General features: G+C 52.2%; 50 protein-coding genes, 9 tRNA genes, 1 rRNA gene and 1 other RNA gene (1 of these 61 running past the window's edge). 5 read left to right on the top strand and 56 right to left on the bottom strand.

Going from position 1 to position 57,671, the window contains the following annotated elements; genetic code table 11:
- Positions 1 to 752, bottom strand: partial view of a spore germination protein gene (locus F1379_RS18060; protein ID WP_150272355.1) — the start only. It extends 829 nt beyond the left edge of the window; 752 of the gene's 1,581 nt are visible here — the first part of the coding sequence; its start codon is at positions 750 to 752; the stop codon falls past the left edge of the window.
- Between the two features lie 144 nt (positions 753 to 896).
- Between F1379_RS18060 and F1379_RS18055 the strand changes: the two genes are divergently transcribed.
- Positions 897 to 1,997: a GerAB/ArcD/ProY family transporter gene (locus F1379_RS18055; protein ID WP_162551201.1), complete on the top strand. Its 1,101-nt coding sequence runs from the start codon at positions 897 to 899 to the stop codon at positions 1,995 to 1,997.
- Between the two features lie 167 nt (positions 1,998 to 2,164).
- On the opposite strand, the gene F1379_RS18050 is transcribed toward F1379_RS18055, so the two are convergent.
- From F1379_RS18050 to F1379_RS18040, 4 genes are all read right to left on the bottom strand, one after another.
- Complete coding sequence (locus tag F1379_RS18050; RefSeq protein ID WP_150272350.1) at positions 2,165 to 2,932, bottom strand: radical SAM protein; 768 nt, start codon at positions 2,930 to 2,932, stop codon at positions 2,165 to 2,167.
- Between the two features lie 653 nt (positions 2,933 to 3,585).
- Complete coding sequence (locus tag F1379_RS18045; protein WP_150272348.1) at positions 3,586 to 4,503, bottom strand: VOC family protein; 918 nt, start codon at positions 4,501 to 4,503, stop codon at positions 3,586 to 3,588.
- Between the two features lie 84 nt (positions 4,504 to 4,587).
- Complete coding sequence (locus F1379_RS29785; RefSeq protein ID WP_162551199.1) at positions 4,588 to 4,752, bottom strand: VOC family protein; 165 nt, start codon at positions 4,750 to 4,752, stop codon at positions 4,588 to 4,590.
- Between the two features lie 219 nt (positions 4,753 to 4,971).
- Positions 4,972 to 5,502, bottom strand: coding sequence for a DUF6155 family protein (locus F1379_RS18040; RefSeq protein ID WP_150272347.1), 531 nt, complete (start codon positions 5,500 to 5,502; stop codon positions 4,972 to 4,974).
- A gap of 91 nt (positions 5,503 to 5,593) precedes the next feature.
- Between F1379_RS18040 and F1379_RS18035 the strand changes: the two genes are divergently transcribed.
- Positions 5,594 to 8,035, top strand: coding sequence for a TOTE conflict system archaeo-eukaryotic primase domain-containing protein (locus F1379_RS18035; RefSeq protein WP_150272345.1), 2,442 nt, complete (start codon positions 5,594 to 5,596; stop codon positions 8,033 to 8,035).
- A 329-nt stretch (positions 8,036 to 8,364) separates the two neighbouring features.
- On the opposite strand, the gene F1379_RS18030 is transcribed toward F1379_RS18035, so the two are convergent.
- The 11 genes from F1379_RS18030 to F1379_RS17980 all read right to left on the bottom strand — a co-directional run bounded on the left by F1379_RS18030 (position 8,365) and on the right by F1379_RS17980 (position 21,730).
- The gene (locus tag F1379_RS18030) at positions 8,365 to 9,132 is read right to left on the bottom strand and encodes an SPL family radical SAM protein (RefSeq protein WP_162551200.1); all 768 of its coding nucleotides are present in this window, start codon (positions 9,130 to 9,132) and stop codon (positions 8,365 to 8,367) included.
- 291 nt (positions 9,133 to 9,423) lie between these two features.
- Positions 9,424 to 9,788, bottom strand: a transfer-messenger RNA (tmRNA) gene (gene ssrA / locus F1379_RS18025).
- Positions 9,789 to 10,066: 278 nt separating this feature from the next.
- Entirely contained in the window at positions 10,067 to 10,546 is a 480-nt protein-coding gene (smpB, locus tag F1379_RS18020) for an SsrA-binding protein SmpB (protein ID WP_150272340.1), read from the bottom strand.
- A gap of 528 nt (positions 10,547 to 11,074) precedes the next feature.
- Positions 11,075 to 13,858, bottom strand: coding sequence for a ribonuclease R (gene rnr / locus F1379_RS18015; RefSeq protein WP_150272571.1), 2,784 nt, complete (start codon positions 13,856 to 13,858; stop codon positions 11,075 to 11,077).
- 312 nt (positions 13,859 to 14,170) lie between these two features.
- On the bottom strand, positions 14,171 to 14,404 hold the full coding sequence (secG, locus tag F1379_RS18010; RefSeq protein WP_150272338.1) for a preprotein translocase subunit SecG: 234 nt from the start codon (positions 14,402 to 14,404) through the stop codon (positions 14,171 to 14,173).
- A 181-nt stretch (positions 14,405 to 14,585) separates the two neighbouring features.
- Entirely contained in the window at positions 14,586 to 15,872 is a 1,287-nt protein-coding gene (gene eno, locus F1379_RS18005; RefSeq protein ID WP_068721706.1) for a phosphopyruvate hydratase, read from the bottom strand.
- A 59-nt stretch (positions 15,873 to 15,931) separates the two neighbouring features.
- Positions 15,932 to 17,476 carry a 2,3-bisphosphoglycerate-independent phosphoglycerate mutase gene (gpmI, locus tag F1379_RS18000; RefSeq protein ID WP_150272336.1) on the bottom strand — a complete coding sequence of 515 codons (1,545 nt, stop codon included), beginning with the start codon at positions 17,474 to 17,476 and terminating at the stop codon, positions 15,932 to 15,934.
- Position 17,477: 1 nt separating this feature from the next.
- Positions 17,478 to 18,233: a triose-phosphate isomerase gene (gene tpiA / locus F1379_RS17995; RefSeq protein WP_150272334.1), complete on the bottom strand. Its 756-nt coding sequence runs from the start codon at positions 18,231 to 18,233 to the stop codon at positions 17,478 to 17,480.
- A gap of 25 nt (positions 18,234 to 18,258) precedes the next feature.
- The gene (locus F1379_RS17990; RefSeq protein ID WP_150272332.1) at positions 18,259 to 19,440 is read right to left on the bottom strand and encodes a phosphoglycerate kinase; all 1,182 of its coding nucleotides are present in this window, start codon (positions 19,438 to 19,440) and stop codon (positions 18,259 to 18,261) included.
- Between the two features lie 110 nt (positions 19,441 to 19,550).
- Complete coding sequence (gene gap / locus F1379_RS17985; RefSeq protein WP_150272330.1) at positions 19,551 to 20,561, bottom strand: type I glyceraldehyde-3-phosphate dehydrogenase; 1,011 nt, start codon at positions 20,559 to 20,561, stop codon at positions 19,551 to 19,553.
- Between the two features lie 116 nt (positions 20,562 to 20,677).
- Positions 20,678 to 21,730, bottom strand: coding sequence for a sugar-binding transcriptional regulator (locus tag F1379_RS17980; RefSeq protein ID WP_150272328.1), 1,053 nt, complete (start codon positions 21,728 to 21,730; stop codon positions 20,678 to 20,680).
- Between the two features lie 283 nt (positions 21,731 to 22,013).
- On the opposite strand from F1379_RS17980, the gene F1379_RS17975 reads away from it, so the two are divergent.
- Positions 22,014 to 22,088: transfer RNA gene (locus tag F1379_RS17975), tRNA-Arg, on the top strand.
- 190 nt (positions 22,089 to 22,278) lie between these two features.
- Positions 22,279 to 22,875, top strand: a complete 597-nt coding sequence (gene clpP / locus F1379_RS17970; protein WP_150272326.1) for an ATP-dependent Clp endopeptidase proteolytic subunit ClpP — start codon at positions 22,279 to 22,281, stop codon at positions 22,873 to 22,875.
- 65 nt (positions 22,876 to 22,940) lie between these two features.
- On the opposite strand, the gene F1379_RS17965 is transcribed toward clpP, so the two are convergent.
- The 22 genes from F1379_RS17965 to F1379_RS17860 form a co-directional block, all read right to left on the bottom strand.
- On the bottom strand, positions 22,941 to 23,585 hold the full coding sequence (locus F1379_RS17965; protein WP_150272324.1) for a GDSL-type esterase/lipase family protein: 645 nt from the start codon (positions 23,583 to 23,585) through the stop codon (positions 22,941 to 22,943).
- 190 nt (positions 23,586 to 23,775) lie between these two features.
- Positions 23,776 to 24,891: a PdaC/SigV domain-containing protein gene (locus F1379_RS17960; RefSeq protein WP_150272322.1), complete on the bottom strand. Its 1,116-nt coding sequence runs from the start codon at positions 24,889 to 24,891 to the stop codon at positions 23,776 to 23,778.
- Positions 24,892 to 25,172: 281 nt separating this feature from the next.
- Positions 25,173 to 25,931 (bottom strand): SIMPL domain-containing protein, encoded by a 759-nt coding sequence (locus F1379_RS17955; protein ID WP_150272320.1) that lies wholly within the window; start codon positions 25,929 to 25,931, stop codon positions 25,173 to 25,175.
- A gap of 266 nt (positions 25,932 to 26,197) precedes the next feature.
- The gene (locus F1379_RS17950; protein WP_019914358.1) at positions 26,198 to 26,467 is read right to left on the bottom strand and encodes an HPr family phosphocarrier protein; all 270 of its coding nucleotides are present in this window, start codon (positions 26,465 to 26,467) and stop codon (positions 26,198 to 26,200) included.
- Between the two features lie 98 nt (positions 26,468 to 26,565).
- Entirely contained in the window at positions 26,566 to 27,495 is a 930-nt protein-coding gene (gene whiA, locus F1379_RS17945; RefSeq protein ID WP_150272318.1) for a DNA-binding protein WhiA, read from the bottom strand.
- Between the two features lie 33 nt (positions 27,496 to 27,528).
- On the bottom strand, positions 27,529 to 28,461 hold the full coding sequence (locus tag F1379_RS17940) for a gluconeogenesis factor YvcK family protein (protein ID WP_150272569.1): 933 nt from the start codon (positions 28,459 to 28,461) through the stop codon (positions 27,529 to 27,531).
- 56 nt (positions 28,462 to 28,517) lie between these two features.
- The gene (gene rapZ, locus F1379_RS17935; protein ID WP_150272316.1) at positions 28,518 to 29,417 is read right to left on the bottom strand and encodes an RNase adapter RapZ; all 900 of its coding nucleotides are present in this window, start codon (positions 29,415 to 29,417) and stop codon (positions 28,518 to 28,520) included.
- Between the two features lie 46 nt (positions 29,418 to 29,463).
- Positions 29,464 to 30,414, bottom strand: coding sequence for an ROK family glucokinase (locus F1379_RS17930; RefSeq protein WP_150272314.1), 951 nt, complete (start codon positions 30,412 to 30,414; stop codon positions 29,464 to 29,466).
- Positions 30,415 to 30,602: 188 nt separating this feature from the next.
- Positions 30,603 to 31,871: a DUF438 domain-containing protein gene (locus F1379_RS17925; RefSeq protein ID WP_150272312.1), complete on the bottom strand. Its 1,269-nt coding sequence runs from the start codon at positions 31,869 to 31,871 to the stop codon at positions 30,603 to 30,605.
- Between the two features lie 50 nt (positions 31,872 to 31,921).
- Positions 31,922 to 32,149: a DUF1858 domain-containing protein gene (locus F1379_RS17920; RefSeq protein ID WP_150272310.1), complete on the bottom strand. Its 228-nt coding sequence runs from the start codon at positions 32,147 to 32,149 to the stop codon at positions 31,922 to 31,924.
- Positions 32,150 to 32,394: 245 nt separating this feature from the next.
- Complete coding sequence (trxB, locus tag F1379_RS17915; protein WP_150272307.1) at positions 32,395 to 33,348, bottom strand: thioredoxin-disulfide reductase; 954 nt, start codon at positions 33,346 to 33,348, stop codon at positions 32,395 to 32,397.
- A gap of 49 nt (positions 33,349 to 33,397) precedes the next feature.
- A complete protein-coding gene (locus F1379_RS17910) occupies positions 33,398 to 35,143 on the bottom strand; it encodes a tetratricopeptide repeat protein (RefSeq protein ID WP_150272305.1) in 1,746 nt (581 codons plus the stop codon).
- 246 nt (positions 35,144 to 35,389) lie between these two features.
- Positions 35,390 to 36,340: a ribose-phosphate diphosphokinase gene (locus F1379_RS17905; protein WP_150272303.1), complete on the bottom strand. Its 951-nt coding sequence runs from the start codon at positions 36,338 to 36,340 to the stop codon at positions 35,390 to 35,392.
- Positions 36,341 to 36,364: 24 nt separating this feature from the next.
- Complete coding sequence (hisJ, locus tag F1379_RS17900; RefSeq protein ID WP_150272301.1) at positions 36,365 to 37,192, bottom strand: histidinol-phosphatase HisJ; 828 nt, start codon at positions 37,190 to 37,192, stop codon at positions 36,365 to 36,367.
- Between the two features lie 17 nt (positions 37,193 to 37,209).
- Positions 37,210 to 37,917 (bottom strand): bifunctional phosphoribosyl-AMP cyclohydrolase/phosphoribosyl-ATP diphosphatase HisIE, encoded by a 708-nt coding sequence (hisIE, locus tag F1379_RS17895; RefSeq protein ID WP_150272299.1) that lies wholly within the window; start codon positions 37,915 to 37,917, stop codon positions 37,210 to 37,212.
- Positions 37,914 to 38,672, bottom strand: a complete 759-nt coding sequence (gene hisF, locus F1379_RS17890; RefSeq protein WP_150272297.1) for an imidazole glycerol phosphate synthase subunit HisF — start codon at positions 38,670 to 38,672, stop codon at positions 37,914 to 37,916. Before hisF ends, hisIE begins: the two co-directional genes overlap by 4 nt.
- A gap of 1,155 nt (positions 38,673 to 39,827) precedes the next feature.
- On the bottom strand, positions 39,828 to 40,562 hold the full coding sequence (hisA, locus tag F1379_RS17885) for a 1-(5-phosphoribosyl)-5-[(5-phosphoribosylamino)methylideneamino]imidazole-4-carboxamide isomerase (protein WP_150272295.1): 735 nt from the start codon (positions 40,560 to 40,562) through the stop codon (positions 39,828 to 39,830).
- Positions 40,563 to 40,602: 40 nt separating this feature from the next.
- Positions 40,603 to 41,226 (bottom strand): imidazole glycerol phosphate synthase subunit HisH, encoded by a 624-nt coding sequence (gene hisH / locus F1379_RS17880; protein ID WP_150272293.1) that lies wholly within the window; start codon positions 41,224 to 41,226, stop codon positions 40,603 to 40,605.
- A 1-nt stretch (position 41,227) separates the two neighbouring features.
- Positions 41,228 to 41,836 carry an imidazoleglycerol-phosphate dehydratase HisB gene (gene hisB, locus F1379_RS17875; RefSeq protein ID WP_150272291.1) on the bottom strand — a complete coding sequence of 203 codons (609 nt, stop codon included), beginning with the start codon at positions 41,834 to 41,836 and terminating at the stop codon, positions 41,228 to 41,230.
- The gene (gene hisD / locus F1379_RS17870) at positions 41,826 to 43,133 is read right to left on the bottom strand and encodes a histidinol dehydrogenase (RefSeq protein WP_150272289.1); all 1,308 of its coding nucleotides are present in this window, start codon (positions 43,131 to 43,133) and stop codon (positions 41,826 to 41,828) included. The genes hisB and hisD overlap by 11 nt, the downstream gene beginning before the upstream one ends.
- Before the next feature lie 22 nt (positions 43,134 to 43,155).
- Positions 43,156 to 43,809: an ATP phosphoribosyltransferase gene (hisG, locus tag F1379_RS17865; protein ID WP_150272287.1), complete on the bottom strand. Its 654-nt coding sequence runs from the start codon at positions 43,807 to 43,809 to the stop codon at positions 43,156 to 43,158.
- 20 nt (positions 43,810 to 43,829) lie between these two features.
- Positions 43,830 to 45,047, bottom strand: coding sequence for an ATP phosphoribosyltransferase regulatory subunit (locus F1379_RS17860; protein ID WP_150272285.1), 1,218 nt, complete (start codon positions 45,045 to 45,047; stop codon positions 43,830 to 43,832).
- 350 nt (positions 45,048 to 45,397) lie between these two features.
- On the opposite strand from F1379_RS17860, the gene gntK reads away from it, so the two are divergent.
- Positions 45,398 to 46,930, top strand: a complete 1,533-nt coding sequence (gntK, locus tag F1379_RS17855) for a gluconokinase (RefSeq protein ID WP_203457128.1) — start codon at positions 45,398 to 45,400, stop codon at positions 46,928 to 46,930.
- 131 nt (positions 46,931 to 47,061) lie between these two features.
- Here the strand turns inward: gntK and F1379_RS17850 are convergent, their stop codons facing one another.
- The 18 genes from F1379_RS17850 to F1379_RS17765 form a co-directional block, all read right to left on the bottom strand.
- The gene (locus F1379_RS17850; RefSeq protein ID WP_150272281.1) at positions 47,062 to 48,213 is read right to left on the bottom strand and encodes an acyltransferase; all 1,152 of its coding nucleotides are present in this window, start codon (positions 48,211 to 48,213) and stop codon (positions 47,062 to 47,064) included.
- A gap of 78 nt (positions 48,214 to 48,291) precedes the next feature.
- Positions 48,292 to 49,503 carry an acyltransferase gene (locus F1379_RS17845; RefSeq protein WP_239004719.1) on the bottom strand — a complete coding sequence of 404 codons (1,212 nt, stop codon included), beginning with the start codon at positions 49,501 to 49,503 and terminating at the stop codon, positions 48,292 to 48,294.
- Between the two features lie 295 nt (positions 49,504 to 49,798).
- A complete protein-coding gene (locus tag F1379_RS17840; RefSeq protein WP_150272279.1) occupies positions 49,799 to 50,320 on the bottom strand; it encodes an acyltransferase in 522 nt (173 codons plus the stop codon).
- Positions 50,321 to 50,334: 14 nt separating this feature from the next.
- The gene (gene ppaX, locus F1379_RS17835) at positions 50,335 to 50,970 is read right to left on the bottom strand and encodes a pyrophosphatase PpaX (RefSeq protein ID WP_150272277.1); all 636 of its coding nucleotides are present in this window, start codon (positions 50,968 to 50,970) and stop codon (positions 50,335 to 50,337) included.
- A gap of 9 nt (positions 50,971 to 50,979) precedes the next feature.
- The gene (gene lgt / locus F1379_RS17830) at positions 50,980 to 52,005 is read right to left on the bottom strand and encodes a prolipoprotein diacylglyceryl transferase (RefSeq protein ID WP_150272275.1); all 1,026 of its coding nucleotides are present in this window, start codon (positions 52,003 to 52,005) and stop codon (positions 50,980 to 50,982) included.
- Positions 52,006 to 52,017: 12 nt separating this feature from the next.
- Positions 52,018 to 52,956, bottom strand: coding sequence for an HPr(Ser) kinase/phosphatase (gene hprK, locus F1379_RS17825; RefSeq protein WP_150272273.1), 939 nt, complete (start codon positions 52,954 to 52,956; stop codon positions 52,018 to 52,020).
- A 229-nt stretch (positions 52,957 to 53,185) separates the two neighbouring features.
- Entirely contained in the window at positions 53,186 to 54,307 is a 1,122-nt protein-coding gene (locus F1379_RS17820; protein WP_150272272.1) for an ABC transporter ATP-binding protein, read from the bottom strand.
- Between the two features lie 111 nt (positions 54,308 to 54,418).
- Positions 54,419 to 55,513, bottom strand: a complete 1,095-nt coding sequence (locus F1379_RS17815) for a PucR family transcriptional regulator (protein WP_150272270.1) — start codon at positions 55,511 to 55,513, stop codon at positions 54,419 to 54,421.
- 87 nt (positions 55,514 to 55,600) lie between these two features.
- The gene (locus F1379_RS17810; protein ID WP_150272268.1) at positions 55,601 to 56,569 is read right to left on the bottom strand and encodes an NAD(P)/FAD-dependent oxidoreductase; all 969 of its coding nucleotides are present in this window, start codon (positions 56,567 to 56,569) and stop codon (positions 55,601 to 55,603) included.
- 141 nt (positions 56,570 to 56,710) lie between these two features.
- A tRNA-Lys gene (locus F1379_RS17805) sits at positions 56,711 to 56,783 on the bottom strand.
- A 4-nt stretch (positions 56,784 to 56,787) separates the two neighbouring features.
- Positions 56,788 to 56,873: transfer RNA gene (locus F1379_RS17800), tRNA-Tyr, on the bottom strand.
- Between the two features lie 5 nt (positions 56,874 to 56,878).
- Positions 56,879 to 56,954, bottom strand: a tRNA-Phe gene (locus F1379_RS17795).
- Positions 56,955 to 56,982: 28 nt separating this feature from the next.
- Positions 56,983 to 57,059, bottom strand: a tRNA-Asp gene (locus tag F1379_RS17790).
- Between the two features lie 13 nt (positions 57,060 to 57,072).
- Positions 57,073 to 57,148 (bottom strand) — tRNA-Thr (locus tag F1379_RS17785).
- Between the two features lie 29 nt (positions 57,149 to 57,177).
- Positions 57,178 to 57,253 (bottom strand) — tRNA-Val (locus tag F1379_RS17780).
- Positions 57,254 to 57,260: 7 nt separating this feature from the next.
- Positions 57,261 to 57,337, bottom strand: a tRNA-Met gene (locus F1379_RS17775).
- Between the two features lie 24 nt (positions 57,338 to 57,361).
- A tRNA-Ser gene (locus F1379_RS17770) sits at positions 57,362 to 57,453 on the bottom strand.
- Between the two features lie 77 nt (positions 57,454 to 57,530).
- A 23S ribosomal RNA gene (locus F1379_RS17765) occupies positions 57,531 to 57,671 on the bottom strand; the annotation flags it as partial.

Here is a 57,671-nt window from a genome sequence, read left to right as displayed (position 1 = left end):
AAAGGCGAGTAAGGTGCATCTTCAATCATTTCCTCAATATAACCGCTATCCATCACTCCGTCGATTGTAATGCGGTTTAGACGGTCGCGCACTTCCTGCACCAGCGACTCATGCACAATGCCGTCAATGTAGGTAAGGACAACGGAGGTATGGGAGATGTCGCCGATATTGAGCGATTCCATTTTGAGCCGGGGCGTACGCAGTCTTTTGCGAAGCATGGCGGTTCCGGTCCGGATATTTTCATTGAAGCCCTCCCTGGGACCCCGGATAACCGTCTGCGTCTCGGGTTCCTCAATGGCACGCATGGTCCAGCCTTTGACATCCACAAGAGTTACATCGGTCTTTCCCTCAACAAAGATCGCCGCTTCGCCGTAAAGCACCGCTTCGGTCACTTTTTTAAAGTCTCCAGTGTTTTTTACCTGCGACGCCGGAATCCTTTCCTGTGCAAACTCCCCGGAACCGCCTTCACCTTTAGGGGGCGCGTCATACATAGGCGGTTTTAATATAATCTCATCCACAAGCTGATGGTTGACCAATCCATCTATGCAGATCAGTAAGGCCTGAATCTCCCCGTTGATATGAAAGGGACGGAGAATGAAATCCGAGCATTTTTCAAAGACGCGCTTAATGTTTTTTTCATTTTCTTTCAAATCGCAGCTTACTTCCGAAGGTACATCCGAAAGGGTAAACGGCAGCCGGTCCTGCTTTTTTTGGGGGGGAGTGCTCTTCCTAATCTTTTGTCCAAACAGCATATATAGGCCTCCAAGGCTCCCGGAATTGAACTTCATCTAGAGATACTTTGTCATTAAAATAATGAAATTATGCGGATATATAATCCTCCCTTTCGGAATACTGGAAAATGCACCTGTTGATTTTCGCGAAGAATGGGGATTGGCATGCAGAGAATATCGAAGTATCAGCTATTTACACTAATGATGTTATTTCAGATCGGCACTACCATCATTTTCGGGTTCGGGTCCGGCGCCGGCAGAGATGCATGGATTTCCGTTCTCCTCTCTGCAGGAGTCGGAATAGTAATAACAGGAGTCTATGCTGTACTGCTGGTCATGCATCCAGGCCTCACCCTGGTGGAATGGTTCCCGAAACAGTTCGGTAAATGGCCCGGATCGTTCCTCGGTTGGCTGTATCCGCTCCTTTTTATATACAATACCGCGAGAGGTCTGGCCGATATAAGTTTCTTAATCCCGGATACCCTGCTGCCGCAGACTCCTCCGCTGTTCTCTGTTGGTTTATTAGTACTGCTCCTGATCTATGGCTTGTATAAGGGGATTGAGGTCCTTGGACGCCTGGCCGGTCTTTTGCTTCCTTTTATCCTTCTCCTGTTTATGCTTGAAATTGTATTTCTGCTGGTGTCAGGGACCATTAATTTAAGGGAATTGCTACCGATTGCAGGTAAGGGATGGACTCCTATCCTGGAAGCGGTCTGGCCTGCGGGAATTACTCAATCGTTCGGGGAGATGAGTGTGATGACTATACTTTGGCCGTTGGCCAAAAGCCGAAAGGGTGCGATCCAGACCGCCTTGCTCTCCACCCTCGGAACCGGGCTATTCATTGCCGCAACCGATATTCTCGCCCTGGCCGTCATAGGTGAGCCGATATTTAAGCGCGCGTATTACCCTATGTACATCCTTCTTCGCCAGATTGAAGTGGGTGAACTGCTCGACAACCTGGATGTGCTGGCAGTGCTATACTTTGTGATTACCGTTTTTTTCAAAACCGTCCTTTATTTATTTGCAGCCATCCGGTCGATCCAATTGCTCGCCAACCTTCCATCCGTCCGCCCCCTTGTCATTCCTGTCTGCCTGGTTGCCCTGTTTATGGGCATGACGATGACGGATAACCTTATGGAACATATTATGGGGGTCCATATGGCCATACTTTCACCTTATTTCTGGATTCCGCTTCAGTATGTTTTGCCTATGCTGCCGCTCCTTACCGCAATAGTGCGAAAATTCGTTTTTAAGAGGCAATGGTAGCAATGTAGTGATCATCCAATAAACAAAAGAGCCTACCTCCTGGTAGACCCCTCACTATCAAATCATGATTCCCATTCAGAATTAAAATGACTTTGTACCAGATAGGCGTAAAGCGGGATAGTATCCTAACCAGAAACACTTTGCTGTGTACATTTTTTAAGTTACTTTTACTCAAAAACAAATTTTACTCGTGGATCTCCACACCACTTTTCTCTAATTTGATCACAGTAAACATCGGTATTACTATCAATAATATCTTTATAAGTGCTTGCTAATTGAGGGTAATTAGTACCGATAAATTTTTCTAGAGTGAATCTGGTCCTTTTCCCCAATCTAACTTTATCTAAAAATACGGGTATGTCCTTATCCAGAGCATGAATCATTAAATCCACGTCTGTTATTCCGGGTAAAATTGGTGTAATAAATACCCAAACCTGAATTCCCATTCGATGCAACTCATTTGCTGTCTGTATATTACTCATCAGTGTATAATTATCAATCTTTTTCAACTGCTCCAGGTTAGATAAACCTAATAGCAGAGTGAACTTATCCCCCATAGTTTTGACAACATCGATATCTCTATACATTAATTTTGACCCGGCTTTAGTTGTTACCATACACTTCACATTTAACTTACTTAGTTCAATTAGACATTTCCTGGTTAATTGATACTTTCGGTCAATCTCCATGTACGGATCACACTTACTTCCCAGATATACTGTATCTTCTTTATTCCAGTGCATTAATTCTTCATATAAAATATCTGCAATATTAAGTTTGATATTTAGGTTTTTATTCCAGTTCTCATCTTCAAGTTGAAAACAATAGGGGCACCCGATTGTACATCCATCGTACGGATCAATAATTGGTAACGTTGCACCGTCAGGCGGATATTCATATGTCATTGCATGACTAACATGGATTTCTTTTAGCATTTCCAGTCATCTCCATTCGTCCGTTTATAGAACGATGTTATATGAATCCCGGAATAAAATATAGACTTATAATACCCAGTCTGTTATGATGTTGAATGAGGTCTTGAAAAAATTACACACTCAAACCCTGAGATCATAATCTCAGGGTTTTATTATTTGGTTTTGAGTTCATTCCGCCTGAGGCGGATCTGTAAATCCACAATTCCCGCTAGATTTCTCATAGAAGGTTCTACTAGTGACCGCATAGTTTTTAAGTTATACCCTCTTATTAATGGAAGTAAATGGGTGGGTTTGAAATGAAAAAATATGAGCTTCTCGGATGGAAGATGTTTTGGAGACGTATGTCTTGCCCTACGATTTTGAAATCCCTCTGATCTGTATGGACGAACAGCCGATTCAGCTTCCGGAGGATTCTCGTCCTTCCGAACCGATGAAGCCGGGGCAAGTACAGCGTGAAGATTACGAATACGTGAAGAAGCAATACCGATCCCGATGCCGCCAATCACCCCGTAATATAGGTATAATTCATTTAGCGTATCTGCTTGACACTGTCCGAAGGTAACGCCACATAAGCTTCTACGAGGTAGTCACGGATTTGATATCACCTGGGCAGCGCCCCGTAACCGGCTCTACGCCCCAGGCTGTTTTATGCCCTACTCGCCCTTATAAGCTTTATGCAATACTGCAAGATCGAATTTCTTCATCTGCAGAAAAGCCTCCGTAACACGTGCAATTTGCTCCGGTGTTCCCTTCTCCAGCATTTCGTCCATTTCTGCAGGAACAATCTGCCACGATACACCAAACTTATCCGTTAGCCAGCCGCATTGTTCAGCTTCGGGAACTGCAGAGAGCTTCTCCCAGTAGTGATCAATCTCCTCCTGTGAATCGCATTTCACCATAAAGGAGATCGCTTCATTGAAATTAAATTTATGATCGTGTGCGCTGTCCATTGCGGTGAACCACTGCTTCTCCAGCATGAAGTCAGAGAACATAATAGTTCCTTCCTCGTCAGGCTCTGAGCCTTTAGGGTAGCGGGCAATCGTTCCCTGCCGCGAGTTGTCAAATACGGATAAATAGAAAGACATCGCTTCTTCCGCCCTTCCACACTTATCACCGACAAACATTAACGACGGTATAATAGCCGGCCGCTCCTCGCCTTCCGGATTGGTAAGGATCAGCTGCCAGGACACGCCATATTTATCCTGAATCCAGCCGTACCGCTCACTGAACGGATACCTATCAAGCGGCATTAGCGCTTGGCCACCCTCAGATAATTTGTTCCAGACCTCATCTATTTTCTGTGCTGCGTCCTTATCGCGTGACGGATCAAAATTAACGAAGAAAGACACTGAAGGATTTAATTTAAAATACGGCCCGGCACTGATAGCCATAAACTGCTGTCCCCATAGTTCAAAAGAAACCTGATCACAGTCGCCTGACGGTGTGCCATGAAGTGTAGTAACACTCGTAACCTTGGATTCCGGAAACACAGAGACGTAAAAATCAGCTGCTTCTACCGCTTCTTTGTCATACCAGATATGGGGTACGATTGTCTGATTCGCGTTTGTCACAAGTCAATCCTCCTCAGCTGCCGATTCCTTCGGAAACAGCAGACCATATTGTGGGCGGAGCCGAAACCTGAACCGGAATATACACTATCCCTGCCGCTGTTCTCCCGGAACATTCACTTGAAAAGTAACCCCGAACTTGTCCTTAACAATCCCATAGAGTGGACTCCAATCCGTCTTCTGCAGAGGCAATGGATGCTCCGGATCTTCCGGCAAATCCCCGAACGTCATGATCCCGACATTATTCTCCATCCCCTTTGGAATAAGTTGGACAATCAGCTTTATTATACACAAATTTTGAAGAAAATAAAACGGTTTTTACGAACATATGATCTATTTTTTTCAATGAAAGCTGCTTATAAATTATCATCAGGGCTTTTGGCTTTTCACTAATGACCTTATGCCTGCATGGATTCTGCTAACCCCAAATGGTGTACACTCAGGATAGCACCTCACTTAATCAAGGTGTTCTTATTCATCCATGTGTCCTAAATATTCGCTATATAACTCCGTCATCCCATCTCCAAAACCCCAGCCAATCTTCTGACTGCTCCACGTCAGTTCGTCGCAGGTATCTACAAACTCTTCTTCTAATTGATTGTCCACAATATACTTTAAAGCTTGTTCAAATATACTCGAAATAGTACGATAGAATTTTTCATCTATGTCTCCAAATGAAAGCGTAAAATCCACTCCACATTCCACTGTAAAAATCATTAGCTCTGCAATCTGTTCCTTATTTGTTGAAACATTACTAAAGTCCATTATTGCTTGCTTCACAATTGGGTATCGCAGAATCTCCCCCTTGTGGTTGCTAAATTCCTTCTCAATAATTTTCTTGTACTTGTCTAAGACTTCCTCTTGATCTGGAAATAACACCGAATAATAATGCTCTTGAATAATTGGATATTTTATGGCCAAATTTAAGATCTCAGACTGAAGCTCTTCTCTCGTAAGATTGTTCAAATGTTTTTTAATAGTCGAGTTTCTTAATTTCAGCATTATTTTGATCTCCTTAATCCAGTTATAATTTCCCGTATTTTTACTCAACAGCTTACAAGGTATAATATAATTAAAACACGAGGGCTTATAAATGAACAATATCGAGGATAAATATAACGCGGCTCTGGCTCATATTGAAGAACTCAAGCTAGAGGTCACCCGGTTGAGAGGTCTGCTGGGGCTTTTGGATAATGACAATATAACAAGCACTAATGAACAATTAATTTCTAATCCCACCTCCCCGCAAAAAGAAAACAAAGCGATAACCGTTGCAGAATCCATTGTCCACCAGTACTCTACCGTAGAGGATAAGCTCACCCTGTATAAAAGTTATTTTCGCGGACGAGACGATGTCTATCCGATTCGCTGGAGCAACAAGCAAGGCAAATCCGGATACTCGCCCGCTTGTGCTAAAGAATGGACTTCCGTTTGCGAGAAGCCTAGGGTGAAATGCTCCGTTTGCAAACACCAGAACTTCCTGCCCCTTACGAACGAAGTGCTGTCAGCCCATTTAGATGCACGGCAAGACCGGACGATTGGTATCTATCCCATGCTTCCGGATGAGACCTGCTGGTTTTTGGCCATGGATTTTGACAAACACGATTGGAAGCAGGATGTTACAGCCGTGATGGAGCTATGTAAAATCCATGAAATTCCCGCACTCTTAGAGCGCTCGCGTTCCGGCAATGGGGGGCATATCTGGATTTTCTTCAGTCAGAATATTGAGGCGGCTACAGCCAGAAGATTTGGAATGACTCTGCTGAGTCTTACCATGAACAACAGATATCAGATCGGCATGGAGTCTTATGACCGCCTGTTTCCCAATCAGGATACGCTACCCAAAGGCGGATTCGGCAACCTCATTGCCCTCCCTCTTCAAGGTGGGCCGCGTAAACAGGGAAACAGTGTCTTTGTTGACGAGCGCTTTGAGCCATATGCTGATCAATGGGGTATATTATCCGAACTTGGCAAAATGGGCGAAGACCAAGTCAAGCAATTTATATACAAGCACGGGGAGCGTGGACTTTTTAGCAATGACAGAATTACTTCGGGATCAGACCACGACGCAGATGGATTAATCTTGTTACAAGAGAACCCTACTCAGATAGTAGAGACTCTGGAACCCTTGCCTGCTGAAATACAGATTCTGCAATCGGATCGCCTTTATATCCTCAAGTCTGGTCTTCCCTCAAATGCAATTCATGCTCTGATCAAAATAGCTTCCTTTTCCAACCCTGATTTTTATAAAGCACAAGCGATGCGGCTCTCCACCTATGGTAAACCCCGGGTAATCTCATGCGCCGAGGATCTGGAGAATTATGTAGTTCTGCCAAGGGGATGCTTGCAGGATTTGTTGTCTTTTTTCGAGCATAATCAAGTCAAGGTATCGCTTAAGGATCAACGTTCGTCCGGAACCTCAATAGAAGTAGAGTTCACCGGTACACTAACCACTCTTCAGGATACAGCAGCCAGAGCGATTTTAAACCGGGACATAGGTGTTCTCTCGGCGGCAACTGCATTTGGTAAAACTGTCGTAGCAGCCAGCATTATCGCTTCAAGAAAGACAAACACCCTTATCTTGGTCCACCGCCGGGAACTTATGGAACAATGGCAGGAACGTTTGCATACCTTTCTCGAAGTCCCAAAAGAGGCAATCGGGTTGATCGGCGGCGGCAAAAATAAACGAACCAGCATCATCGACATTGCGGTCATTCAGAGCCTCAACTATAAAGGGAATGTTAAGCCCTTCGTAAGCGAATACGGCCAGGTCATTGTCGATGAGTGCCACCACCTATCTGCCTACAGCTTCGAACAGGTTCTGCGGGAAGTCAAAGCAAAGTATGTGTTTGGCTTAACGGCCACACCTAAACGGCAAGACGGACAGGAAGCCATTGTACGGTTCCAGCTTGGACCTGTGTTATTGAAGGTAGATGCCAAGACCTTAAGCAACTCCAGAGGATTTTCATTAAGGGTAGTTCCCCGTTATACGCACTTTCAGCTCAAGTCAGGGGAACAAATTTCAGGAATTCAGGATATCTATCAGCAGCTTGTTGACAATGAGGAACGTAACACGCTTATCTTTGATGATTTGCTCACGTGCTTGGATGAGGGCCGCTCTCCGCTGCTACTGGTTGAACGGATCGCACATGCTGAATATTTTGCAGAGAGATTACAGTCTTTTGCCAAAAACGTAATTGTGCTTAGGGGAAGAATGGGGAAAAAACAGAGAGAGGCTCTCCGTGCCCAAATCACCGCTATTCCAGATGACCAGGAGCGTGTAATTATCGCTACGGGTAAGTTAATCGGTGAAGGCTTCGATGATGCCAGAATGGACACCTTGTTCCTGGTCCATCCCATATCTTGGACAGGCACCTTACAGCAATATGCGGGGCGATTGCACCGAAGTCATGCGAATAAAGAAGAAGTTAAAATATATGATTATATTGATCTTCAGGTTCCAATGTTAATGGCGATGTTCAAGAAAAGAGTAAAAGGGTATCGGAAGATGGGATATAAGGGAGCAGAGTTGTAACAGAGCGTATACAAATAGGCTGGGGTGACCCCCTTTCTCCAAAAGGGTCTTAATATATCTTACTGGGAAAGGGTTTTTGAAACCGAGGTGTGGTTATGCAGAACCCCAACCCGGCCGGGACTGCTGCTGGAATTGTACGAGATAGCTGTTTAGTAAACATTAGTTTTCAAATGCATTTCTGCAGTGTCAATCACACATCCTGCTTGTTTCAAGAAGTTAAACCAGAGGATACCGTCGATTTCCATGCCATAAATCATGTTCCATATGGAGCCGAGGGGAGCCCTACTCCTGTCCGAAAGTAGCGCCACATAAGCTTCTACAAATGTAGTTTACTCAAAAACAAATTTCACTCGTTGATCAATACTCCACTTTTCTCGCATTTGATCACTATAAACATCGATATTATTATTAAGTATATCTTTATAAGTGCTAGCTAAATGAGGGTAGTTAGTATCAATATATTTTTCTATAGTAGGTCTATTATTCTTTCCTAATCTTACTTGATCTAAAAATACGGGTATGTCCTTATCTAGAGCATTAATCATTAAATCCACATCTGTTATTCCCGGTAAAATCGGAGTAATAAATGCCCAAACCTTAATTCCCATTCTGTGCAATTCATTTGCAGTCTGTATATTGCTCATCAGTGAATAGTTATCATTCCTCTTCAACTGTTCTAAGTTTGATAAACCTAAAAGCAGAGTGAATTTGTCTCCCATAGGTTTAATTATATCGATATCTCTATAGATCAGTTTTGATCCGGCTTTAGTTGTTACCATACACTTTACATTTAACTTACTTAATTCGATTAAACATTTCCTGGTTAATTGATATTTCCGGTCAATATTCATGTAAGGATCACACTTACTCCCCAAATATAATATATCTTCTTTATTCCAGTGAATTAATTCTTCGCATAAAATTTCTGCAATATTGAGTTTAACAATCAAGTTCTTATTCCAATTTTCATTTTCTAGTTGGAAACAATAGGGGCACCCGATTGTGCAACCATCATAAGGGTCAATAATCGGTAAGGTTGCTCCGTCTGGGGGATATTCGTAGGTCACTGCGCTATCAACATATATTTCCTTTAACATTATCATCCATCTCCATTCGCCCGTTTATAGGAAGATGGTACATGAATCCCAGAAAAAAATATAGACTTATAATACCCAGTCTGTTATGATGTTGAATAAGGTCTTGAGAAAAATATACATACAACCCCTGAGATTAAATAATCTCAAGGGGTTTATTTTTTTGTTTCGGTTGATTCTGAAATCCCCCTCCAAGTTAACCCCAAACATCTGCTTATCTACACCACCACATTGAACAATACATTTGCTGAAATGAAAAAAGACACCCTTCAAGGTGTCTTTAGATGATACTCCATATGGAGCCGAGGGGAGTCGAACCCCTGTCCGAAGGTAACGCCACATAAGCTTCTACGAGTGTAGTCACAGTTTTGATGTCACCCGAGTATCGCCCCGTAACCGGCTATACGTTGGGTCAGCCTGATTATCTTCTTCTGCTGACCCCAGGCGGAGACCAGACAGCGTATCCCACTACTTGTTAGCCCCTATCCCTGTCACATGGGCGATGCAGGGTAGAAGCACGCACACAGGTTATTAAGCTGCGAAAGCGTAGTTGTTGTTTTGTTTGCCGTTTAATAGGCTTTAGCGTTGATGAAGCGGACGCGTCCCCACTACTCGCTACCCATGCTCGAACTACCCCCGTCGAATCCAAGAACGGCCCCTCATTATAAAAGGGCGCTTCGGATCAGGCGGACCAGTCAAGCAAGTTGGTCCACAGCTTCTTGGTGAAGAAGCCATATCTGAAGCAGAAAGCTCACTAACAGAATTTATTATAACATATTCAGCAGAACTTTAACACGAAGGTTAAAGGAATTGCAGGTGGATCCTGGTACAGCAGGTAACAGTGTACGGCAGACACTTTACCAGTCTCGGCGGATACGTATAGTAGACCGTTTCAAGCTTGTAAAGTATCCTCCGATGTTATCCCGTCTTCACTGGATTACCTTGCAATCTTCTGCTTGTCGCGCAAAGCACGCTGGATATCGCGCTGAGCGTCGCGTTTGGCGGCGGAATCGCGCTTGTCGTATTCCTTCTTCCCTTTACCGAGGCCAATCAGCAGCTTGGCATACCCATTGCGCACATAAACCTTGAGCGGCACGATGGTAAAGCCCTCACGCTTGGACTGTCCCAGCAGCTTGTGAATCTGCTCTTTGTGCATCAGCAGCTTGCGCGTACGGGTCGGATCGGAAGGATTGGAGCGGTTGCCCTGCTCGAATGGACTGATGTGCATATTGTGCACAAAAATCTCACCGTTGCGGATCGTAGCAAAAGCGTCGCCGATGTTCGCGCGGCCGTTACGCAGCGATTTGATCTCCGTGCCCGTCAGAATCAGGCCGGCTTCATAGGTGTCCTCAATATAATAATCATGGGAAGCTTTTTTGTTCTGGGCGAGCACTTTCCCTTCGGCTTTTTTACCCATGACGACCACTCCTCGAATCATATTTCAATACCGGATGAATCCGTATCTCTAGGAGCAGACAAAGACAATTCATCCAAGTGTCAGATCTATATTGTATCAAAACAAAACGGGGTAAAGCAAGGCAGCTCTCCATCTGCCACATTGACGCCAATTTGACAACAGTATGTCAGGAAGTGAGAGAATTTCAGCCCGCACTCCATTAAATTATACCATTAAAGCATAACCAAAACCATTTTTCTCGGGGCCTATAGCAAGGTAATCGTTCGCTTGCTCGCTTATTACCCAGATAAAGCGTGTTTACACCGGGATGTTGTCTTCAGGTTACCTATTTATATAAGCTGATCCTATGAAATTATAATATTGGCCGTAACTGTGGGGAATGTTTAGACTTCCGGTCCGTGAAAAGGCGAACGCTATCGCTCTGATCAACTAAAAAGCGCGGCTCCCTCACAGGAAACCGCGCAGAATCGCTTGAAGACCACTGCAAGCTTCACCTTGCAGTGGCAGCCTATTATAGAAGCGGCTGGATCACCGCTTCTTCTTCTTGCGGCGTCCACCGCCGCCGCCTTCTCCACCGCCAGGCGTCACATCAGGGCTGATGAAGACGCCGCCCTTGCTCTTCTTGCGGCGGCCCTTGCCCTCCGGGCCGCCCGGTCCCTCGGAGCGGAAGCCGCCTCCGAGGTCCTCGCGGCTGCGGAACCGGGTGTTCGCGTCGACACCCGGCAGCTCGCTCCCGCCATGGGCGCCATAGCCGCCCTTGCCGGAGCCAAAGCCGAAGCTGATGCCGCGTCCCCCGGCACCGCTTCCGGCACTGCCGCCGCTGCGCTCACGCGGCGCATCCGCAGCCTCGCCGCCGTTCAGCGCGGCGAACGCTCTGCGCGCGGCCTCCGCCGGGCCGCGCCCCTGCTGCCCGCGGCCGCTGCCCGCGGCTGCAGGCGCTTCGCCGGCGCGCTGGGCAGCGCCGGGCTTGCCCTTGCCTGCGGCAGCAGCCACGCTGCCGCCACGGCCCTTGCCCGCCGCAGCTACGCCGCTGCCGGGCTTGCCTTTACCGCCGCGGCCCTTGCCTGCGGCGGCTTTGCCCTTAGGCGGCTTGCCGAAGCCGCCTGCGCCCGGTCGGCCGCCTTTGCCGCCGCGGCCGCCGCCGCCGTAGCTGCGGTGCTCGCCCGCCGCGCGCGGCTTCATGTCGACCAGCTCGAAGTCGATGGTGTGGTCGTCCATATTGACCTTGGCAACGCGGATCTTAACCTCGTCGCCGATACGGAACAGCTTCGAAGTGCGTTCGCCGATCAGCATCATATGGGCTTCGTCGAAGTGGTAATAATCGTCGGTCAAGGCGCTCAGCCGCACCAGACCCTCCACCGTATTCTCCAGCTCGATGAACATCCCGAAGCTGGTCACACTGCTGATCATGGCGTCGAATTCCTCGCCGACCTTGTCCTGCATATATTCCGCCTTCTTGAGCTGCTCGGTATCACGTTCCGCTTCAACCGCGACGCGCTCACGCTCAGAGGACTGCTGGGCAATGTCCGGCATCCGGCTCGCCAGATAATCATGGCGCTTCTGGTTCAGCGCCCCTCCGCTCTCCAGAACTTCCCGGATCACCCGGTGAATCACCAGATCGGGATAACGGCGGATCGGCGATGTGAAATGGCTGTAGTATTCGGCGGCCAAGCCAAAGTGGCCTGTACTCTCCGCATCATATTTAGCCTGCTTCATCGAACGCAGCATCATCGTACTGATAACCGTCTGCTCCTTGGTGCCCTGAATATCTTCCAGCAGGCTCTGTAGCGCACGCGGATGCACGGCGTTGCCGCGCCCCTTGATGTGGTAACCGAAATTGGCCGCAAAAGCCATGAAGTTCTGCAGCTTCTCCTGATCCGGGTCCTCGTGAATCCGGTACAGGAACGGTACCTTCAGCCAGTGGAAATGCTCCGCTACTGTCTCATTGGCAGCCAGCATGAACTCTTCAATGATCTGCTCGGCCACCGAACGCTCACGCTTGACGATATCGACAGCTTTACCGTTCTCGTCGACAATGATCTTGCTCTCTTCAAAATCAAAATCCACCGCTCCCCGGCGCATCCGCGCACCGCGCAGCTTCATCGCCAGCTCCTTCATCAGGTGGAAGTCGGGAATCAGCGGCTTATAACGCTCCAGCAGCTCCGGATCTTCGTCCTCCAGGATTTTGCGCACATTGGCATAGGTCATCCGCTCCTTGGTCCGGATCACACTGGTGAAGACATCATGCTTCACAACCTTCATGTGCTCGTTGAACTCCATCTCACAGGACAAGGTCAGCCGGTCCACCTGCGGGTTCAAGCTGCAGATCCCGTTAGACAGGCGATGCGGCAGCATCGGAATCACACGGTCCACCAGATAGACGCTGCAGCCGCGGGCATAAGCCTCTTTATCCAGCTCGGAGCCTTCACGCACGTAGTAGCCGACATCGGCGATATGCACACCCAGCTTGTAGTGACCGTTCTCCAGCCGCTCAACATTGACAGCGTCATCCAAGTCCTTGGCGTCAGCCCCGTCAATCGTCACGATATTCAGTCCGCGCAGATCGCGCCGGCCCTGCTGGATGATCTCCTCTTCGGTAATGGAGTCCGGTGCCGCTTCCGCTTCCTGCATCACTTCCGCCGGAAAAGCCTCAGGAAGCTGATGCTTGCGGATCACTGACAGAATATCAATACCCGGATCATCCTTATGTCCGAGAATCTCAATAATCTCCCCTTCGGCTGCCGCCCGTCCTTCCGGATAGTTGACGATGCGGACTACAACCTTTTCACCGTCAACGGCTCCCATAAAGGACTGCTTCGGCACAAAAATATCACGGTTAATCCGCTTGTCATCCGGCAGCACGAAGCCGTAGGTTTCAAAGCTCTGGAACACACCGACGGTCTGCAGCACGCCACGCTTGACGATCCGCACAACTTCCCCTTCCATCCGTCCGCCGGAAGGACTCTTAGAAGTAATCCGCACCAGTACAATGTCGCCGTTCATGGCTCCTTTGAGGTCATTGGCGTGAACGTATATATCGGGATGGTCCCGGTCGTCGGGAATCAGAAAAGCAAATCCCTTCGCATGGGCTTGCAGTCTCCCGCGCAGCATATCCATCCGTTCCGGCACCCCGTAGCGCCCGCCCCGGGTAAGCACAACCCGCCCGTCTTGCTCAAGCTCTCTCAGAAGCTCCTCGAAGGCCTTGAACGCCTCGCTGTCCTCTATTTCAAAATGACCGACCAACTCGTCATAAGTCAGCGGTTTATAAGCGGTTTCCCGCATAAAATCGAGTAATGTATCCTGTGTAATCAATCTCTTCACCTCGGCCCTTTCGCAGCCACTTCCGGCTGCCGGCAATGATATGTATTGCCTCGTCTTCTGTTGCTCCTCAAGCAAATATTACCTCTCTATACTCATACCCTAGTATACACGAAATCAATCCCTTGCATCCCTGCAAGTCAATAAACCGCCGCTAAAGCTCCTATCATGGCCCATATATAAAACAACCCCGCAAAGCGAAGCCGGGCCTAACAGCCAAGCCAAACACTTTGCAGGGGTCCTCAGCCATCAAAAAAGCCCCCACCCCATCCGGAATCGAATGAGGCGAAGGCTTAACAGCTACAATTAATCTACAAAAATGGCTACGACAATCGACATAATGAAGAAGCCAGCTGCAAGTCCAACCGTTACACGCTGCAGCACAAGCTCCATACCACGCGCCTTGGTCTTGCCAAAAAGATGCTCAGCACCGCCGGAGATGGCACCGGAGAGACCCGCGCTTTTCCCTTTCTGCAGAAGAACGACCGCAATCAGGCCTACGGCAAAAATAAGAAGCACAATTTTCAAAAAGATATCCATTCACTTCCACCTCCTACGTGCGAGCATCGCTATCTATACTAAAATAGAGTTCTCGTCTCATAAACAGCATTCTTAGTATATCACATACCTGCAAGGAGTACAATATTTCTTGCCTGTGGTTACACAAAAACACCCCGCAGCCATACGCATGGCTGCGGGGTGTCCGTTATCGGCTTACTTCTTATCTTTTGAGGTTGTAGAAGGATTTCAGGCCGTTGTATTGAGCCAGTTCACCCAGTTCGTCTTCGATGCGAAGCAATTGGTTGTACTTGGCAACACGGTCTGTACGGGAAGGAGCACCCGTTTTGATCTGGCCAGCGTTGGTAGCAACAGCGATGTCAGCGATGGTGCTGTCTTCGGACTCACCGGAACGGTGGGAGATAACAGCAGTGTAGCCGGCACGTTTAGCCATTTCGATAGCATCGAAAGTTTCAGTCAGTGTACCAATCTGGTTAACCTTAACCAGGATGGAGTTACCGATACCTTTTTCGATACCTGTAGCAAGACGCTCAGTGTTAGTAACGAACAGGTCGTCACCAACCAATTGAACTTTGTCGCCCAATTTTTCAGTGAGCAGCTTCCAGCCTTCCCAGTCGTCTTCGGACATACCGTCTTCGATGGTGATGATTGGGTACTTCTCAACCCAGGAAGCCAGCAGGTCAACATACTCAGCGGAAGTGTAGGATTTGCCTTCGCCAGCAAGTGTGTACTTGCCATCTTTGTAGAACTCAGTGGAAGCAACGTCCATACCCAGGAATACGTCAACGCCTGGTTTGTAACCGGCTTTTTCGATCGCTTCGATGATTGTAGTGATTGCTTCTTCGTTGGAACCAAGGTTAGGAGCGAAGCCGCCTTCGTCACCTACAGCTGTGTTCAGGCCTTTGGACTGCAGTACGGATTTCAGGTTGTGGAAGATTTCAGCACCTGTACGCAGAGCTTCTTTGAAGCTTGGAGCGCCTACTGGCAGAACCATGAACTCTTGAACGTCGATGTTGTTGTCGGCATGCTCACCACCGTTGATGATGTTCATCATTGGTACTGGCAGTGCTTTAGCGTTGAATCCGCCCAGGTATACGTACAAAGGAATATCCAGAGCTGCTGCAGCTGCGCGAGCTACTGCCATGGATACAGCCAGGATTGCGTTAGCGCCCAGCTTGCCTTTGTTAGGAGTTCCGTCCAGCGTGATCATCAGCTTGTCGATGCCCACTTGGTCAAGAGCGTCCATACCGATTACTTCTGGAGCGATGATTTCGTTTACGTTCTCAACAGCTTTCAGAACGCCTTTGCCCATGTAACGGGATTTGTCGCCGTCACGAAGCTCTACAGCTTCATGAGCGCCAGTGGAAGCACCGGAAGGAACGATAGCGCGGCCTTTAGCGCCGGATTCCAGGTAAACGTCAACCTCTACAGTAGGGTTACCGCGGGAGTCAAGGACTTCGCGTGCATACACATCAGAAATAATAGTCATGTAAGTTAATCTCCTTTAAACGTTTGATTTGGGTTGTACCTTAAGTATAGCTGTTTCCATTATTTACGGCTGGCAATCATGGATTGGCCGGTCATTTCCGCAGGCTGCGGAAGTCCCATCAGATCAAGAATGGTTGGGGCTACATCGGCAAGAATGCCGGACTCACGCAGAACCACGTTCTCGCTGGTGACGATGAACGGAACCGGATTGGTCGTATGCGCCGTAAACGGACGGCCTTCCTCGTCGAATACCATATCGGCGTTGCCGTGGTCGGCAATGATGATCGCTACGCCGCCCTTGGCGACAACAGCGTCAACAACCTTGCCTACACACTCATCGGTCACTTCAACCGCCTTGATTGTAGGCTCCAGCATACCGGAATGGCCTACCATATCAGGATTGGCAAAGTTGAGGATGATGGCATCCTGTCTCTCAGCTTCGATTTCCGCTACGCAGGCCGCCGCCACTTCGTATGCGCTCATCTCAGGCTTGAGGTCATAGGTTGCCACTTTCGGCGAGTTGATCAGGATGCGGGTTTCACCCGGCAGCTCCTCATCGCGTCCGCCGCTGAAGAAGAAGGTAACATGCGGATACTTTTCGGTCTCCGCAATGCGCAGCTGCTTCTTGTTCTGCTGTACCAGCACTTCGCCCAGCGTATTGTCCAGGTTCTTCGGCGAATAAGCCACATACCCCTGAACAGTCTCACTGAAGGTGGTCAAGCATACAAAATGCAGATTCTGCGGGAACAACGGCCCACGGTCAAAACCGCGGAAGTCCGAGTTGGTGAACACCTGCGACAGCTGAATGGCACGGTCCGGACGGAAGTTGAGGAACACGACGGAATCGCCGCTTTCCACTTTCGTTACCGGGTTACCTTCATTGTCGACAATTACGCTTGGCTCAACAAATTCATCATACACTGAATTCTGGTAAGAAGCAGTAATGGCCTGCAGTGCGTCGGTATATTTCGGGCCTTCGCCGTAAACCATGGCGCGGTAAGCCTTCTCTACACGCTCCCAGCGTTTGTCGCGGTCCATCGCGTAGTAACGGCCGGATACGGTAGCGATAGTGCCTACGCCCACTTCTTCAATCTTCGCGATCAGCGCTTGGACAAACTTCTGTCCGCTGTCCGGAGGTACGTCCCGGCCGTCCATGAAGGCATGAATGAATACTTCAGGCATATCTTCTTTCTTGGCCAGATCCAGCATTGCGAACAGGTGATTGATGTGGCTGTGCACCCCGCCGTCAGAGACAAGCGCGTACAGGTGCAGCTTTTTACCGGTCGATTTGGCATTTCTCACCGCAGCGACGAGCGTTTCGTTATCAAAGAACTCTCCGTCGCGGATCGACTTGTCGATACGGGTCAGGTCCTGGTATACAATGCGGCCTGCACCGATATTCAGGTGACCTACTTCGGAGTTGCCCATTTGTCCTTCAGGCAGACCTACAGCTTCACCGCTCGCGGTAAGTGTAGTGTTCGGATATTGCTTCAGGTAACGGTCGTAGTTCGGTTTGTTGGCTTGGGCAACGGCGTTGCCTTCATCCGTGTTGCGCAGCCCGAATCCGTCCATGATGATCAGGGCTACCGGTCTTGGTGCTGCCATCTTACTTCGCCCCCTCAACGAGTGAAACGAAGGAAGCAGGCTGCAGGCTGGCACCGCCGACGAGCGCGCCGTCGATGTCGCTTTGACTCATATACTCCGTTACGTTCTCAGGCTTCACGCTGCCGCCGTACTGGATACGGACAGCATCCGCGGTTGCTTGATCGTACAGACCCTTAACCAGCGTACGGATGTAAGCAATAACCTCATTGGCATCCTGGGAAGTCGAGGACTTGCCAGTGCCGATGGCCCAAATAGGCTCATAAGCGATAACTACCTGTGCAGCCTGTTCAGCGCTCAGACCTGCAAAAGCAGCTTCGGTTTGCACCTTGCACACATCTTTGGTCTGATCAGCTTCGCGCTCTTCGAGCTTTTCGCCTACACAGACAATCGGTGTGATGCCGTGACGGAATGCCGCATGCATTTTCTTGTTGACGATTTCGTCAGTTTCCGCGAAGTACGCCCGGCGCTCGGAGTGTCCAATGATAACATACTCTACGCCCAGGTCCTTCAGCATTACACCGCTGATTTCGCCTGTGTATGCACCATTATCTTCAAAGTGCAGATTTTGTGCACCAATTTTGATTGTTGTGCCCTTCACAGCTGCTGTAAGTGCCGGCAGGTTTGTGAACGGTGCGCAAATTACGGTTTCCACGCCTTCTACTTCAGCCGCACCTTTAACTTCGGCGATGAAGCTTTCGGCTTCCGGTACGGTTTTGAACATCTTCCAGTTACCGGCGATAATTGGGGTTCTACTCATAGTCTTGCATTGCCTCCTTCTGGTCTTACTTGTCGTTCAGTGCCACTACGCCAGGAAGTGCTTTGCCTTCCATGAATTCGAGGGATGCGCCGCCGCCGGTGGAGATATGATCCATTTGGTCGGCCAGCTGGAATTTCTCTGCAGCAGCCGCGGAATCGCCGCCGCCGATAACAGTGTAACCTTCGGTCGTTGCGCAAGCCTGCGCTACTGCCTTGGTGCCTTCGGCAAAGATGTCGATTTCAAATACGCCCATTGGTCCATTCCAGACAACCAATTTGGAGTTTTTGATCACGTCGGCATACAGCTCACGAGTCTTAGGACCGATGTCCAGACCCTGCCAGTCTGCAGGAATTTCAGTTACGTCTACAATCTTGGTGTTGGCATCGGCACCGAACTTGTCGGCAACCACTACGTCAACAGGAAGCAGGAAGTTCTTGCCCAGCTCCTTGGCTTTCTCGATGAATCCGAGAGCAACGTCGAGCTTCTCGTTGTCCACTAGGGATTCGCCGATTTCATGGCCTTGAGCTTTGGTGAATGTATAGGAAAGGCCGCCGCCGATCAATACGTTGTCAGCCAAAGTGAGCAGGTTGTTGATGACGTCAATCTTGTCCTTAACCTTGGAACCGCCGATGATGGCAGTGAACGGACGCTCAGGGTTCGAAAGAGCTTTGCCCAGTACGGACAGTTCCTTCTCCATCAGGAGACCGGATACTGCCGGCAGATGGTGGGCAATGCCTTCTGTCGAAGCATGCGCACGATGAGCCGCGCCGAATGCATCGTTGACGAACAGATCAGCCAGCTCGGCGAATTGCTTCGCCAGCTCCGGATCGTTCTTCTCTTCCCCAGGGTAGAAGCGGACATTCTCCAGCACCAATACGTCGCCTTCGTTCAGTTCAGCGATCTGCGCTTTAACCGCTTCGCCGATGGCTTCATCAGCCTTGGCTACCGGCTTGCCGAGCAGCTCGGAGAGACGTTCAGCAGCACCTGTAAGACGCATGGAATCAACGAATTGACCCTTTGGACGTCCCATATGGCTGGCCAGGATGATTTTTGCGCCGTTCTCGATCAGGTACTTAATGGTTGGCAGGGTTTCACGGATACGGGTATCGTCGGTGATTTTACCGTCTTCTACCGGCACGTTGAAATCCACGCGCACGAATACGCGTTTGCCTTTAACTTCTACATCACGCACACTTTTTTTGTTCATGATTATATATCCTCCACACCCAAATTGGTTTCTTACGAATCCATTCAGAAAGAGCGGAAACAAGGAATTTCTGTTTCCGCTCTATAGATGCTGCTTATAGGCAATCGTTATTACTTAGCCAGTTTTGCGAAGTGTTCCAAAGTGCGAACCAGCTGTGCAGTGTAGGACATTTCGTTGTCGTACCAAGCAACAGTCTTAACCAGTTGTTTGTCGCCAACAGTCAGCACTTTAGTTTGAGTAGCATCGAACAGGGAACCGAAAGTGATACCCTTGATGTCGGAGGATACGATTTCGTCTTCAGTGTAGCCGTAAGTTTCCGGATCGGAAGCTTCCTTCATGGCTGCATTGATTTCTTCTGCAGTTACGCTCTTGTTCAGAACAGTAACCAGCTCAGTCAGGGAACCTGTTGGTACAGGCACACGTTGAGCAGCGCCGTCCAGCTTGCCTTTCAGCTCAGGGATAACCAGGCCGATGGCTTTAGCAGCACCTGTAGTGTTAGGGATGATGTTCTCAGCAGCGGCACGTGCGCGTCTGAAGTCGCCTTTGGCATGTGGAGCATCCAGTGTGTTCTGGTCGCCAGTGTAAGCGTGGATTGTAGTCATCAGGCCTTCTACGATACCGAACTTGTCGTTCAGAACTTTAGCCATAGGAGCCAGGCAGTTCGTTGTGCAAGATGCGCCGGAGATTACAGTTTCAGAACCGTCGAGAATGTCATGGTTGACATTGTATACAACAGTCTTCATGTCGCCTGTAGCTGGAGCAGAGATAACTACTTTCTTAGCTCCGCCTTTGAGGTGCTTCTCAGCTGCTTCTTTAGTTGTGAAGAAGCCTGTGCATTCCAGAACGATGTCAACGCCCAGGTCGCCCCATGGCAGTTCTTCAGGGTTGCGGTTAGCCAGAACTTTTACTTCCTTGCCGTTTACTTTGAAGAAGCCGTCATGAACTTCAACGTCTCCCTGGAATTTACCTTGAGTTGTATCATATTTAAGCAAATGAGCGAGCATCTTAGCGTCAGTCAGGTCATTGATGGCCACCACTTCGATACCTTCTACATTTTGAATACGACGGAATGCGAGGCGTCCAATACGACCAAAACCATTAATACCAACTTTTACACTCATTGAATAGTTCCTCCTAGATTTCGTTTTATTTATTCAAGACCGGCGGATTAGGCCCGTCAAGACAACATGTTAAGTATAATGCATAATATCAGCGATTGCTCCCCATAATCTGGGATCTATAGCACTTGCTGTAGCTGCTTGTCGATTTCTTTGCCGATTTCGACAGCGGCCGCCTCATCAATGACGAGAATGTCCTCCTGGCCGAAGCGCAGCATAGCGTGAATGGCCTTGGCCTTGCGCTTGCCGCCGGCTATGCCGATGACGACCTCGGTGCGGACAATATCTTCAAGCCGCAGACCCATCGTCAGCATCGTATGGACAACCTGGCCTTCTTCATTAAAATAATAACCGAACGATTCGGCCACCGCACCTTCACCCTGGATCTCGGCCACTGTAGTCTCATCCAGCCTGCGGCGCCTGGTCATCTCCAAGGCATCCCCGATGCCATGTACGATAATACGGGATTTGCGGATAATCTGGACAATCTCTCCGATGTTAACGTCCATCGCCAGCGACTGATAGGCATCTTCGCCGAGCAGATCCGGCACATGCAGCAGCCGGTAGTTGGCGCCAAGCCGTTTGGCCATGGTCGAAGCGATTGTGTTGGCCTGAATTTCCATGCTCTCTCCCAGTCCGCCGCGCGCCGGTACAAACCATGCGCTCTTATAGGACAAGGACAGCGGAGGCGTTAGCTGATCGGCTACTTCGGCCAGCGTTGTTCCTCCTGTCACGGCAACGGTATCGTTCCCGTGCAGCACTCCCAGCAGTGCCCTGGCGCCTGCGCGCCCCAATTCCCGCTTCGTAAACGGCGAAGTCTCGCAATCGCCGGGGACTACAATAACTTTGCTTAAACTATACGTGGTGCGGATCTTCTCTTCCAGATCATCCAGGCCAAACAGGCTCTTGGCGATCGGCTCCAGCAGGTCTAACAGCCTGCGCCCGGCATCGCTGATACGCATGCCGACACTTTCGATCTCAATAAGCCCTTGCGATTTCAGAAGATCCGTCTCGGCGCGCAGCACACGCTCGGTCATATCCAGCGATGCTGCCAGCGTCCTGCGCCCGATAATATCGGAGAGCATGATCTGATGTAGAATCGTGTACCGTCTCTTAAGGGTTTCCATGAGATCAGGCAGAAGCTGCTTTTGGATTTCCAATAAATTACGCATGCTTTCACTCCTGCAACTTCGTCTTTCTCTATTCCCTTGTTCGTGGTCTCAAAATGTCCCGGGTTAACTTTTTAAGTCCCACCCATATTCTACCCAAATCTCACGCGGAGTGCAAGTCTTCCGAGAGTATAATTCACCACCCGTTTTCATCTTATACATCCCCGTCACCCGGTACGGCTCAGCTTCAGTAAGCTTGTCCAAAGAAAAGAGACGAAGAATTTTATTTAACGGCTTAATTACAATGTTGCATTCCGATAAAAAGTATATTATAATAATTTCTGTTGCGCCCGTGGTCCAATGGATATGACGTAGGCCTCCGAAGCCTGAGATCCAAGTTCGATTCTTGGCGGGCGCGCCATTATTTACACATTTGTACATAATTTAGCAGCCGATAATTGTTATTAACCAAAGAGCCATGAGATGGCTCTTTTTTTTGAAACTAAGTTTGACTTTCTTTGACTTTTTGTTTGAATTTGTTTATCATGTGGTTAATACGGTAACAGTAAAAATGAACACATACGAAGAACCAATTCAAGGAGGTTTTCCACGTGAGTTATATTCCTATGGTAGTAGAACAAAGCAACCGCGGCGAGCGCGCTTATGACATCTATTCCCGCCTGCTGAAGGACCGCATCATTTTCCTTGGAACAGAGGTTAATGACGTGGTAGCCAATTCCATCATCGCACAAATGCTTTTCCTGGCCGCCGAGGACCCGGAGAAGGATATTCACTTGTACATCAACAGCCCCGGCGGTTCGATCACAGCCGGTATGGCGATCTTTGATACCATGCAATACATCAAGCCGGATGTATCGACCATCTGTGTCGGCATGGCCGCTTCGATGGGTGCATTCCTGCTGAATGCCGGCGCCAAGGGCAAGCGCTTCGCCCTGCCGAACAGCGAAATTATGATCCACCAGCCTCTGGGCGGCGCCCAAGGCCAGGCTACGGATATCGAAATCCGCGCCCGCCGCATCCTGAAGCTGCGCGACAAGCTGAACCGCATCCTCTCCGAGCGTACCGGCCAGCCGCTGGAACGCATTGAGAAGGACACAGACCGCGACTACTTCATGAGCGCAGCCGACGCCGCCGAATACGGTATCGTCGACAAGGTCATCGAGAAGACACTGCCCGCAGGCGTATAATCGGCAAGAACATCAACAGGCTGCCCAGACCATCATGGTCCAGGCAGCCTGTTTTTTGTTACACATCAGTGTCCCAGCCTTCCATACCCAAGTTCATTCAGCTTATTCGCAATGACCTGGTATCCCCGTCCATTGGGATGCAGATGGTCAATGAACAAGAGCGCCTGCTCATTGCCGGCAAACTCCCGATATACCGGGGCAAATCCGCATACCGGACTGCTGTAGCCTGCCACGTAACGGTTAAACGCCCGCACCCAGTCCGTGGCTTCATCCACTTGCGGGTAAGGATTGTATAGCCCTACGATACGGATAATGTAAGGCTTGCGCAGACCCGCCTTCAGTTGGGTAATCGTGCCCATGATATCTCCGTAATTCCGTTTACAATTTCTGAGCGCTTTCTGCAGAAGCGGGGATAACTCTCCGGGACGCCCTCCCGCCGCCTTGGCCGCCTTGATCAGGTCGTTGCCGCCTATGGAGATCGTGATCAGATCAGCATCCCGAATCGCCATTCGGTAATGATAATCGCTCTTTAGCCGCTGTTCGAGACCCTCTGTAGTCAGACCGTTTACACCCAGGTTAGTTAGGCTGACCTGGGCGCGCAGACGCCTTTCCGCCATCCTGCGGTACACGGGAACAAACCCGTTCCCCGGCAGCGCCCCGAACCCCGTCGTCAAAGAATCCCCGATTGCCGTATAGTGATATCCCATCATCCGTATCCTCCTCCCGTTAATAAGCCGCTCTATACTCCAGCTTATGAAGGACAGGGTGAACGCGTAACGGCAGGTATAACTGCGCCTCCCACGCAACAGGCCCGGATTCGTATGATTCCCATAAAAGAACAAGCCCTTCGCTCCCGGACAGGAGAAAAGGGCTTGCCGGTAATTAGATTATTCGGCTAGTTTATTTCAGCTTAGCAAACGGACTGCTTCCATCGGGCAGCAATTCCTTGAAAGTGAAATCAAATTCCGGGAAGCCCGATGCATAGGCCGTATATTCATAGACCTGGAAGAAGAGCACCGCCTTGCCATCTTTTAAGTAGAAATATTTCTCCGTGTTCAGTCCGGTAAAGCCGCCCAGATAGCCGCCCTCAGCCTTCAGCTGCTTGGAGAGCTTGGCGTTCAGCTCTTTCTTGTAGTTCGGGTTGGCTCCGAACAGATCGCCCAGCAGCAGGCGCTTGCCGTCCTTCAGGGAGAAGGTGTAAGCATCACGATAGCTCATGCCGTGCGCACCGCCCGTATAGCTGTATTGGTCAAGCACCAGGCTCAGCACACCATCCCGGTTATACGTAACGACGTAACCGCCGTCGAATTCGTAAGGCCGCTCGTCTTCGGCTTTGCGGGAGATTTGCTCTTTAGAAGCGTCAGCGAACTTCTGAACGCTTTGCTTGATCGTGGAATTAATGGTCTGCTGCGCTTCACTGCTTGCCAGTCCGCTGATCTGCGGATATTCAATCCGGATGGGCGCATCCTCACGATCATTGGCATACACCTCTGTAGTGACCGTAATCGCATTCTGTGCATGTTTCAGCACATTCAGACGGCCGGTTGCGAGACTGAGGTCGCTTTTATAGCCCAGAAAATCGCTGAGCAAATCAACCGGTACATACAAACGGTTATTCACCAACCGGGCGTTGTAGTCACCGAGAAAATAGTTATTCACATAGGTTGCTATTCCATACTCCACGATTTCGATCCGAACTTGATTATACCCTTTACCGATGGTGTAAGCATTCTCCGCCTTGTCGTAAGAGATGCCCATGCCCAGCGAGTCACGCAGGAATGTCACCGGAATCCAAACCTTGCCGTCCTGATACAGGCCTGTTTGCTTTGTGATCTTACCGTCCGCTTTCAGCACGATTGCCGGATTCACCGCTTTGGACTGAGCCGCAGCAGGCGTGGCAGTGGCAGCCGCAGCCCGCCCGATATCTCCCGGCAGGAATCCGCCCCCCAGCAGCAACCCCGCCGCTAATACTCCTGTACTCCATTTACGCATCTGTTCCTTCAGCATAATATTCATAATTTCGTCCCCTTCCACTGGCAGTTATGATGTTCAAGATGTGTCGTACCAATGCTTCCAGGGCGTTCGGCCCCGTCTCACTCTTTCCATTATAAAGAGAACTTAACCTGCGGTTGTTACAAAGCACTTTACAGTTTCTTAAGCGTTGGCGTATTTTGCAAAAAAGAATGTAACCTTTCTTTAAACAATATGAGAGATTTCACGCATACTCCTGATAAAAGAAAGAAGCGCAGCCCCGGCCATACCGGCCAGATTCTGCGCTTCCTCTACAAAATTCAATCCTATTTCAGCTCATAGGTTACGCTGAGCCGGGTGGTTACTTTCACTTCGCCCGCTTCTACCGAAGTAGCCCCGTTTGCATCCGCAGAAGACTTGCTCATAGCTGCCGTCTCCAGATAAGTCACCGGATTGTTGCCGTCATCATTCTGAATGACAGTGACAACCTGGCCCAGACTGCGCTTGGCCGATTTGGCAATCGCCGCTGCTTTGACATCCGCGTTGGCCATGGCCTTCTCAATCACCTGTGCTTCAAAAGCGGACGGATCTTCAATCGCGAACCGGGCATTGCCGATATTGTTGGCGCCAGCGGTGGATACGGCATCCAGCAGCGATCCAACCTTGGCAAGGTCACGGTAAGTTACCTCCAGAGTATGCTGGGCGATGTAGCCCTTGACCTGCTGTCCGTCTTTCTCGGAGTAGCTGTAGTTCGGCTGCACATAGAATTGGGTGCTTTTGATATCCTTGTCGGCCAGTCCCCAGGTGCCCTTCAGCAGTGCGGTAATCTTGGAGATCTTCGCCCCGGTGTTCTTTTGGGCTTCTTCCGCCGTAGCCGCCGATGTGCTGACTCCGATGGACAGATAAACCACATCCGGCTTGATCGACAACTCGCCTTTACCTACCACGCTTACAATGTTCTTCTGCACCTCTTCAGCGGCATAAGCCTTCTCCGGTCCCTTGAACCCTCCGTTCAACGCCATTCCTCCTACTAACAAGCTGCTTGCAAGCAGTACAGCACCGATAGTTTTACCCCATTTGTTCATGACTAGTGTCCCCTTTCAACTTTCATAATTGGTTTTGGTATCCTTTAGACGAAGCAGCATGGATAATGTTGCATGTCAGATTGCGTTGAGAAAATAATATTTTTAGAGCAGGCAGAAACAAAAAAAAGCCCCGCAGGGCCTTCATACGAAACTCGATAACTTATATCTACTTGATGCACCAGTGTCCTTATATTCCTGGAAGAAACGGCCGCCTCCCGGAAGGAGGACAGCCATGTTCTCCTTATACACAAAGTTAAGGCTTACATTTACTGGTTCTCCAGCTCTTCCTTGCTGACAAGACTGGTCAAAGCGGTTACAGCCTGATCGGCATCAGCGCCGTCCGCACTGATATAAATCTCCGTGCCGGAGCTGATCGCGAGGCTCATAATGCCCATGATGCTTTTGGCGTTCACTTTTTTATCGTCTTTTTCCACGAAGATTTCCGATGAAAACTTGTTGGCTTCCTGCACGAAGAGCGCTGCCGGCCGAGCATGGAGCCCCGTCTTCAAACGTACAACTACCGGGTGCTTTGTCATGAAACGCTTACCCCCTATTTGAGATCTGCCCAAAAATTTCACATTAATTTTATAATATTATATCATTATAACTTCTTCCACACTAGAAAAAAAATAATTCAACCGTTCCGGACCTTCTCAGCCAGCTCATCGATTTTGCGCAGGCGGTGATTCACACCTGATTTGCTGACATTGCCTTTCAGCATCTCGCCGACTTCCTTCAGATTAATCTCCGGATGGGCCAGGCGGATTTCCGCCACTTCGCGCAGCTTATCCGGCAGATTCTCCAGTCCCATCTCGCGCTGCAGCAGCTTGATATTCTCAATCTGCCGCACGGCAGCGCCGATCGTCTTATTCAGGTTTGCCGTTTCACAATTCACGATGCGGTTGACGGAGTTGCGCATGTCGCGCATAATCCGCACATCCTCGAACTTGAACAGAGCCTGGTGGGCACCGATCAGACTGAGGAACTCGATTATTTTCTCGCCTTCCTTGATGTATAGGATGAATCCTTTTTTGCGCTCTATGCAGCGGGCATTCAGGTGAAATTCCCCAGCCAGCTCAACCAGCGCCTTGCAGTGCTCCTCATACATCGAAGCGATCTCCAGGTGGTACGAAGAGCCCTCCGGATTGTTGACCGAGCCCCCGGCCATGAACGCACCGCGCAGATATGCGCGCTTGCAGCAGTTCTTGGCGACAATCTCGTTGTCGATGCCATCCGTGAAGATGAACCCTTCCGAGACGATCCGCAAATCCTTCAGGATTTCCTGCACGGAAGTAGGAATCCGGACGATATAAACGTTATTTTTCTTCAAACGCATTTTTTTACGCACGAGCAGCTCGATATGGACCTGGTAATATTTCTTAAGCAAAGAATATACCCGTCTTGCAATCGCGGCATTTTCCGTCGAGATGTCGAGAACCACCTTTTTGCTCGAAAGCTGTACCGACCCGTTCATCCGGATCAATGCGGACATCTCCGCTTTCTCGCAGCAAGGCTGGCTCTCCACCATCGTCAGCTCTTTTTTGGTCAGGGCCGCAAAAGACAAGGGGCTCACCTCTTTCATGTCAATTCAGTATCGTTATCTGGAAGTCCAGTTCTCCACCAGCTGATAAATATGATGGCTCAGCTTATTGGTATCATGCCTCAAATAGGTCTTGAACAATACCAGCTTGTCGGCAATAACCTTATACCTGCCATCCAGGGCTTCCCGGTCAAGCTGTACCGGACGCGCGCCCTTCTCGGCGTATTTAATCTGTACCTGCTCCGGAATGTCCCCGTCATTGACGATGACATAATCGAATAGATTCAGGCCAATATGGTCGTACACTGCCTGTAAATGGTCGCTGACCGTATAATCGTCCGTCTCTCCGGGCTGGGTCATGACATTGCAGACAAAAATCTTGATTGCCTTGGAAGCCACCACGGCCTCCGCCAGCTTTGGCACAAGCAGGTTCGGCAGGATGCTGGTATACAGGCTGCCCGGTCCGAGCAGAATGGCATCTGCCTGTGCAATGGCCTCAAGCGCCTCCGGCAGCGGTTCCACATCCGGCGGGTCCAGGAAGACCCGCTTGATCTTGCCGCCGGCTTCGGGAATCTTCGATTCCCCGGTGATGATCGTTCCGTCCGCCATCTCCGCATGAAGGACCACTGCTTCCCCTGCCGCCGGCAGCACCCGCCCGCGGACGGCGAACAGACGGCTGAGCTCACGGACGGCTGTAACGAAGTCTCCGGAAATATCTGTAAGCGCAGCCAGAATCAAATTGCCGAGACTGTGGCCGGCCAGCCCCTCCCCGGCACTGAAGCGGTATTTCATAATTTGCGCCATCAGCGGCTCCACATCGGCCATCGCCGTCAGCACGTTGCGGATGTCGCCGGGAGGCGGCATCTGCAGTTCGCTGCGCAGGATGCCGGAGCTGCCGCCGTCATCGGCCACGGTGACGATGGCCGTAATATCGAGCGGCTTCTCTTTGAGGCCGCGCAGCATGACAGATAACCCGGTGCCGCCGCCCATGACAACAATGCGCGGATGCCCAATCTGTTCCTTAGCCACTAATGATCCCTTCTCTCCTAATGCCGATCACGCTCGGAATCCCGATGGCTGACCGATACGGATTCCGTTTCGCTGACCCCGAGCATCCTGCCCAAGTATTCCGCAATCGCTACAGAGCGGTGTTTCCCGCCGGTGCAGCCGATTCCGATAATAATCTGGGCCTTGCCCTCCTTGCGGTACTGGGGGATCAGGAATTGCAGCATATCCAGCAGCTTGGTCAGGAAGGCTTGCGTCTCAGGCCATTTCATTACATAGTCGTATACATCGCTGTCTTGGCCTGTCTTCGGGCGCAGCTGGTCCACATAATGCGGATTGGGCAGAAAACGGACATCAAATACAAGGTCGGCGTCAATCGGAATGCCATACTTGAAGCCAAATGAAGTGATGTTGACGGAGAGTGTGTTCTTGCCGAGCTGGGAGAACCGCGAGACGATTTTGTCCTTCAGCTGCGCCGGCTTCATATTGCTGGTATCCAGACACAGGGTGGCCGAGTTCTTCAGGTCCTCCAGCATCTGACGCTCCAGGCGGATACCGTCGAGCGGCATGCCCTTCGGAGCAAGCGGATGATGTCGCCGGCTCTCTTTGTACCGCTGGACAAGCACCGAGTCGGTAGCGTCCAGGAAGAGGATCTCGCAGCCGATGCTGGACTCGGTCTTGATATAGGCCAGCGATTCGGACAAAGCCGTAAAGAACTCTCTTCCTCTAAGGTCGATGACCAGGGCCACTTTGGCGATTTTGCCCTTGGACTGCTCAATCAGTTCGGCAAATTTCGGAATGAGAACGGGCGGCAAATTGTCGACGCAGAAAAAGCCAAGATCCTCAAGGCTTTGTACGGCGATGGTCTTGCCGGCACCGGACATCCCCGTAATTATAATCAGGGTGGCTCCGCCGGGCGCTATTTGCTCGATTTCGGTCATGATCGCGTCCCTCCCCACAGGTTAATATATGAATAATTCCCGTCGATTAAGAACGCAGCAGGAGACCTGCGGCACCAATAATACCGGCATCATTGCCCAGCTCTGCAGGCACGATGGTTACACCCTTCTGAAGCGGTTCAGGCGCCAGCTTGGCGAATACGCGGCGCACTTCATCGAACAGAATATCGCCTGCTTTGGAAACGCCGCCGCCGACAATGAACACTTCAGGGTTCAGTACGGCAGCTACCGCAGCCATCGATTTGCCCAGATAGAAGGCAGCGCGGTTGACGATGCGCAGTGCCACTTCGTCTCCGGCCTTGGCGGCGTCGAATACTTCCTTGGCCGCAATCTTCTCCACGAGCGAGAGCGAAGTGCGGTCGCCGCGTGCCACAGCATCATTGGCCATACGGATGATGCCGGTTGCCGAGGAGACGGTTTCCAGGCAGCCCATGTTGCCGCAGCCGCATTGAATGGCTTCCAGATCAGGCACAACGGAAATATGGCCCAGCTCACCGGCCAGACCGGCAAATCCTTGATAGACCTTGCCGTTAATGATGATACCGCCGCCTACGCCGGTTCCCAGCGTATAGCAGACGCAGTTCTCCACTCCACGTCCTGCGCCGCTCCAAGCCTCACCCAGAGCAGCCACGTTCGCGTCGTTATCTATTTTGACTGGCTTGCTTAACCGGGTCTCCAGAATGGAGCGCATCGGCACATCTCTAAATCCTATGTTAGGCGCAAGAATGATGATGCCTTCACGAATATTGGTGAATCCGGCCAAACCGGCCCCAACGCCGGCAAGCTGCTCCCAGGAATACGGGGAGTCCTCCACAATCTGGCGCACATACTTCTCGATGTTATCGATTACAGCATCGACGCCGTCGGCGGTTCCCGTAGGTCCTTCGTAAGTATGCAGCAATTTGCCTTCGGCATTGCAGATCCCCACCTTAATCGTGGTTCCGCCTAAATCCACGCCAACGTAGATGTTCTCAGACATGTAACAAGCCACCTTTTTCTATGCTAAAATAGTTAATCCTACGTACCCACTATAATAGAAGCCTCCCCTCCGGTCAAGGAAAGGCGACACACCCGGGTGGATGAAATTTTTGACGATTCCCGGCCACAAGAAAACGGCTTCCCTGCAGTGCGGCAAGGAAACCGTTAATAACCGTCTGAGCTTGTAGCCTACTCCGACAATATGCGTTTTTGCCCTTCCAGCGCGCGGATCGGTGCGATGTTCTGGGTAAACTCCAGCGTGCCCATGTACTTCCCGTTCTCATCGCGGACGGCGAAATAGCGGATGTAAATAAATTTGTCCCGGATATTGATCCAGAAATCCTCGGCATCCTTGCGTCCGGATTTGAAATCCTCCAGCAGCTTCTCGACTACATGCACGCTTTGCGGCGGATGGCAGTTCTGCACCGTGCGGCCGATGACCGCCTTGGTCCGGGCGAAGATCCGTTCCTTCCCGTGCGAGAAGTAGCGTACGACATCATTCTCGTCAATGAACGTCAGATCGACAGGCAGATGGTTAAGCACCGTTTCCAGCTGCTGCAGAGACAGGATTCCCGTCTCGAAACGGATGAAGCCTTGGGCCGGAGCGGCCCCTTCCTCACCGGCTTCAGCGGTTTCAGCAGCACCTTGCGGCTCAGGAGCGCGTTCCGGAATCCATTCCTGCTCCGGGGCCGTCAGGCAGAACCCGATTTCATCGCTCTCGCGGGCGATTTTCACCCATTCGTCCTCGGTCAGCTTCTCGAGCGCCATCGGCAGCAGAATATTCTCTTCCTTAAAGATCATTTCATTGACTTCCCGGATGATGTCCTTCAGCATTCCATCAATTTCTGCAGCATTGCCCTGGTAATCAGTGAGCGCTGCCTTAGCCGCCTTAATCATGGCCCGGATGCCGTCGTCGACCCCCCACATTACTTTGGTCGGACCATAGATTCCGTACTTCTCCAGATAGGGGAACAGCAGATTCTCTTTGCGGCTGTAATGCTTGTCGAGATCAAGCAGCAGGCTGAGATCCTCCAGCAGCTTGAAGATGTTGTCCGCGCTGTCCTGCTTCAAGAATTTGCCCGTATGAAGCTCCAGACGGAAATTGACCAGCCGTTCGATCTCGCGGTTCTCCAGCTTGAAGGTGTGCACCGGATGTCCCGGCTGCTCCTCCGGCTGATTGGAACGGTGAATCTGCTCTATCGAGCCTTTGAAGATCGCCGTATGCACCGAGCAGAGGCGCTGTACTTCGGCAACGGGTATGCCTTCCTCCATCATCAGCGAGTTCTCCATCGCCGAGATTTCGGCTACGGTTACATCGCCTACGGCTTCTTCAAAACGCGCTTTAACCTCTTCGACACTTTTTCCGGCATGCAATTCCTTGATGATCTCTTTCAGCATGTTCTGGCGGCGGGTCTGCTCCGGCACATCCATTTCGCGGTTATTAATCAGTTCGCTCATTTCAATCTCTCCTTTATGGTTTGTTTTTGCGCAGCTCCTGCACGTTCCTTCTATTCGACAATCGTAAAGCCCTGGCGTTCAAAAGCTTGCCGTACGGTCTCCGGATCGATTTTCTTCAATTTCATTCCCTTGCTCAGGTTCATAAAGCGTCCCGCCGTCTGCAGCATTCCCGGCTTGGCGATATCGTGGAATCCCAGCTCCACCATAATTCCGGTGATTTCGGGATGACGCGTTACCAAATCATATATAGACTCATCCAGTCTAAGCACCTTACCCATGCTCATCTTCTCCTTGTGCGCGGGTGCTGGCCGTTATCCACCGGCTTTGCACGCCACTGAGAATTCTTCTCAACATCAGATTAGCATAGCGGAAAGAGGCCTATTGTGATTGCAATCACTAAGTTGAAAATAACCTCATCTGCTCCCATGAAGTTCGGCAGATACAGGTGCTTCGCAGGAACCCCGGAGACACAAAAAAAAGCAGGCCCCCGGATATTCTCCGAAAGCCTGCTTCTGTTTGCCTTTTATTTATCGAGCGTCTCGCTCCAGTCGTGCACCATACTGCCCTCCAGATACTTCTCGGCGTCCATAGCGGCCATACAGCCGCTTCCCGCTGCCGAGATCGCCTGGCGGTAACGGGTGTCCTGCACGTCGCCGCAGGCAAATACGCCCGGTATGTTGGTCTCCGTCGTTCCCGAATTCACCACAATGTACCCGTTCGCATCCGTCGTAATCTGCCCGCCGAGGAAAGCCGTGTTCGGCGTATGGCCGATCGCCACGAATACACCGTCCGCTTCCACCAGCTCTTCTGTTCCGGTCTCGTTGTTGCGGACCTTCAGCCCCTTCACCCCGGTCTCAGTTACCGCTACTTCCAGCGGCGTCCGGTTAAGGGCCCAGGAGATTTTGCTGTTCTCCCGCGCGCGGTCCTGCATGATCTTGGAGGCGCGCAGCTCATCGCGGCGGTGGACCAGCGTCACATCGGAAGCGAAGCGGGTGAGGAAGCTGGCTTCCTCCATGGCTGAATCGCCGCCGCCGATGACAATAATCTTTTTGCCGCGGAAAAAGAATCCGTCGCAGGTGGCGCAGGTACTGACACCCCGGCCCACATTCTCCTTCTCGCCGGGAATGCCCAGGTATCTGGCCGAAGCCCCCGTGGAGATGATGACGGTCTCCGCTTCCAGCTCAACGTTACCTTCCAGCTTAAGGCGAAACGGCCGTGCAGAGAAGTCTACCGACTCCACCCAGCCATTGCGGAATTCGGCACCGAAGCGGGTTGCTTGCTTGCGCATATTCTCCATCAATTCAGGACCAAGAATGCCTTCAGGAAAGCCGGGAAAGTTCTCCACTTCCGTAGTGGTGGTCAGCTGTCCGCCCGGCTGCAATCCTTCAATGACGAGCGGGTTCAGATTCGCACGTGCCAAATAAATCGCAGCTGTCAGGCCGGCCGGGCCTGTTCCGATTACAATCGCTTTGTACAATGTACTCGACCTCCTCAAGGTTATCATTATGTCTTGGTTACTAATTAGATTATATCTTCTCCGTAGAAGACGGGAAAATACCTAAACTGGGCAAGTCGTCAAAGGTCTCGCATACCTCGTCGATTCTCCGGGCATACCGGCTTACCATGGAGACCGTGACCGCATAACGCTGGGCAATCTCGCGGTAGGTGACCGGGCGGCCGCACAGCTTGGCGACCATATACTCCAGAGCCGCCGACCAGCCATGTGTATGGCGCAAAGGAGGGACATCCGGACCCAGACGGTCCACGAAACGCCGCCACAGCAGCTCCGCAGCCTGCTTCTGATGGGGATCGAAGCGCCGGTCCATCATCGCCGTCGTCTGGTCAATGATCCGCTGCCACTCTTCTCTCCACTCCTGTGCTCTCTGTGGGGCCAGTGCCGGGCGTTCCTGCTCATCGCCGACCATGTCTTCGCCTGCATGGCCACCGATCAGGCGCTGCAGGCTAAGCAGCACTGACTCCTGCAGCCCTTCTTCCAGAGAAGGCTCCTGCTCCATCCATTCGCGCAGCATCTCGGCCGACTCGCTGCCGCCGATCTGGCCGAGCACTGCGGTGACCTGCCGCTGCGTATCGGCGTCGCCATAACGCAGCGCCCAGAAGAACGAGGCCCGCAGCAGCGGGTTGCTCTGCACTTCCCGGGCCAGCAGGTCGGGGCTGTCCGTCCACAGCTTCAGCTGCTCCTGGAAGGGCAGCTGATAGTTGTAGCTGACCGGAAGCATCGGCTGCCCGGCCTGGACGGACGCCTGCAGCTGGGCCAGGAAGAAGCCCGGCACCGGCGAAGCCGGATCAAGCCTCGCGGCCTGCCGCCAGCAGTGAAGCGCCTCGTCGTAGAGGCCGCTGTTGCTCGCAGCCGCCGCGCAGTAATGGTAGAGGCTGGCGTCGCCGCCGGCTTCTACCTCTTTGAGCAGACGGCGGAAATGGCTGTAGGCGATCCGGTGTCTGCCGAGAATCCCCATCGTGGTCGCCATTTTGAACACATGCTCCTGATGGAACGGCACCGTGGTCTCCAGCATGGAGACGAGCGGTGCAAGCTGTTCCTTGTCTCCGGCATACTGCAGAAGGATTGCCGTATTGCACAGGGCATGCAGATTGCCCGGGTCAAGCTCCAGCACCTCGGACAGGCACTCCCGGGATTTGGCGAACTGCCCCATATAGAAATAGGCAAGTGCCAGATTGTTGCGGGCAGCCAGGAAATCCGGTGACGTCTCCAGGATCTCTTCCAGCAGCTTGACGGCCTGCGGGAATTTCCCCTCCTCCAGCAGGCGGCGGGCCCGTTCGTGCTCTACTACGCCTTCGCGGCTGCGGATGCGCACCAGCGGTGCCGGCCGGTCCAGCTCATACTGCAGCAGCTCCATCAATTCCTCGGACTCGGTAAGATATTCGCCGTTTGCGTCTTCCTCCAGATAGGTGACCAGCGACTGCTCAGCCGCTTCAAAGTTATCCATATTGGCAAAATTATTCGCCATATAGAAGTGACACTCGGTCATACCGGGCTCGACGTTCTCCAGCACATGCAGCAGAATTTCATTGGACGCCTCATAATCGCCCATCTCTGATAATATACCCGCCAAATTACAATGATTCACCGGATTATCCGGTTCATATTCCACAGCTTTGCGGAAATTTCGTAATGCCTTATCATATTGAAAGCGGTCCATTGACCGTACAGCTCTTTCAAAGAAAAAATTGGCATCCAGAGTGAGCGGAACCACGTTGCCGTTGTCCGCATCCTGCTCTGATGTTCTCTCTATCATGGAAGCAAGGCACCTCCCCTTTACAGCTTCCCCATTCCAAGCAAAATAGGAGACGGCACAGCACTTCATGCCCGCTCCCACCCTACAATTGCTGGTCTTCTTCAGTTATGGCATCAAGCGCCTTCACCCAGTATACCACATGTCTGTAGAAGATTCTCAAGCATTAGAGGAAGCCGCCGTTAGGAAAATGCTACATAACATGTCCGTTTGTAACAGCGGGATTTCTGTGCACAAAAAAAGCGGGAATCAGATTCCCGCATCTCTAACCAGCTTATCGATGGACCCGCCTTCAAGAATTATCCGTGTCGCCTCAGCCAGCATCGGAGCGACGGACAGGACCTTGAAGCGGCTGGAGTGTTCCTCCGGCAGCGCAATCGTATCGGTAATGACCACTTCATCAATGCTCGGATGGTCCATACGCTCCAGGGCATCGCCCGAGAATAAGCCGTGGGTGGCGCAGACAATGCTGTTATGCGCTCCGCGTTCTTTGAGGCCCTCGACCACATTGACAATCGTCGTCCCGGTATCAATGAGATCCTCAATAATGACCGGTGTCCGGCCTTCCACATCGCCGATGACATGCGTAATGACCGATTCATTGTGGGCCGGCCGCTTCTTGATCATGATCGCGAACGGTGAATCCAGCCGGCTGGCCAGCTTCTCGGCCATGGAGGCGCGTCCCGCATCCGGTGAGACGACGACGGGATTCTCGATTTGTTTGCGCTTTAAATATCCGCTGATCAGGTCCAGGGCCGTCAAATGATCGACCGGAATATTGAAGAAGCCCTGGATCGCCGCAGCATGCAGGTCAACTGTAATAACGCGGGTCGCTCCGGCCGTGGTCAGCACATCTGCCACCATCTTGGCCGAGATCGGCTCGCGGGGAGCCGATTTGCGCTCCTGGCGGGCATATCCATAGTAAGGCACAATTATATTCACCGTTCTTGCCGAAGCCCGCTTGGCTGCATCAATCATTACCAGCAGCTCCACAAACAGTTCATTGATCGGATGAGCGAGGGATTGCACCAAGAATACGTCGCAGTTCCGGATACTTTCTTCATAATGCACATAAATTTCACCGCTCTTGAAGCGGGTGAGTTTGATTTGGCCCAGCGGGGCACCTATCCGCTGTGCTACTGCGGCAGCCAGCTCGGGATTTGAAGAACCGGAAAATATACGTAATTGTTGATGATGCATAATGCCCTCCTGCGATCCTGATTTTTATAGTTCAAATGGAACAAGTGACCGTGTGCGGCCCTCAAATACGGCAAGCTCCCGGAAACCGAGGCGGTACAGCAGGCTGCGCGCTTCAGTTAGTCCGTCTCCCAGCCTCGCAGGGTCGTGACTGTCCGAGCCCAGCGTCAGCGGGATGCCGAGCTTAAGCGCTTCGGCCAGCACATGCTCGGCCGGAAACATCTCCGCGCACGGCTTGCTAAGACCTGAAGCGTTCAGCTCCATAGCGATACCGTTAACCGCTATCGTCTGCAGCGTCCGAAGCTCCAGCTCCCGCACCTCTGCGCGTTCCTCCGCGGTTTGCGGGCCGTAGCCGAATCTTTTGATCACATCCATATGTCCTATAATATCATATAATCCCGAAGCTGCGGATTTCTGCACTGCGGCATAATACTGGCGGTAGACGTCCATCACTTGCCGGCCTTCCCAGCCGTGCACCTGCCGGAAATCGGTAATGTCCCACTCCCCGAGAAAATGTACCGAGCCGATCAGATAGTCCCACGGATACGGGGACAGCAGCTCCTTGATCTGCTCCTCATATCCTTCGATATAATCGGCCTCCAGCCCCAGCTTAAGCTCAATAACGCCGCGGTAGCGCTCCTTAAGCGTCAGGCATTCCTCCACGTAATGCGGAAGCTCGCTGAGCGGCATCGCCATTTCGGGATAGTAGCTGTCAGGATCGACATGGATAAGCGGCAAATGGTCAGACAGTCCCAGCTGCTGCAGGCCCAGCTCAATGCCCCGCTGCACGTACTCCTCCAGCTTGCCGACTGCATGTCCGCAGCGTTCGTGATGCGTGTGATAATCAATATGCATAGGAAGCAGCCCTCCTTCTAATCGCGGCGCGGGCGTTCGTGGCGGGCGCTTAGCTCGGCCAATATCTCATCGAGCGGCAGCTTGCGTTCCTGCAGCAGCACGAGCAGATGATAAATCAGATCGCTGACTTCGAGGCGCAGCTCGGCATTGTCTTTATTTTTGGCGGCAATAATGGTCTCGGAGGCTTCCTCGCCCACTTTCTTCAGGATCTTGTCGACACCCTTGTCGAACAGGTAGGTGGTATAGGCACCTTCAGGACGTTCAGCCTCACGCTCGGCAATGACCCGCTCCAGCTCGCCCAATACGGCGAAACGGTCCGAAGATTCGGAGACGGTTTGGGATTTACCCGGCACAACAGCCGGCTTATCCAGCGGAATTTCACGGTAGAAGCAGCTGTTCTCCCCCGTGTGGCAAGCCGGCCCTTCCGGCACCACCTTAACCAGCAGCGTATCGCTGTCGCAATCATAATGGATAGAGGCAATCGCCTGGGTATTGCCCGAGGTTCCGCCCTTATGCCACAGCTCGCCGCGCGAACGGCTCCAGAACCAGGTCTGTCCGCTCTCCAGCGAGCGCTGCAGTGATTCTTCGTTCATATAGGCAACCATCAACACTTCCCCGCTGCTTACATCCTGCACTACGGCAGGCACCAGTCCGGCTTCATTCCAGCGGATACTGGCCACTATTTCCGCCCCGGTCAGGGTGTTTTTCTCTGGTAAGCTACTCATCGGATCTCTACCCCTTTTTGCTTTAAATCGGCTTTCAGCTCGGAAATGGCAATTTCCTTATAATGAAAAATTGTAGCTGCGAGTCCGGCATCGGCCTTCCCTTCCGTAAATACATCATAAAAATCACCGATTCTTCCTGCACCGCCGGAGGCGATCACAGGTATACTCAGCGCATCGCTGACGGCAGCGGTCAGCTTAAGATCAAATCCGTCCTTGGTGCCATCGGCATCCATGCTCGTAAGCAGAATCTCGCCCGCTCCCAGCTTCTCGGCTTCCTGGGCCCAGCTCAGCGCCCGGATGCCGGTAGGCTTCCGCCCGCCGTGCGTATAGACCTCCCACTCGCCCCAGCTTTCATTATATTTGGCGTCAATCGCCACCACAATGCATTGCGAGCCGAACCGCCGCGCGCCTTCCGCAATCAGCTGCGGGTTAGTGACGGCGGCCGTGTTAATACCGATCTTATCCGCACCTGCACGCAGAATCCGCTTCATATCCTCCACGTTGGAGATGCCTCCGCCTACGGTAAACGGAATCGCGATCTCCCCTGCTGTCTGCCGCACCACTTCCACCATGGTAGCCCGGCCCTCCACTGATGCAGAAATATCGAGAAACACCAGCTCGTCTGCACCCTCGCGGTCATACAGCGCCGCCAGCTCCACCGGGTCCCCGGCATCGCGCAAATTGACAAAATTCACGCCCTTCACCACCCGCCCGTCCTTGACGTCCAGGCAGGGAATAATGCGTTTGGCTAACATATGGGTCCCCCCTTTGGATTCCGGTCTCTTTTGTAAAACTTTCGCTTTCTCTAAATACAAACTTCGGATCTAAACTTTAGATCCCCTTAAATCCAAACTTTAGATCTCCCTAAATCCCCCTTAGCCAAGGGGGACCCCAAGGGCTCCGCCCTCTGGACACCCGGGAAGTTTGGCTTCATCCGGGGGCTAAGGGCACCCGGGGTCTGCGGGGGAAGGACCGCTTACCCCTGCGGGGCCGCTTTGGCACTTGTGCTCCTGCAATGTGAGAGCAGGCCGCTGCAGCAGAAGCGTTAAACCTTCGCGTGCCGCGTTCTTTGCCCCCTTCGGGGACGGCCGCTTCGTTCCGGCCTGCTTTAAGAACAAAAGCATGGAAATGAGGCAGGTAGTTCGACGATGAGTCAGTTATATGAGTTGAACTTAAGATTAGGCTGAATAAGGCCGGAAAGTGAATTAAGTTATGGACTTCCGTACGCTGCCCATTCCTGTTCTCCAGATGAATACCGCTGGTTGCTGTTGAATTCGCTGGCAGCAGGCTTTATCCAGCTCTGTTTAGGTATGATGAACGAAAAGCAACCCCTATTCAACAAGGATAAATGTATTTCGTACAACTATTTGTTAGGTATGCACCCATTTTTGAAGGATAGATGTATTTTGTGCAACTAAAATCAGCATATAGGGATCAAACTGCCTTAAAGCAAGAAAATAGATGTACGAAATGCAACTATAGCCGGGAAACGGTCTGTTTAGATGGATATAGTTGTAGAAACTGCAATTAGCAGCTTAGCAGCGGTTAGTGAGGTCATTAAGAGCAATAGCTGCTGTCGCCTTTAGTCATGGGTGCTCTTGGCCTTCCTCATTTATCTTATTGATTTGACCTGTGTGGAGGATAATCACTTATCTACATTTCAGCAGCTTAAAACGATGACAGCCCGTGCTTCGCCTATCAGCTTTTAGTGCAAGAAAGCCATCAGTCGGAGGCCGGAACCGCAACAAGCGGTGTAAATCAAGAAATCTACGGGCGGGAAGCGACCGGAATTCCAATTGTTTTCTTGCGTCACGGCTAATCCCAACACAACAATCTTTAGTTCAACTGCTCCAAGATTCCGGAATGCTAAGTTCCTGACAGACATGGGAGCATACTGCATTTCATTACTTTTACTTCCCGCTTAGCGCCGCAAGCGCCCCCGGCAGCTCAATATCGCCGGTATACAGCGCCTTGCCGACGATTGCGCCACCGATCCCGCTGCCGCTGTGCGAGCTTAGACGCAGCAGATCCTCCAGCTTCGTCACGCCTCCCGAGGCGATGACGGTACGGCCGCTGGCCTGCGCCATGGACAGGATGCCCTCCACGTTGGGGCCCTGCATCATGCCGTCCCGCGAGATGTCGGTATAAATGAAGGTCTCCGCGCCCTTCGCCGCCAGCTCCTTCGCCAGTTCCTCCGCGCGGACCTCCGATGTATTCAGCCAGCCATGCGTGGCGACGAAGCCGTTCCGCGCATCGATGCCAATGGCCACCCGGTCGCCGTATTTGGCGAGCACTGCTTCCGTAAAGGCCTGATCGCTGATCGCAGCGGTGCCGATAATCACCCGGCTAACCCCCAGCCCGAGCAGCTTCTCCACATCGGCCAGACTGCGCAGCCCTCCGCCGACCTGCACCGGCACATTCACGCTGCGGGCAATCTCGCCGATAAGGGCATCGTTAACCGGATGCCCAGCCTTGGCGCCGTCCAGATCGACCAGATGGATGAACTGTCCGCCCTGCGCCTCCCAGGACTTAGCCGCCTGCACCGGACTGTCGTTATAAATCGTTTCCTGGGCGTAGTCGCCCTGCTTCAGCCTTACGCATTTCCCGTCCCGGATATCAATGGCCGGATAAATAATAAAAGACATGCCGTTCCCCGCTTTCCATTGCAATATAGTTATAGCGGGCTTACGCCCGCTCTGCCTGCAGCTTCAAGAAATTTCCGAGCAGCCGGATGCCGAGTTCCCCGCTCTTCTCCGGGTGGAACTGCATGCCCAGCACATTGTCCCGGCCCACCACAGCGGTCACTGGATGACCGTAATCCGTAACGGCCAGCACATCGTCCTCACGCCCGGCAAGCGCATGGTAGGAGTGGACAAAATACACATGTCCCTCTTCCAGCCCGGCCAGCAGCGGATTCTCCGGCTGCCGGAAGCTCAGCTTGTTCCAGCCCATATGCGGCACCTTATAGCCGTCTCTGGGGGCGAAGCGCACCACTGAGCCGGCCAGTAAATCCAGGCCGCTATGTTCACCATGCTCCTCGCCGGTGGTGAACAGCAGCTGCATCCCCAGGCAGATTCCCAGCAGCGGTTGCCCTCCGGCGGCAACCTCCTTGACTACCCGGTCAAGACCGCTCTCCCGCAGATGGGCCATGGCATCGCCAAATGCGCCGACACCCGGCAGGATGACGCTGTCAGCGGCAAGAATCTGTTCACGGTCGCCGGTGACCAGACTTTCGTAGCCGAGACGCTCCACCGCTTTGCTTACACTGTGAAGATTACCCATACCATAATCTACAATGGCTACAGCCATACTACAGCACTCCCTTCGTCGACGGCACGCCTTTCACGCGCGGATCAAGCAGCGTCGCCTCGTCCAGCGCCCGTCCCAGCGCCTTGAATACCGCTTCGATCATATGGTGGGTATTGGAGCCGTAATGCACGATGACATGCAGCGTAATGCGGGCCTCCAGCGCGAATTTCCACAGAAATTCATGCACCAGCTCCGTGGAGAAGCTGCCTACCTGCTGGGACGGATATTGGGCCCGGTATTCAAAATGCGGCCGGTTGCTGATATCGATCACCACCTGGGCCAGCGCCTCATCCATTGGAATGAACACATTGGCATAGCGTTTGATGCCTTTTTTGTCCCCTAACGCCTCGCGCAGCGCCTGACCGAGACAAATCCCGATGTCCTCCACCGTGTGATGGTCGTCGATTTCAATATCACCCTTAGCCTGTACCGACAGGTCGAACTGGCCATGCTTCGTAAACAGATCCAGCATATGATTCAAGAAAGGCACATCCGTCTCAAGCTCCGACACCCCGCTGCCATCCACGGCCAAGGAAAGTTTAATGTCGGTCTCATTGGTCTTGCGGCTTAATCCGGCCTTGCGTACAGTTTCTGCGCTGTTATTGTCCATTTCCGTCCCCGCCTTTTCCTTCGTTAGTCAGTCTGATCTCAATCGCCCTCGCATGCCCTTCCAGTCCTTCGCGCCGGGCCAGCTCCATAATGGTCTCCCCGTCCCGCAGGAAGGCTTCCTTGCTATAGTAAATCAAGCTCGATTTCTTGATAAAATCATCCACATCCACCGGCGAGGAGAAGCGTGCCGTGCCGTTGGTCGGAATAATGTGGTTCGGTCCGGCAAAATAATCGCCCACCGGCTCAGAGCTGTACGGTCCCAGAAAGATCGCTCCGGCATTCTCGATGGAGCCGAGCAGCCCCATCGGGTCTGCGGCCACAACCTCCAAATGCTCCGGCGCCAGGCGGTTGACCACATCAATGCCTTCCTTCAGCGATTCGACTACGATAATCGCGCCGAAGTTCTCCACCGAGGCGCGGGCAATCGCCTCGCGCGGAAGCTCCCGCAGCTGCCGCTCCACCTCGGCAGCGACCGTATCCGCCAGGCTGCGCGACGGCGTCACGAGAATGGCCGAGGCCATCTCGTCGTGCTCGGCCTGGGAGAGCAGGTCGGCCGCGACGTAGGCCGGCTCTGCGGTATCGTCGGCGAGCACGACGATCTCACTGGGCCCGGCGATGCTGTCGATATCGACCACGCCGTAGACCTCGCGTTTGGCCAGGGCCACATAAATGTTGCCCGGCCCGCAGATCTTGTCGACCGGCGCGATGCTCGCCGTGCCGTAGGCGAGTGCGGCGACGGCCTGCGCGCCGCCCACGCGGTAAATCTCGTGTACGCCCGCTTCCGCAGCGGCCACGAGAATGTAAGGATCAATGCCCGCCTTGCCGCCCGTAGACGGCGGTGTGACCATCACAATCTCCGGCACCCCGGCGATCTGTGCCGGAATCACATTCATCAGCACACTGGACGGATAGGCCGCCTTGCCGCCGGGCACATAGACGCCCACACGCTTCAGCGGTCGGATGATCTGGCCGAGGATCGTGCCGTCCGGCTGCAGATCCATCCAGGAGCTGCGCTTCTGCCGGGCATGGAATGCCCGGATATTGGCTGCCGCCGCACGGATGGCGGCAACGAACGACTCCTCCACCTGCCCGTAGGCCGCCTGGAGTTCGTCTGCCGTTACCCGCAGCTGGGCCGGTGTAAGCGCAGCTCCGTCAAAGCGTTCCGTATAACGGAGCAGCGCCGCATCGCCCTCCTGCTTGACCGCCTCCACAATTTCCTTGACCGCCTTATTCTGCTCCGGCGTCCCGTACTCCACTTCCCGCTGAAGCTTGAAATCCTTGCTCGACTGTATCTTCACCGTTTCTCCCCCTTATCCGTCCTTAACGCTTGGCTTCTGCGGCCACTCCCGGTGCCGCAATCACCGCCTGCAACCGGTCGCAGAGCTGCTGAATCTCCGCATTCTTCATCCGGTAGCTGACCCGGTTCGCCACCAGCCGGCTCGTGATTTCGAAGATGCTGTTTAATTCCACCAGCCCGTTATCCTTCAGGGTCTGGCCGGTTTCCACCATATCAACGATCCGGTCGGCCAGTCCGATCAGCGGCGCAAGCTCAATGGAGCCGTTCAGCTTCACAACCTCCACCTGCTGACCCTGTTCCCGGAAGTACCGTGAAGCAACGTTCGGATACTTGGTCGCCACACGCTGTTGAATGCCCGGCTCCCAGTTGGGGAGACCGATAATCGACATCCGGCAGCGGGCAATGCCCAGATCCAGCAGCTCGTACACATCCCTGTCCTCTTCCAGCAGCACATCCTTGCCGACAATTCCGATGTCTGCCACACCGTACTCTACATAGGTCGGTACATCAACCGGCTTTGCCAGGATAAACTCCATACCTGCCTCGGGCAGGGAGATGACCAGCTTCCGCGACTCCTCGCCGTCCGGCGGTATCGGCAGTCCCGCTTTACGGAACAATTCGGCGGCTTTTTTATAAATCCGGCCTTTAGGCATGGCCACCTTCAGTATTTGTGCCATTGTTGTTCCCTCCGTTTCCGTCATCCATGCTCACTGACAAAAGATACGAACGTATAAATCTCCCCGTACTGAACGCCCGCAGCTTCCACCGTATCCGCATCCAGCCGTCTTACCTTCTCCAGCTCTTCCGGTTCTGTAACAAGCCGGGTTACCACGATCTGGCCGGCGCTGCGCAGCCTTGCAGCTTCCGCCAGGCCTTCCATGCGCCGCAGAGCATCGTATTGGACCAGAACCGGGCGTTCTTCCGCTTCCGGATCGCCTGCTACCCCATCGAGTATCCGGTTCGTTTTCAGCGAGAACCCGGTGGAGGGAACAGGACGGCCGAATTGCTGCAGCAGATTGTCGTACCTTCCGCCGCTGCATACCGGGAAGCCCAGCTCCGCGGCATAACCCTCAAACGTCATGCCCGTATAGTAAGAGAAGTCGCCGACCATTGTCAGGTCGATCAGCACATGCTCGGAGACACCGTAGGCCACCAGCACCTCCCATACCTTGCACAGATGCTCGATGGAGGTTCTGGCCAGCGGATGACTGCTGATCTCCAGCGCCTGTCCGCAGATTTCCTTGCCGCCCCGCAGACGCAGCAGTCCGTCCAGCTCGCTCTTCTGCGCTTCCGGCAGCTCAAGTCGCTGCAGCGTCTCCCGGAAAGCGACATAATCGCGCGACAGCAGATGGTTCTTCAGCTCCTCCTGGGCTTCGGGAAGGTCCTTAACGGCGTCCTGGAACACACCGTCCAAGAATCCGACATGCCCCATCGCGATTTTAAAAGACTTCACCCCTGCGGCCTGAAGCGATGCGATCGCCAGCGCCACTACCTCCGCGTCAGCCTCCGGTGAATCGTCGCCCACCAGCTCCACGCCGGTCTGGAAGAATTCCGCTTCCCTTCCCGCTTCCTCCTCAATCGCCCGGAACACATTGGCGTGATAAGACAGCCGGAGCGGCAGCGGCTCATCCTTCAGCAGCGAGGAGACCACCCGGGCCACCGGAGCGGTCATTTCCGAGCGCAGCACCAGTGCCTGCCCGCGGTTATTCAGTAATTTATAGAGTTTCTGGTCGGAGGTGGAGCTGGCCACACCCACCGTATCGTAATATTCCAGCGTCGGAGTAATCATTTGCCGGTAACCCCAGCGGCTCATGCAGTGCAGAACATCCTTCTCGATCTTGCGCAGCTTGGCTACCGCACGCGGAAGATAATCGCGTACACCCGCCGGCTTCTCAAAACCTTTTGGCTTGGACATTTCCATACTCACCTCGTCAATTCATTCATATCATTGATAAAAGATGGATCGCAAAACGCTTTACTATGGTAGAGTGGTAACAAACTAAAGCAGTGGCATTATCGTATCACGGACCCGCTGTGACGTCAATCCAACCTTACATCTTGATTATTACCCCTGTTTAAGGAGAAATCCAGTGGGAGGTGTCTTATCCATGTCTCTATCTCTTACAGGTATCTATGGCTTTGGCTTTGCCTCTAAGCCCCGCGGATAATATAATTAGATATACTTTATCTTACCGTTAATGGTCTCCCGGCTTCCAGTATTCTATTACCGGCAGAAAGAAGGACATCCACTTGAATACATCCTATATGATTGGCGTTGATATTGGAACCACAAGCACCAAGGCTGTCCTCTTTACGGAGAAGGGCGGCATTGTTGCCCAAGCGAGCCAGGGCTACCCGCTTCACCAGCCCTCCCCATCTGTCGCTGAACAGGACCCTGAGCTTATAGTACAGGCCGTCCGCAGCACCATTGCGGCGGTGATGCGGGACAGCGGCGTTCCGGCGGAAGCGGTGCTGCTGGTGTCGTTCAGCTCCGCCATGCACAGTGTCATCGCCGTTGACCGGAACGGGCAGCCGCTTACTGCCTGCATCACCTGGGCGGATAACCGCAGCGCACCTTATGCGGCCCGTCTCAAGAACGAGCTCGGCGGACATGAACTCTATTTGCGCACAAGTACGCCGGTTCATCCCATGTCACCTATTACGAAGCTGATGTGGCTTGGCGCCGAACAACCCGAGCTGTTTCAGCGCACGCACAAGTTCATCTCCATCAAAGAGTATCTGTTCGCTCAATGGTTCGGCGAATACATGGTTGACCATTCCATCGCCTCGGCAACCGGCATGTTCAATCTGGAGCGGCTGGATTGGGATGAAGAGGCGCTGCAAATCGCCGGAATCACTCCTGAGCGCCTGTCCCGGCCCGTTCCCACCACCCATCGCGTGTCCGGCCTGTCTGCAGATGAAGCCGACAGGCTGGGCCTGCTGCCGGACACCCCCTTTATTGTGGGTGCAAGCGACGGTGTGCTCTCCAATCTTGGCGTGGGCGCCCTGGAGCCCGGTGTCATCGCAGCGACCATCGGAACCAGCGGAGCCATCCGCACAGTCGTTGACCGCCCGCTGACCGATCCGAAGGGCCGCATCTTCTGCTACGCCTTGACGGAGCGCCACTGGGTAATCGGCGGACCGGTCAACAACGGCGGCATGCTGTTCCGCTGGGTACGCGATGAATTCGCCGCCTCCGAGGTGGAGACCGCCAAACGGCTCGGTATTGATCCGTATGAGGTCCTGACTCGTATTGCAGAACAGGTGCCCCCGGGCAGCGGCGGTCTCCTGTTCCATCCGTATCTGAGCGGAGAGCGCGCCCCGCTGTGGAACCCCGACGCCCGCGGCTCCTTCTTCGGGCTGTCGATGAACCACCGTAAGGAGCATATGATCCGCGCAGTGCTGGAAGGTGTCATCTTCAACATGTACACGGTGCTGCTGGCCATGGAAGAGAACATCGGCCGGCCGGGCCGGATTCTCGCCACCGGCGGCTTCGCCCGCTCTTCCTTGTGGCGGCAGATGATGGCCGATATTTTTGACGAAGAAGTGATCGTGCCGGAGAGCTTTGAGAGCTCCTGTCTGGGCGCGGTTGTGCTGGGCCTTTATGCCATGGGCCGCGTCGGATCGCTGGATGCCGTGTACAGCATGATTGGCTCCACCCACCGTCATCAGCCGGACAAGGATCATGCGAAAGTGTATAAACGTCTGCTGCCCATCTATATTTCTGTCTTCCGCAGCCTGGAGAGCGAGTATGCGGCAATCGCCGAGTTTCAGCGTGAACAGGCAGGCGAGGCGTAAGCAGCCTTAAATCCTATCCATGCCTTCAGGCCAGGGATGCCGTTCTATTCTTAATCCCAGGCTGGCTGACCCTATGATGCACAAAAACGCCGGCGCGTCCGCTACAATCGGACGTGCCGGCGTTTCCTGTGTCATGCCTTTGCTTTACGCTTAGGCTGCTGCGGGGCGGAGCCAAACAACACCCAGCCCGGCTTAATGTAGCGGAAGACCAGCGCTACCACCAGCCAGGAGCCAAGCAGTGCGACCAGCCAGCCGCCGAAGATGGCTGCCGTATAAGCAAGCGATCCTCCGTGAAACGGCAGCTTACGGTAATAAAAGAGCAGCGCCGGGTGCAGCAGATAAATGCCGAAGGAGCATGCGCCTATTGAAACCAGCATCCGGGTCAGCAGGCTGCGTCCGGCTCCATACAGCAGGAAGGACAGCTGCAGCAGCACCAATGCGGACAACAGAGCATGCAGGTTGGAGAATCCTTCGTACCACAAGCTGTTGATGACCGATTTATGGACATAGCTGTTAAACCACAGCTCCACATGGACAATGCCGGCGGCAAGCCACAGCAGCCAGAGAAGCAGCCACACCCCTCCTTTGGCAGACCGGAAGCCTTCCCGCGACGGGACCAGCCAAGCCTTTAGCGAGCCGTAATATACCGCTATAGCGGCGCCGAGCAAGAAATACGAGAAATACGTAATGGCCAGGCTGCCCTTGGACAACTGCCAGTAGCCGTGATTCGTCATATATTTGTTCAGCAGCACGAAGCCCCATTGCAGCGCCAGGCCGATTACCGGTGCCCAGGCGGCAAGCCGCCGGACCTTTTGCAGACACCAGAGCAGCAGCGGGAACAGCAGGTAGAACTGGATTATAATAATGATGTAGTACAGATGTGTGTAAGCCGTTCCGGTAAGCAGATATTTGGCCATTTTCCGCGCCATTTCATCAAACGCCATTCCCCAGGTATTGCCCGCATTCATCTTCAGCATGAAATACAGCACAGAGAATACGAAATACGGCACAATGATATAGAGCAGCCTTCTGCTGTAGAACTTGGCGAGCGTCTTACCGGTCAATGGCCGGTCAATATAATTGTAGAAGAGCACGAAGCCGCTTAAAAATACAAAGGATGGCACAGCAAATTGACTGAATTTGTTAATGAACAGAAACGGGTGAAACAGAGAGCTGCCTTGTGTCTCGGCAATCGTACGCGAAGTGGCGTGAATCGCCAGCACCGCAACAATCGCCAGCGCCCGAAAAATATCGAGCTGCGGAATTCTTTCTTTTTGTCCCATAGCTATCCTCCTGATAAGATCCGCATCCCGCGAAGCTTCCTTACTAGATTTGCATTATCCGGCCCCATACTCCCGGCTTTATAACCCGCGTTCCTGTGGTTTCTCCCGGACGGTTCTTCCCTGTGTGCCCTGCACAGGCTTCTCGGCAGGTGTGAGCGATCGGGGGATATTGCCCAGTGCCACCCAACTGATTCCGATATGCCTGAACGTCCACTGCGCAATGATCCAGCTTGCCGCCAGCGCGACAGCCAGCCCGCCATATACATACCCGACATACAGCAAGGAATCCGGCGACAATCTATCCTGCACCAGCCGGTAGAAGGCTAGGAACAGCGGATGAATCAGATACACTGCGAACGACAGCTCGCCCAGACGTGTCAACCAGGCTACAAGCCGCTGCGGCGCTCTCCGGTAGATCCAGAAGGCGGCAAGCAGCAGAATCAGGGCAGACAGCAGCGTATGCACATTCCACAGCAGCTCGTACCACAGCGAATCCACCCATGCGCCGTAATGACGCGCTCTGTACCACAATTGCACATGAGTCATTGCGGCAGCCAGCCACAATACGATCAGAAGCAGGGTATACCGTTTGCGTGCAGTTGTCTGCTCCATCCAGGGCCTGGTAAGCCAATCTTTGATCTGTTCAAAGTGTATAGCGATGAACGCTCCGAGCATGTAATACCCCAGATAGGAAATCGCGAGACTTCCCTTCTCCACGATATGCAGCTGATATTTATTCCAGAAAATAAATCCCCACTGCAGCGCCAGACCCAGCGGAAAAGACCAGCGTACCCATTGCCGCGAGCTCTGCAGCAGCTTGAGGAGCAGCGGAAAGAGCACATAGAACTGAATACTGATAAATACAAAATATAAGTGCGCATATGCCGAGCCTGTAAACAGGGCGCGCAGAAAGCTCAATACGTTCTCCGCCGGATGCTGCATCAGCTGTCCGTTCACAAACAGGGTCAAGACATAGTAGCCAATGGATGCCAGCAAATAGGGCAACAGAATATACTTCAGCCTGCGCCGGTAAAAGCTGCCGATCAGGCTTCGCGTCACCGGACGTCCGTAATAATTGTAGAACAGCACGAAGCTGCTCAGAAAAATAAACGAGGGCGTGCCGAATTTGAAAAAGATATTCATCCCGTTCAGCCAGTAATAATACGGCGAGGAGAGCGCAAGCTCCCCGGCTGCGAAGGATGAGGCGTGGACGTGCAGTACACCGATAATCGCCAAGGCACGGAAAATATCCAGCTGGGGCAGGCGCTGCTGCTGTTTGGCCGCATTCACAATAAGTTTCCTCTTCTCTGCATAGTAGTCCTTCATAGAGAATACAAACGGAAAGCCTGAGCCGTATATCAGGAGGCCTGTCCCTGCTGGTTGTTCATTCTGATATGATGCCGCGGCATCCCTGAGCAAGCTGATTGCGCTTGTCACTTCATAAGTATAACGCCTCTCCCCCATTCCCGGTACTTAAAGCTTGCTTAAACAATTCTAAAGCCTTTCTAAAGTTTACATGCCAAAAGCCTGCAGCCCCTCGCGCAAAATACGCAATTTGAACCTGCAGGCTTCGGTCTTGCCTTGTTTATTCAGTTGCGGGTAGCTGTTCATGTTCCAGCGGCTCAGCCGCCGGGCGTAAGACGCGCAGCGGGTTGCCCCCCACCATGGAGCCGGCGGCCACATGCTTATGCACTACAGAGCCAGCCGCCACGACGGCTCCATCGCCAATGGTCACACCGGGCAGAATGGTAGAATTGGCGCCGATCATTACATTTTCACCGATAATGACCTCACCCAAGCGGTATTCCTTAATCAGATACTCATGGGCAAGAATGGTGGTGTTATAACCGATGACCGAGTTTTCGCCTACCGTGATTTTCTCCGGAAAGAATACGTCCACCATCACCATCAAGCCGAATGCTGTATGCTTTCCCACCTTCATGCCGAGAATCCGCCGGTAAATCCAGTTCTTCAGCGGCAAATAGGGGCAGTAGCGGGCAAGCTGGATAAATATAAAATTGCGCACGCCTTTGAACGGGCTAACTGTGCGGTAGATGTGCCAGAGGGAATTATGCTCCTCTACGGGATAACGGGTAATGTTCCTCACGTTCGCATCATCCTCTACCCTACAATTTTATACAAATCCATCATGTCATGAATGATATAATCCGGACCGTATTGACGCAGTGTCTCCTCGCCCTTAAGCGACCAGGACACACCGGCGGCAAGAACCCCTGCCGCCTTGGCGGACTGGATATCTACCGGGCTGTCCCCCACCATCAGGGTCCGTTCCGGCTGCACTCCTAAAGCTTGAACCGCTGTGAGTACCGGCTCCGGGTGCGGCTTCGGATGGACCACATCGTTGACTGTAACAATCGTCTCCATATACTGCAGCATATCGAACATTTCCAGTGTTCTCATCGTTGAAGGGCGGATCTTGGTCGTCACGACCCCCATGCGGATACCGCGCTTCTTCAGCTCCTGCATCGTTTCATTCACATTCGGAAAGGAAGCGACCAGTTCATCATGATGCGCATTATTGTAGGAACGGTAGGATTTCTCCAGCACAGCTGTATCGGCCAGGCTGGAAAAGGCCCTCAGCTGCTGATGCAGTGTAGTTCCCATATGGGGAATCATCTCTTCCCGGGTCATCACCGGCAGGTTATTCTCTTTCAGTGCATGTGCGAATGAGCTGATAATCAGTTCATTCGTATTGACAATCGTGCCGTCCAAATCAAAAAGAACGCATTCTATCATTTCCGTTACTTACTCCTTTGGCTCCTCTTCCCCGGATCTCGGCGTACCTGCCGGTTTCTCCTGGGAGTTAGTTGCCGGCGTAGACGCATCCGGAATTACGGAATCGGCCACCGCCGGTTTAGTGCTGACAATGGGGTCCATATAACGCTCGCGGGCCTGACCGGTTACTCTGCGTACAATAATCAGGATAACAGCCGCCACTATCAATAATAATGCGAGCAGCTGGGAACTGCGGATATTGCCATAGTCCGCGCTGAATGCGCCCTGCTCAAAGCCGAGCCATTCCATCGGGGTCCACAATCCGTTTATCAGCGAGGCAACCCCGCTTGCGCCGTGGAAGCCAAGGCTGTCGGTACGGAGGGCTTCGATGAAGAAACGTCCGATGGAATACCAGATGAAATAAGACAGGAAGATCTCACCGGCACGCACAAATCGTTGCCGGCGCAGCACCATCAGCAGAATAATGCCCAGGAGACTCCAGAGCGATTCGTACAAGAATGTCGGGTGATGGAAGGCACCGTCTATGTACATTTGATTGACGATAAAATCAGGCAGATGCAGCTTGTCGCGCAGGAATGACTCCTCGATCACGCCGCCGTACGCTTCCTGATTGATGAAGTTACCCCAACGGCCAATCATCTGACCCGCCAGCAAGCTGGGAGCGCAAATATCGACGATGCGCCAGAAGGGATATCCTTTATGGCGGAAATAGAAGATGGCGCAAATAATCGCACCAATCAGCGCGCCGTAAATAGCAATCCCGCCGTTCCAAATCTTGAACACATCCAGCAAATTATCCTTATAATCGTCCCACATAAAGGCTACATAATAGATCCGGGCACCGATAATCGCCGAAGGAACACCGAGCAGCAGCAGATCCATAAAGAATTCCTGGGAAATATTAAAGCGCTTGCCCTCGCGGATGGCCAGCAGCAAACCGACCAACGCCCCCAGGCCAATAATCAGCCCATACCAATGGACCGGCAACGAGCCGATGGAGAAGAACACCGGATCGATCGCTAATGAATAGAACATCTTCCCACTCTCCTAATCCAGATCATCCATGTCTTCAGAAATGGTAGCTGTAAGTTTGTTCGTAAACTGCAATGCGGCATTAAAGCCCATTTGCTTCAGGCGGTAATTCATCGCAGCAACTTCGATAATGACGGCCAGATTTCGTCCCGGACGGACCGGAATCGTTACCAGGGGCACATCGGTATCAATGATGCGTGTCGTCTCCTCATCAAGACCAAGCCGGTCATACTGCTTGTCTTGCTGCCAGGCTTCCAGTCTGATCACCAAAGTGATCCGTTTATGGTTGCGGATCGCCCCGGCCCCAAACAAGGTCATAACATTGATAATACCAACACCGCGAATCTCCAGCAGGTGGCGGATTAGCTCCGGTGCCGTACCGTGCAGCTGGTTATCCGACGTTTGGCGGATTTCCACAGCATCGTCGGCGATCAGGCGGTGTCCGCGCTTGACGAGCTCGAGTGCCGTTTCACTTTTACCGATTCCACTGCTGCCCGTAATGAGCATCCCTACACCATACACATCACACAGAACACCGTGAATCGTGGCAGTCGGAGCCAGCTTGCCCTCCAGAAAGCTGGTCAATCTGCTGGAGAATATTGTAGTTGCCAAGGCGCTGCGCAATACCGGCAGTCCTTTCTCATTGCTCACGTCAATGATCTCCTGCGGTACCTCCAGGCCTCTGGTAATAACAATACAAGGGGTATTCTCATTACAAATTCCGCGAATCCGGTTCTTGCGCTCTTCTTCCGGCAGCATCGAGAAGAATGCCAGCTCAGTCTTGCCAAGCAGCTGCACACGGTCTTCGGGATAATATTCAAAATACCCGGCCATCTCCAGACCCGGACGGTTCAAATCATCCACTGTAATCGGCCGTTTCAGGCCTTCTTTACCGGAGATGACCTCCAGTTGAAAGTGTTGCACGAGTTCCGCTACTTTTACTTTCTTAGCCATGTATTATTCGTCCTTTCATCAATGCGGTTAGGGTCCGCATCTCCGTGTCCGTTTGCGAAATAGTCTCTTTCCAAACGCAGGTAATTCTCCTGCTATCTTAAAGGATAACGCCTGTGAATGCAATCTTAAGCATATCCCCGCCAAATGCAGAATCTCTCTGTTTCGTACCAAATGCCAAAAGAAGCCGCCCTTTCAGGCGGCTTCTCTAAGCAGGGAAGATACGGCGATCTTAGCCCAGGAATACGTTCAGTTCTGTTTCTTTGTCGAAGATGTGGATCTTGTTCATGTCGATTGCCAGCTTCGGCTTGCTGCCTTCACGGGTAGTGGAACGGCCGTCAACACGGGCGATTACTGTTCCAGTGCCTACACCGCTCAGATAGAGCAGCATTTCATGACCCAGGTTTTCAGTAACGTCTACCAGGGAAGTGAAGATGGTGTTCGGGGAAGCTTCCAGGAATACTGGCTCTTCATGGATATCTTCCGGACGAAGACCCATGATTACTTCCTTACCGATGTAACCTTTGCTGCGCAGAATTGTTGCTTTGCCGCCTGGAATTTCTACATCAAGGTTCTCAGCGCGGAAGCGAACGGATCCGTTAACTTCGGAGAGAGTACCGTTGATAAAGTTCATTGTAGGGGATCCGATAAATCCGGCTACGAACAGGTTAGTAGGCTCGTTGTACAGCTCTTCAGGGGAAGCGGCCTGCTGGATGATACCGTCGTACATAACTACGATACGGTCACCCATCGTCATGGCTTCTGTCTGGTCATGTGTTACATAGATACAAGTGGTTTCAAGGCGTTTCACCAGTTTGGTGATTTCGGCGCGCATTTGACCACGGAGTTTAGCGTCCAAGTTGGAAAGCGGTTCGTCCATCAGGAAGACCTGCGGATCACGTACAATGGCGCGGCCCAGAGCGACACGCTGACGTTGACCACCGGAAAGTGCCTTAGGCTTACGCTCCAGCAAATGCTCGATATCGAGAATTTTCGCAGCTTCGCGAACTTTCTTGTCGATTTCTTCTTTCTTCACTTTGCGCAGTTTCAGACCGAATGCCATGTTCTGATATACGCTCATATGAGGGTACAGGGCGTAAGACTGGAACACCATCGCGATGTCGCGGTCTTTAGGAGCAACGTCGTTAACGACGCGGTCGCCGATGTACATTTTACCTTCGGAGATTTCTTCCAGACCTGCGATCATACGCAGAGTTGTGGATTTACCGCAACCGGAAGGTCCTACCAGTACGAGAAATTCCTTATCTTTAATATCAAGATTGATATCCATTACTGTTGCTTTATCGGAACCTGGGTATTTTTTGAAAATATGCTCTAAACGTACGCCTGCCATTGTATTTCCCCCTCAGATATATTATTGGGATTAAAAAAATAAATCGCTTTCTTGTATTTATATCTTACCCCAGCCACGCCTCAAAGGCTATTTGTAACCTTCACAAAAAACCTATTTTCTTTTCGTCACTTTATACAATAACATGGCTAACTTCACAATGGCGGCATCGCCAAAGCTCCTTACGTCGGCACCGGTTTCCTGCTTGATCTTGTCCAGCCGGTACAGCAGTGTGTTGCGGTGGATATAGAGCTTTTTGGCCGTCTCACTGACATTGCAGTCCATTTCAAAAAAGGTTTCCAGCGTCAGCAGCATTTCCTTATCGCTGAGTACGGCTGTATAATCGCCAATTTGCCCCAGAAGCAGCCTGCGTTTCTGATCCGGAATGCTGTTGACCAGCCGCTCCATATGCAGCTCCCATGGCAGATGAATATAATCGCCGACCTGAAAAATACGGCCCAGCATAATCGTCTCCCGCAGCAGAGCCACAGACCCGGTTAAGCCTTTTACCGGTACAATCGCTTGAGCGACCGACAAATGAAACACGCCAACCCACTCGCTGGCAATCAGTTCGTGCAATCCCATGCTGGTCTGCGACAGCAGCTCATCGGCATTCTCTTCTTCATCGTCCTTATCATCCCCGCCGGTCAGCAGTTCCTTTCGGGCCAAAATCAGCCATTCCTTCTCTTGAAGCGGAATCAGCAGGACATCGTTCTCAAAATAATTGCGCAGCAGCTTCATTAAAGTGCGGTAGGTCATTTGCGGTTGATGCACATTTTCGCTGACGAGCAGAAAAGGGATCATCTCCCCGAACAACCGACCCTTGAGAGTAATCTCCTCAGGGATTTCCGCGTCATTCTTCTCCTGTTCAAGCTGAGTATTCAACCAGGCGCTGAGCTGTCTGGCTTCCACTTCGCCCTCTTCCTTAAAGCCGGTCGCCTTCAAAGCGACAGCAAAGTTGCGCGCGGCATAATGGGCCAGCCGGATCTCCATGGGAGTCAGCCCATCAAGCTCCATCCATATGGCGGTTGCCCGGCCATCATTCTCATAGATGGACACCCACATTCTTCCCTCATGAATGACCGGCTGATCTTCCTGCTGTGTGGCCAAGCCAAAAAGGGCAGACGTATGCTGCCTTCCCAGCTGCTTGATTCCGGTTCTCTTTCCGGTGAGTTGCTCCAAACTGTGCCGCAATGTCTCACTATCCATCGTCACCATTCTCCACCACTTTTGCTCTTTTCGCCTATTTTATCATATTTTGCGTTTGTCTGCGGCAGGAGGTATGACAACCGGTGGTTAATTCCCCGGACCTTTATCTATTATGGATTCTATCCGCTCATACTTGGCCTGAGGCAGAGGCTTCGGGTTCAGCTTCTTCAGTATCTTATTCATCCAGATTCCCGCAATGGCTCCTTCCCCCATGGCAACAGTGGCCTGTTCGGCATGTACGGCTACATCGCCTGCTACCCATACCCGTTCCATACTGGTCATAAGCGAGCGCTTGTTGGCTTCGATGTGCCTGTTCTTGTGCAGTTCGATACCAAGCTGCTCGGCCAGTTCAGAATGTACGGCATTATCCCCGAAAGCAATGAACCCTCTGTCTGCAGGAATCTGATCACCGTTCTTTAAAATAACTCTGCTAATCATGCCCTCCTCTTCATGGATACGCTCAATCTCTTCTTCGAAGTATACAATACTCTGATCCAGCAGACGCTGACGATTCTCCGCTGTAAGCGGAACGCGCTCATGGTTAACATAAGTAAGATCTCCCGTACGTTCCCGTAAAACAAAAGCCATCCTGGCCCCGGCATCACCTGATCCCACCAACACCGTACGCCTGTCCTGTATCTCGAATCCATCACAATCGGGACATACATAGACCGTCTTACCGAGCGTGGTAACTAGCCCAGGTATATCTGGAAACCGGTCCATTACCCCTGTAGCAAGCAATAATGTTCTTCCCGTATATTTCTCCCCTTCAGACCCTCCCAGTAAAAAAAGCTCTTCGCTCTTCTCCGCCTTGATAATACGGTCAGTGGCGAAATGAACACCCAGCCGTTCCGCCTGCCGCCGTCCACTATCCCGGAGTTCCTCTCCTGAAACACCCTCAGGAAATCCCAGAATGTTATGATAATTGCGGCATAAGCTGGACCGCCCCCCTCCTGCGTCGATCACCAATACTGAGTGTACTGAATAACGCCCCAACTGGATTGCAGCCTGCAGACCAGCAATGCCTCCGCCGACAATAATGGCATCATATATCATTCAAATCCCTCATTTCTGCTCCATTTTATAAGCTTATAATTAAACGGCACCAGAATTTTTAAACAGTGGTGTAAGGGATATTGTAACTTTTACAGAAAACACAAAAAAAGCCATCACCGAATGGTGATGACTTTTGACGGATGAGCCATGAAGGACTCGAACCTTCGACACCCTGATTAAAAGTCAGGTGCTCTACCGACTGAGCTAATGGCTCAAAATGGTGGAGGCTGATGGATTCGAACCACCGAACACGTACGTGAGCAGATTTACAGTCTGATGCGTTTGGCCACTTCGCTAAGCCTCCATGAATGGTGGCGCGGGAGGGAATCGAACCCCCGACACAAGGATTTTCAGTCCTTTGCTCTACCGACTGAGCTACCGAGCCATACATAAGCCATATTTAATTATAAAAATGGCGGAACCGACGGGATTCGAACCCGCGGTCTCCTGCGTGACAGGCAGGCATGTTAGGCCTCTACACCACGGTTCCGCATTGGTGATAATGGTGCCGGCGAGAGGACTTGAACCCCCAACCTACTGATTACAAGTCAGTTGCTCTACCAGTTGAGCTACACCGGCACGGTGTAAATATAATTCGAAGTTAAAGATGGTGGAGGCTGAGGGGTTCGAACCCCCGACCCTCTGCTTGTAAGGCAGATGCTCTCCCAGCTGAGCTAAGCCTCCGGGAATATGGTAGCGGCAGAGGGGATCGAACCCCCGACCTCACGGGTATGAACCGTACGCTCTAGCCAGCTGAGCTACGCCGCCACATTAAATAGTATGGAATAGGAATGGCGGAGAGAGAGGGATTCGAACCCTCGCACCGCTTACGCAGTCTAACCCCTTAGCAGAGGGTCCCCTTATAGCCACTTGGGTATCTCTCCAAACAGTCTTAAGCTTGTATTCCATCCAGGCTTGATCACCTGAAAACTGAATCCGAAACGAATCTGTGTTTAGATATTTGGATAAGCCCTCGACCGATTAGTATTGGTCAGCTCCATGCATTGCTGCACTTCCACCTCCAACCTATCTACCTCGTCGTCTTCAAGGGGTCTTACATACTGGGAAATCTCATCTTGAGGGGGGCTTCACGCTTAGATGC

The sequence above is a fragment of the Paenibacillus tepidiphilus genome (genome assembly GCF_008635795.1).
GTDB classification, from domain to species: domain Bacteria; phylum Bacillota; class Bacilli; order Paenibacillales; family Paenibacillaceae; genus Paenibacillus_AQ; species Paenibacillus_AQ tepidiphilus.
Note: the sequence above shows the minus strand (reverse complement) of the source record. Positions and strands in the feature narration are given on the sequence as shown.

What these genes read in the sequence shown, in the direction of transcription:
- F1379_RS18055 (WP_162551201.1), top strand. Translation starts at nt 897, where the DNA reads ATGCAGAGAATATCGAAGTATCAGCTATTTACACTAATGATGTTATTT.
- F1379_RS18050 (WP_150272350.1), bottom strand. Translation starts at nt 2,932, where the DNA reads ATGCTAAAAGAAATCCATGTTAGTCATGCAATGACATATGAATATCCG.
- F1379_RS29785 (WP_162551199.1), bottom strand. Translation starts at nt 4,752, where the DNA reads ATGGAGAATAATGTCGGGATCATGACGTTCGGGGATTTGCCGGAAGAT.
- F1379_RS18040 (WP_150272347.1), bottom strand. Translation starts at nt 5,502, where the DNA reads ATGCTGAAATTAAGAAACTCGACTATTAAAAAACATTTGAACAATCTT.
- F1379_RS18035 (WP_150272345.1), top strand. Translation starts at nt 5,594, where the DNA reads ATGAACAATATCGAGGATAAATATAACGCGGCTCTGGCTCATATTGAA.
- F1379_RS18030 (WP_162551200.1), bottom strand. Translation starts at nt 9,132, where the DNA reads ATGTTAAAGGAAATATATGTTGATAGCGCAGTGACCTACGAATATCCC.
- smpB (WP_150272340.1), bottom strand. Translation starts at nt 10,546, where the DNA reads ATGGGTAAAAAAGCCGAAGGGAAAGTGCTCGCCCAGAACAAAAAAGCT.
- secG (WP_150272338.1), bottom strand. Translation starts at nt 14,404, where the DNA reads ATGGATATCTTTTTGAAAATTGTGCTTCTTATTTTTGCCGTAGGCCTG.
- eno (WP_068721706.1), bottom strand. Translation starts at nt 15,872, where the DNA reads ATGACTATTATTTCTGATGTGTATGCACGCGAAGTCCTTGACTCCCGC.
- gpmI (WP_150272336.1), bottom strand. Translation starts at nt 17,476, where the DNA reads ATGGCAGCACCAAGACCGGTAGCCCTGATCATCATGGACGGATTCGGG.
- tpiA (WP_150272334.1), bottom strand. Translation starts at nt 18,233, where the DNA reads ATGAGTAGAACCCCAATTATCGCCGGTAACTGGAAGATGTTCAAAACC.
- F1379_RS17990 (WP_150272332.1), bottom strand. Translation starts at nt 19,440, where the DNA reads ATGAACAAAAAAAGTGTGCGTGATGTAGAAGTTAAAGGCAAACGCGTA.
- gap (WP_150272330.1), bottom strand. Translation starts at nt 20,561, where the DNA reads ATGAGTGTAAAAGTTGGTATTAATGGTTTTGGTCGTATTGGACGCCTC.
- F1379_RS17980 (WP_150272328.1), bottom strand. Translation starts at nt 21,730, where the DNA reads ATGCGTAATTTATTGGAAATCCAAAAGCAGCTTCTGCCTGATCTCATG.
- F1379_RS17965 (WP_150272324.1), bottom strand. Translation starts at nt 23,585, where the DNA reads ATGATGGGATATCACTATACGGCAATCGGGGATTCTTTGACGACGGGG.
- F1379_RS17960 (WP_150272322.1), bottom strand. Translation starts at nt 24,891, where the DNA reads ATGAATATTATGCTGAAGGAACAGATGCGTAAATGGAGTACAGGAGTA.
- F1379_RS17955 (WP_150272320.1), bottom strand. Translation starts at nt 25,931, where the DNA reads ATGAACAAATGGGGTAAAACTATCGGTGCTGTACTGCTTGCAAGCAGC.
- F1379_RS17950 (WP_019914358.1), bottom strand. Translation starts at nt 26,467, where the DNA reads ATGACAAAGCACCCGGTAGTTGTACGTTTGAAGACGGGGCTCCATGCT.
- F1379_RS17940 (WP_150272569.1), bottom strand. Translation starts at nt 28,461, where the DNA reads ATGGGCGGCGGCACCGGGTTATCTGTCATGCTGCGCGGCCTCAAAGAG.
- rapZ (WP_150272316.1), bottom strand. Translation starts at nt 29,417, where the DNA reads ATGACCGAAATCGAGCAAATAGCGCCCGGCGGAGCCACCCTGATTATA.
- F1379_RS17930 (WP_150272314.1), bottom strand. Translation starts at nt 30,414, where the DNA reads ATGTCTGAGAACATCTACGTTGGCGTGGATTTAGGCGGAACCACGATT.
- F1379_RS17925 (WP_150272312.1), bottom strand. Translation starts at nt 31,871, where the DNA reads ATGAGCGAACTGATTAATAACCGCGAAATGGATGTGCCGGAGCAGACC.
- F1379_RS17920 (WP_150272310.1), bottom strand. Translation starts at nt 32,149, where the DNA reads ATGGGTAAGGTGCTTAGACTGGATGAGTCTATATATGATTTGGTAACG.
- F1379_RS17910 (WP_150272305.1), bottom strand. Translation starts at nt 35,143, where the DNA reads ATGATAGAGAGAACATCAGAGCAGGATGCGGACAACGGCAACGTGGTT.
- F1379_RS17905 (WP_150272303.1), bottom strand. Translation starts at nt 36,340, where the DNA reads ATGCATCATCAACAATTACGTATATTTTCCGGTTCTTCAAATCCCGAG.
- hisJ (WP_150272301.1), bottom strand. Translation starts at nt 37,192, where the DNA reads ATGCATATTGATTATCACACGCATCACGAACGCTGCGGACATGCAGTC.
- hisIE (WP_150272299.1), bottom strand. Translation starts at nt 37,917, where the DNA reads ATGAGTAGCTTACCAGAGAAAAACACCCTGACCGGGGCGGAAATAGTG.
- hisF (WP_150272297.1), bottom strand. Translation starts at nt 38,672, where the DNA reads ATGTTAGCCAAACGCATTATTCCCTGCCTGGACGTCAAGGACGGGCGG.
- hisA (WP_150272295.1), bottom strand. Translation starts at nt 40,562, where the DNA reads ATGTCTTTTATTATTTATCCGGCCATTGATATCCGGGACGGGAAATGC.
- hisH (WP_150272293.1), bottom strand. Translation starts at nt 41,226, where the DNA reads ATGGCTGTAGCCATTGTAGATTATGGTATGGGTAATCTTCACAGTGTA.
- hisB (WP_150272291.1), bottom strand. Translation starts at nt 41,836, where the DNA reads ATGGACAATAACAGCGCAGAAACTGTACGCAAGGCCGGATTAAGCCGC.
- hisG (WP_150272287.1), bottom strand. Translation starts at nt 43,809, where the DNA reads ATGGCACAAATACTGAAGGTGGCCATGCCTAAAGGCCGGATTTATAAA.
- F1379_RS17860 (WP_150272285.1), bottom strand. Translation starts at nt 45,047, where the DNA reads ATGTCCAAGCCAAAAGGTTTTGAGAAGCCGGCGGGTGTACGCGATTAT.
- gntK (WP_203457128.1), top strand. Translation starts at nt 45,398, where the DNA reads ATGATTGGCGTTGATATTGGAACCACAAGCACCAAGGCTGTCCTCTTT.
- F1379_RS17850 (WP_150272281.1), bottom strand. Translation starts at nt 48,213, where the DNA reads ATGGGACAAAAAGAAAGAATTCCGCAGCTCGATATTTTTCGGGCGCTG.
- ppaX (WP_150272277.1), bottom strand. Translation starts at nt 50,970, where the DNA reads ATGATAGAATGCGTTCTTTTTGATTTGGACGGCACGATTGTCAATACG.
- lgt (WP_150272275.1), bottom strand. Translation starts at nt 52,005, where the DNA reads ATGTTCTATTCATTAGCGATCGATCCGGTGTTCTTCTCCATCGGCTCG.
- hprK (WP_150272273.1), bottom strand. Translation starts at nt 52,956, where the DNA reads ATGGCTAAGAAAGTAAAAGTAGCGGAACTCGTGCAACACTTTCAACTG.
- F1379_RS17820 (WP_150272272.1), bottom strand. Translation starts at nt 54,307, where the DNA reads ATGGCAGGCGTACGTTTAGAGCATATTTTCAAAAAATACCCAGGTTCC.
- F1379_RS17815 (WP_150272270.1), bottom strand. Translation starts at nt 55,513, where the DNA reads ATGGATAGTGAGACATTGCGGCACAGTTTGGAGCAACTCACCGGAAAG.
- F1379_RS17810 (WP_150272268.1), bottom strand. Translation starts at nt 56,569, where the DNA reads ATGATATATGATGCCATTATTGTCGGCGGAGGCATTGCTGGTCTGCAG.